Source organism: Tardiphaga sp. OK246 (assembly GCF_900188215.1).
Lineage (GTDB): Bacteria > Pseudomonadota > Alphaproteobacteria > Rhizobiales > Xanthobacteraceae > Tardiphaga > Tardiphaga robiniae.
Window position 1 is genome coordinate 859,307 of record NZ_FZOX01000003.1, and the last position, 57,365, is coordinate 916,671.

55 protein-coding genes (1 of these 55 cut by a window edge) are annotated in these 57,365 nt (G+C 60.9%); 23 read left to right on the plus strand and 32 right to left on the minus strand.

Annotated features, from left to right (window positions below; genetic code table 11):
- From CHC01_RS17000 to CHC01_RS33505, 3 genes are all read right to left on the minus strand, one after another.
- Positions 1–95, minus strand: the beginning of a protein-coding gene (locus tag CHC01_RS17000; protein WP_089265397.1) for a multidrug efflux RND transporter permease subunit. Its footprint begins 3,064 nt before the window's first position; 95 of the gene's 3,159 nt are visible here — the first part of the coding sequence; the start codon lies at positions 93–95; the stop codon falls past the left edge of the window.
- A 10-nt stretch (positions 96–105) separates the two neighbouring features.
- On the minus strand, positions 106–1,320 hold the full coding sequence (locus CHC01_RS17005; protein WP_089265398.1) for an efflux RND transporter periplasmic adaptor subunit: 1,215 nt from the start codon (positions 1,318–1,320) through the stop codon (positions 106–108).
- A 265-nt stretch (positions 1,321–1,585) separates the two neighbouring features.
- Positions 1,586–1,921 carry a class I SAM-dependent methyltransferase gene (locus CHC01_RS33505; protein WP_176454614.1) on the minus strand — a complete coding sequence of 112 codons (336 nt, stop codon included), beginning with the start codon at positions 1,919–1,921 and terminating at the stop codon, positions 1,586–1,588.
- Between the two features lie 41 nt (positions 1,922–1,962).
- Between CHC01_RS33505 and CHC01_RS17010 the strand changes: the two genes are divergently transcribed.
- The 3 genes from CHC01_RS17010 to CHC01_RS17020 all read left to right on the plus strand — a co-directional run bounded on the left by CHC01_RS17010 (position 1,963) and on the right by CHC01_RS17020 (position 4,525).
- The gene (locus CHC01_RS17010; RefSeq protein WP_089265399.1) at positions 1,963–2,973 is read left to right on the plus strand and encodes a flagellar motor protein MotA; all 1,011 of its coding nucleotides are present in this window, start codon (positions 1,963–1,965) and stop codon (positions 2,971–2,973) included.
- Between the two features lie 69 nt (positions 2,974–3,042).
- Complete coding sequence (locus tag CHC01_RS17015; protein WP_089265400.1) at positions 3,043–4,074, plus strand: peptidoglycan -binding protein; 1,032 nt, start codon at positions 3,043–3,045, stop codon at positions 4,072–4,074.
- A 4-nt stretch (positions 4,075–4,078) separates the two neighbouring features.
- The gene (locus CHC01_RS17020; RefSeq protein WP_089265401.1) at positions 4,079–4,525 is read left to right on the plus strand and encodes a GNAT family N-acetyltransferase; all 447 of its coding nucleotides are present in this window, start codon (positions 4,079–4,081) and stop codon (positions 4,523–4,525) included.
- A gap of 21 nt (positions 4,526–4,546) precedes the next feature.
- On the opposite strand, the gene CHC01_RS17025 is transcribed toward CHC01_RS17020, so the two are convergent.
- A complete protein-coding gene (locus CHC01_RS17025) occupies positions 4,547–6,409 on the minus strand; it encodes an ABC transporter ATP-binding protein/permease (RefSeq protein WP_089265402.1) in 1,863 nt (620 codons plus the stop codon).
- 192 nt (positions 6,410–6,601) lie between these two features.
- Here CHC01_RS17025 and rpmE point away from each other — a divergent pair, with 192 nt between their 5' ends.
- Entirely contained in the window at positions 6,602–6,832 is a 231-nt protein-coding gene (gene rpmE, locus CHC01_RS17030; RefSeq protein WP_089265403.1) for a 50S ribosomal protein L31, read from the plus strand.
- Positions 6,833–7,011: 179 nt separating this feature from the next.
- The gene (locus tag CHC01_RS17035; protein WP_089265404.1) at positions 7,012–7,635 is read left to right on the plus strand and encodes a TetR/AcrR family transcriptional regulator; all 624 of its coding nucleotides are present in this window, start codon (positions 7,012–7,014) and stop codon (positions 7,633–7,635) included.
- Between the two features lie 67 nt (positions 7,636–7,702).
- Here the strand turns inward: CHC01_RS17035 and CHC01_RS17040 are convergent, their stop codons facing one another.
- The 4 genes from CHC01_RS17040 to CHC01_RS17055 form a co-directional block, all read right to left on the minus strand.
- Positions 7,703–8,536 carry a MipA/OmpV family protein gene (locus CHC01_RS17040; protein WP_089265405.1) on the minus strand — a complete coding sequence of 278 codons (834 nt, stop codon included), beginning with the start codon at positions 8,534–8,536 and terminating at the stop codon, positions 7,703–7,705.
- 324 nt (positions 8,537–8,860) lie between these two features.
- The gene (locus tag CHC01_RS17045) at positions 8,861–9,946 is read right to left on the minus strand and encodes an acyltransferase family protein (protein ID WP_089265406.1); all 1,086 of its coding nucleotides are present in this window, start codon (positions 9,944–9,946) and stop codon (positions 8,861–8,863) included.
- 86 nt (positions 9,947–10,032) lie between these two features.
- Positions 10,033–10,545, minus strand: a complete 513-nt coding sequence (gene rcdA / locus CHC01_RS17050) for a protease adaptor protein RcdA (RefSeq protein ID WP_089265407.1) — start codon at positions 10,543–10,545, stop codon at positions 10,033–10,035.
- Positions 10,546–11,117: 572 nt separating this feature from the next.
- Entirely contained in the window at positions 11,118–11,309 is a 192-nt protein-coding gene (locus CHC01_RS17055) for a DUF1192 domain-containing protein (protein ID WP_089265408.1), read from the minus strand.
- Positions 11,310–11,418: 109 nt separating this feature from the next.
- Here CHC01_RS17055 and CHC01_RS17060 point away from each other — a divergent pair, with 109 nt between their 5' ends.
- Both CHC01_RS17060 and CHC01_RS17065 read left to right on the plus strand, forming a co-directional pair.
- Positions 11,419–12,414, plus strand: a complete 996-nt coding sequence (locus tag CHC01_RS17060) for an NAD(P)H-quinone oxidoreductase (protein WP_089265409.1) — start codon at positions 11,419–11,421, stop codon at positions 12,412–12,414.
- Between the two features lie 123 nt (positions 12,415–12,537).
- Entirely contained in the window at positions 12,538–15,414 is a 2,877-nt protein-coding gene (locus CHC01_RS17065; RefSeq protein WP_176454615.1) for an EAL domain-containing protein, read from the plus strand.
- A 38-nt stretch (positions 15,415–15,452) separates the two neighbouring features.
- Here the strand turns inward: CHC01_RS17065 and CHC01_RS17070 are convergent, their stop codons facing one another.
- A complete protein-coding gene (locus tag CHC01_RS17070; protein WP_089265410.1) occupies positions 15,453–16,091 on the minus strand; it encodes a YqgE/AlgH family protein in 639 nt (212 codons plus the stop codon).
- Between the two features lie 154 nt (positions 16,092–16,245).
- Here CHC01_RS17070 and CHC01_RS17075 point away from each other — a divergent pair, with 154 nt between their 5' ends.
- Positions 16,246–17,073, plus strand: a complete 828-nt coding sequence (locus CHC01_RS17075) for a protein-disulfide reductase DsbD domain-containing protein (RefSeq protein ID WP_089265411.1) — start codon at positions 16,246–16,248, stop codon at positions 17,071–17,073.
- Between the two features lie 114 nt (positions 17,074–17,187).
- A complete protein-coding gene (locus CHC01_RS17080; protein ID WP_176454616.1) occupies positions 17,188–18,564 on the plus strand; it encodes a flippase in 1,377 nt (458 codons plus the stop codon).
- A gap of 41 nt (positions 18,565–18,605) precedes the next feature.
- Here the strand turns inward: CHC01_RS17080 and CHC01_RS17085 are convergent, their stop codons facing one another.
- From CHC01_RS17085 to cysG, 11 genes are all read right to left on the minus strand, one after another.
- Positions 18,606–19,394 carry a 3-hydroxybutyrate dehydrogenase gene (locus CHC01_RS17085; RefSeq protein ID WP_089265413.1) on the minus strand — a complete coding sequence of 263 codons (789 nt, stop codon included), beginning with the start codon at positions 19,392–19,394 and terminating at the stop codon, positions 18,606–18,608.
- Positions 19,394–20,590 carry a DUF3734 domain-containing protein gene (locus tag CHC01_RS17090; protein ID WP_089265414.1) on the minus strand — a complete coding sequence of 399 codons (1,197 nt, stop codon included), beginning with the start codon at positions 20,588–20,590 and terminating at the stop codon, positions 19,394–19,396. Before CHC01_RS17090 ends, CHC01_RS17085 begins: the two co-directional genes overlap by 1 nt.
- Positions 20,591–20,700: 110 nt before the next feature.
- Positions 20,701–21,210: a CAP domain-containing protein gene (locus tag CHC01_RS17095; protein WP_089265415.1), complete on the minus strand. Its 510-nt coding sequence runs from the start codon at positions 21,208–21,210 to the stop codon at positions 20,701–20,703.
- A gap of 84 nt (positions 21,211–21,294) precedes the next feature.
- Positions 21,295–22,335 carry a sulfate/molybdate ABC transporter ATP-binding protein gene (locus CHC01_RS17100; protein ID WP_089265416.1) on the minus strand — a complete coding sequence of 347 codons (1,041 nt, stop codon included), beginning with the start codon at positions 22,333–22,335 and terminating at the stop codon, positions 21,295–21,297.
- Positions 22,325–23,218, minus strand: a complete 894-nt coding sequence (gene cysW / locus CHC01_RS17105; protein WP_089265417.1) for a sulfate ABC transporter permease subunit CysW — start codon at positions 23,216–23,218, stop codon at positions 22,325–22,327. Before cysW (CHC01_RS17105) ends, CHC01_RS17100 begins: the two co-directional genes overlap by 11 nt.
- A gap of 6 nt (positions 23,219–23,224) precedes the next feature.
- Complete coding sequence (gene cysT / locus CHC01_RS17110) at positions 23,225–24,061, minus strand: sulfate ABC transporter permease subunit CysT (RefSeq protein WP_089265418.1); 837 nt, start codon at positions 24,059–24,061, stop codon at positions 23,225–23,227.
- A 66-nt stretch (positions 24,062–24,127) separates the two neighbouring features.
- The gene (locus CHC01_RS17115; RefSeq protein ID WP_089265721.1) at positions 24,128–25,117 is read right to left on the minus strand and encodes a sulfate ABC transporter substrate-binding protein; all 990 of its coding nucleotides are present in this window, start codon (positions 25,115–25,117) and stop codon (positions 24,128–24,130) included.
- 207 nt (positions 25,118–25,324) lie between these two features.
- A complete protein-coding gene (locus tag CHC01_RS17120) occupies positions 25,325–25,837 on the minus strand; it encodes a DUF934 domain-containing protein (protein WP_089265419.1) in 513 nt (170 codons plus the stop codon).
- The gene (locus CHC01_RS17125; RefSeq protein ID WP_089265420.1) at positions 25,824–27,479 is read right to left on the minus strand and encodes a nitrite/sulfite reductase; all 1,656 of its coding nucleotides are present in this window, start codon (positions 27,477–27,479) and stop codon (positions 25,824–25,826) included. Before CHC01_RS17125 ends, CHC01_RS17120 begins: the two co-directional genes overlap by 14 nt.
- A gap of 12 nt (positions 27,480–27,491) precedes the next feature.
- Positions 27,492–27,806, minus strand: a complete 315-nt coding sequence (locus tag CHC01_RS17130) for a DUF2849 domain-containing protein (RefSeq protein ID WP_089265421.1) — start codon at positions 27,804–27,806, stop codon at positions 27,492–27,494.
- On the minus strand, positions 27,803–29,239 hold the full coding sequence (gene cysG, locus CHC01_RS17135) for a siroheme synthase CysG (RefSeq protein ID WP_089265422.1): 1,437 nt from the start codon (positions 29,237–29,239) through the stop codon (positions 27,803–27,805). Before cysG ends, CHC01_RS17130 begins: the two co-directional genes overlap by 4 nt.
- A gap of 301 nt (positions 29,240–29,540) precedes the next feature.
- Here cysG and cysP point away from each other — a divergent pair, with 301 nt between their 5' ends.
- The 4 genes from cysP (at position 29,541) to CHC01_RS17155 (ending at position 34,788) form a co-directional block, all read left to right on the plus strand.
- Positions 29,541–30,557, plus strand: a complete 1,017-nt coding sequence (gene cysP / locus CHC01_RS17140) for a thiosulfate ABC transporter substrate-binding protein CysP (protein WP_089265423.1) — start codon at positions 29,541–29,543, stop codon at positions 30,555–30,557.
- A gap of 225 nt (positions 30,558–30,782) precedes the next feature.
- Complete coding sequence (gene cysT, locus CHC01_RS17145) at positions 30,783–31,610, plus strand: sulfate ABC transporter permease subunit CysT (RefSeq protein WP_089265424.1); 828 nt, start codon at positions 30,783–30,785, stop codon at positions 31,608–31,610.
- Entirely contained in the window at positions 31,610–32,497 is an 888-nt protein-coding gene (gene cysW / locus CHC01_RS17150) for a sulfate ABC transporter permease subunit CysW (RefSeq protein WP_089265425.1), read from the plus strand. Before cysT (CHC01_RS17145) ends, cysW (CHC01_RS17150) begins: the two co-directional genes overlap by 1 nt.
- 131 nt (positions 32,498–32,628) lie before the next feature.
- Positions 32,629–34,788: a malate synthase G gene (locus tag CHC01_RS17155; RefSeq protein ID WP_089265426.1), complete on the plus strand. Its 2,160-nt coding sequence runs from the start codon at positions 32,629–32,631 to the stop codon at positions 34,786–34,788.
- Positions 34,789–34,911: 123 nt separating this feature from the next.
- Here CHC01_RS17155 and CHC01_RS17160 read toward each other — a convergent pair whose 3' ends face one another.
- Positions 34,912–35,067 (minus strand): Thivi_2564 family membrane protein, encoded by a 156-nt coding sequence (locus CHC01_RS17160; RefSeq protein WP_086937086.1) that lies wholly within the window; start codon positions 35,065–35,067, stop codon positions 34,912–34,914.
- 370 nt (positions 35,068–35,437) lie between these two features.
- Here CHC01_RS17160 and CHC01_RS17165 point away from each other — a divergent pair, with 370 nt between their 5' ends.
- Entirely contained in the window at positions 35,438–37,531 is a 2,094-nt protein-coding gene (locus tag CHC01_RS17165) for a methyl-accepting chemotaxis protein (protein WP_089265722.1), read from the plus strand.
- Between the two features lie 207 nt (positions 37,532–37,738).
- The gene (locus tag CHC01_RS17170) at positions 37,739–39,832 is read left to right on the plus strand and encodes a methyl-accepting chemotaxis protein (protein WP_089265427.1); all 2,094 of its coding nucleotides are present in this window, start codon (positions 37,739–37,741) and stop codon (positions 39,830–39,832) included.
- Between the two features lie 24 nt (positions 39,833–39,856).
- Here CHC01_RS17170 and CHC01_RS17175 read toward each other — a convergent pair whose 3' ends face one another.
- Both CHC01_RS17175 and CHC01_RS17180 read right to left on the minus strand, forming a co-directional pair.
- The gene (locus CHC01_RS17175; protein WP_089265428.1) at positions 39,857–40,489 is read right to left on the minus strand and encodes a DUF2865 domain-containing protein; all 633 of its coding nucleotides are present in this window, start codon (positions 40,487–40,489) and stop codon (positions 39,857–39,859) included.
- Positions 40,490–40,528: 39 nt separating this feature from the next.
- A complete protein-coding gene (locus CHC01_RS17180) occupies positions 40,529–41,326 on the minus strand; it encodes a L,D-transpeptidase (protein WP_089265429.1) in 798 nt (265 codons plus the stop codon).
- Positions 41,327–41,561: 235 nt separating this feature from the next.
- Here CHC01_RS17180 and CHC01_RS17185 point away from each other — a divergent pair, with 235 nt between their 5' ends.
- The 3 genes from CHC01_RS17185 (at position 41,562) to CHC01_RS17195 (ending at position 43,695) form a co-directional block, all read left to right on the plus strand.
- On the plus strand, positions 41,562–42,674 hold the full coding sequence (locus CHC01_RS17185) for an AI-2E family transporter (RefSeq protein WP_089265430.1): 1,113 nt from the start codon (positions 41,562–41,564) through the stop codon (positions 42,672–42,674).
- A 75-nt stretch (positions 42,675–42,749) separates the two neighbouring features.
- Positions 42,750–43,121, plus strand: a complete 372-nt coding sequence (locus CHC01_RS17190) for an ElaB/YgaM/YqjD family protein (protein WP_089265431.1) — start codon at positions 42,750–42,752, stop codon at positions 43,119–43,121.
- 94 nt (positions 43,122–43,215) lie between these two features.
- The gene (locus CHC01_RS17195; RefSeq protein ID WP_089265432.1) at positions 43,216–43,695 is read left to right on the plus strand and encodes a phage holin family protein; all 480 of its coding nucleotides are present in this window, start codon (positions 43,216–43,218) and stop codon (positions 43,693–43,695) included.
- 21 nt (positions 43,696–43,716) lie between these two features.
- On the opposite strand, the gene CHC01_RS17200 is transcribed toward CHC01_RS17195, so the two are convergent.
- From CHC01_RS17200 to CHC01_RS17215, 4 genes are all read right to left on the minus strand, one after another.
- Positions 43,717–44,124 (minus strand): hypothetical protein, encoded by a 408-nt coding sequence (locus CHC01_RS17200; RefSeq protein ID WP_089265433.1) that lies wholly within the window; start codon positions 44,122–44,124, stop codon positions 43,717–43,719.
- Positions 44,125–44,452: 328 nt separating this feature from the next.
- Positions 44,453–45,679 carry an ABC transporter substrate-binding protein gene (locus CHC01_RS17205; protein WP_089265434.1) on the minus strand — a complete coding sequence of 409 codons (1,227 nt, stop codon included), beginning with the start codon at positions 45,677–45,679 and terminating at the stop codon, positions 44,453–44,455.
- Positions 45,680–45,741: 62 nt separating this feature from the next.
- Complete coding sequence (locus CHC01_RS17210) at positions 45,742–46,071, minus strand: AtuA-related protein (protein WP_089265435.1); 330 nt, start codon at positions 46,069–46,071, stop codon at positions 45,742–45,744.
- A gap of 2 nt (positions 46,072–46,073) precedes the next feature.
- The gene (locus tag CHC01_RS17215) at positions 46,074–47,408 is read right to left on the minus strand and encodes an acyclic terpene utilization AtuA family protein (protein ID WP_089265723.1); all 1,335 of its coding nucleotides are present in this window, start codon (positions 47,406–47,408) and stop codon (positions 46,074–46,076) included.
- Positions 47,409–47,609: 201 nt separating this feature from the next.
- On the opposite strand from CHC01_RS17215, the gene CHC01_RS17220 reads away from it, so the two are divergent.
- Positions 47,610–48,521, plus strand: coding sequence for a LysR family transcriptional regulator (locus tag CHC01_RS17220; protein WP_089265436.1), 912 nt, complete (start codon positions 47,610–47,612; stop codon positions 48,519–48,521).
- Positions 48,522–48,530: 9 nt separating this feature from the next.
- Here CHC01_RS17220 and CHC01_RS17225 read toward each other — a convergent pair whose 3' ends face one another.
- The 5 genes from CHC01_RS17225 to CHC01_RS17245 form a co-directional block, all read right to left on the minus strand.
- A complete protein-coding gene (locus tag CHC01_RS17225) occupies positions 48,531–49,511 on the minus strand; it encodes an ABC transporter substrate-binding protein (protein ID WP_089265437.1) in 981 nt (326 codons plus the stop codon).
- A 31-nt stretch (positions 49,512–49,542) separates the two neighbouring features.
- Complete coding sequence (locus CHC01_RS17230; protein WP_502695664.1) at positions 49,543–50,673, minus strand: ABC transporter permease; 1,131 nt, start codon at positions 50,671–50,673, stop codon at positions 49,543–49,545.
- Positions 50,670–51,596, minus strand: a complete 927-nt coding sequence (locus CHC01_RS17235) for an ABC transporter permease (protein WP_089265438.1) — start codon at positions 51,594–51,596, stop codon at positions 50,670–50,672. The genes CHC01_RS17230 and CHC01_RS17235 overlap by 4 nt, the downstream gene beginning before the upstream one ends.
- Positions 51,586–52,416: an ABC transporter ATP-binding protein gene (locus CHC01_RS17240; RefSeq protein ID WP_089265725.1), complete on the minus strand. Its 831-nt coding sequence runs from the start codon at positions 52,414–52,416 to the stop codon at positions 51,586–51,588. The genes CHC01_RS17235 and CHC01_RS17240 overlap by 11 nt, the downstream gene beginning before the upstream one ends.
- 315 nt (positions 52,417–52,731) lie before the next feature.
- Positions 52,732–53,532: a response regulator gene (locus CHC01_RS17245; RefSeq protein WP_068735059.1), complete on the minus strand. Its 801-nt coding sequence runs from the start codon at positions 53,530–53,532 to the stop codon at positions 52,732–52,734.
- 237 nt (positions 53,533–53,769) lie between these two features.
- Here CHC01_RS17245 and CHC01_RS17250 point away from each other — a divergent pair, with 237 nt between their 5' ends.
- The 4 genes from CHC01_RS17250 to CHC01_RS17265 all read left to right on the plus strand — a co-directional run bounded on the left by CHC01_RS17250 (position 53,770) and on the right by CHC01_RS17265 (position 57,346).
- Positions 53,770–53,967 carry a NepR family anti-sigma factor gene (locus CHC01_RS17250; protein WP_068735402.1) on the plus strand — a complete coding sequence of 66 codons (198 nt, stop codon included), beginning with the start codon at positions 53,770–53,772 and terminating at the stop codon, positions 53,965–53,967.
- On the plus strand, positions 53,967–54,515 hold the full coding sequence (locus tag CHC01_RS17255; protein ID WP_068735058.1) for a sigma-70 family RNA polymerase sigma factor: 549 nt from the start codon (positions 53,967–53,969) through the stop codon (positions 54,513–54,515). The genes CHC01_RS17250 and CHC01_RS17255 overlap by 1 nt, the downstream gene beginning before the upstream one ends.
- Before the next feature lie 211 nt (positions 54,516–54,726).
- The gene (locus CHC01_RS17260) at positions 54,727–55,950 is read left to right on the plus strand and encodes an ABC transporter substrate-binding protein (protein ID WP_089265726.1); all 1,224 of its coding nucleotides are present in this window, start codon (positions 54,727–54,729) and stop codon (positions 55,948–55,950) included.
- 160 nt (positions 55,951–56,110) lie between these two features.
- Entirely contained in the window at positions 56,111–57,346 is a 1,236-nt protein-coding gene (locus tag CHC01_RS17265; RefSeq protein ID WP_089265439.1) for an ABC transporter substrate-binding protein, read from the plus strand.
- The last annotated feature ends 19 nt before the right edge of the window (positions 57,347–57,365 follow it).

Below are 57,365 nucleotides of genomic sequence, written 5' to 3' on the forward strand. Positions count from 1 at the left end.
ATCGGCAGCTGCGGAATCGCGATGGCGCCGAAAAGACAAATGAAAAGCGCGACGACCCAGGCAAAAATCGGCCTGTCGATGAAAAAACTAGCCATTTTGAATTACTCAGGGACGAGCTTGAGTGGTTTTCTGCCCCTCGGGCGGCAGACCCGCAGTGGCATTCGCATCAGTCCAGGCGGTCGCCTTGACCTTGTCGCCTGCAGCAAATTTCTGGAAGCCCTCGACCACGACGCGCTCGCCGCCCTTCAGGCCTTCAGTCACGAACCACTGACCGTCCTGCACGGCACCCGTTCGTACCATCTGGACCGCAACATGACCGTCATCCTTGACGACGAATACTTCGGCGCCGCCGCCGCCATTGCGCTGCACTGCCTGCTGCGGAACGGCAATGGCGTCGGTGTCGATGCCCTGCTCGATCTGCACGCGGACATACATGCCCGGTAACAGCTCACGCTTCGGGTTCGGAAACTCGCCGCGCAGCGTTACCTGACCCGTGAAGGTGTCGACCTTGGCTTCGGAGAACAGCAGCTTGCCCGGCAGCGAATAGAGCGTGCCGTCGTCAAGCATCAGTCTCACCTTGGCCGCGCCAGGCGCGATCCGCTCGAGATCGCCGGTCTCGAAAGAGCGGCGCAAGTTATTCAATTCGGACACCGACTGCGTGAAATCAGCATAGATCGGATCGAGCTGCTGAATGGTGGCGAGATTCGTATTGTCGTTCTGCGCAAGCAGCGCACCTTCAGTCACCAGAGCGGCTCCGACAATGCCGTCGATCGGCGCGCGGATGGTTGCATAGTCCAGATTGAGGCGCGCACGCGCGACGTCGGCTTTCTTGGATGCAATCTCGGCTTCAGCCTGACGCTGCGCACCGACTGCTTTCTCGGCTTCCGCTTCGGAGACTGCTTTCTGCAGTGCAAGACCCGACACGCGCTTGGCCTGCATCGACGCTAGGTCATAGGCAGCTTCCGCCTTGTGAAGCGACGCCTTTGCGGACTGCAATTCCACCTCGAACGGCTTCGGATCGATGCGATACAACGTGTCACCCGCCTTCACCTCGGTGCCCTGATGAAACGCGCGCTCGATGATAATACCCGACACACGCGAACGCACATCGGCAACACGCGTCGGCGCAATACGTCCGGGCAATTCGCGAACCAGCGCACGTCGCTGTTGCGTGACGGAAATGATGCTGACTTCAGGCTCGCTCACCTGCGGCGGCGCTGACGCCACCGCGTCCTTGGGTTCGTTGCATCCTGCGAGCACGGGCGCGAGTCCCGCCAGCAGAAGCGCGAAGCCTGCAGAGCGTGCGTTCAACATCGTCATTTACTTTGATATCCCAAGTTGCGAATTCGAACATGCATCAACGGATACGCCGGACCTCTGTGGTCTTCATGCGCGTAGCCGGATTTATCGAACTTCTTTGATAGCCTAGAATAAAAACCGCGGTGCTGCGGCGCAATACATATCGAGGCGGCGCATTGCCACACGGCCTATCGTATTGAACTCACAAAGGCTTTCGAGGCTCACGCGAACGTGAATCGGATGGAACCGGCACACGTTTAGTTAACAGCAGCCATTCGATAGTGGCTCACGCCACTATTCGCTTCCATCCGCATAGACAAACAAGCCTGCGGTCGCAGAAAGAACCGGCGCCAGCACCGCATCCATATGAGGAGTTGCGTCCATGGACCAGACGCAGGATGCGTTCGATCTCGTCGCGATGGCAATCGAAATTGTCGAGCCAATCATTCGCCGTGCGCGCGTAGCGCGTGCCGCTCCAGCGCCACTCCTTCTCCACAAACGGCTCAACAAAAAGGTCTTTTCTAAATACGCGGCAGATCGAGCCGGATTTCAACTGGAAGTTCCCGGTGACATCGCTGATTCCGGCGGTATCCGATCTTTTTTTGTCGCGGGGCTGTGCCATATTGCGCGTCGAACCTTTCCTCGCATGCAGATGATCAGCACATGGCGCCTGGCTCCTCCTCCCGCTCCGCGATGGAAATCGAACTGACCAAGCTCTCATCGCCCCGGATCTTCCTGGTCCGAATGCTGGTGTTTCTGGTGCTCTGCGGTCTGATCATGACCGTGCTCTACAAGCAGATCGTTCTCGCTTTCTTTGCCAATCCCGGGCTCAACGCGCTGATCGGCGCGGTATTGGCGATCGGCATTATCCTGTCGTTCCGGCAGGTCATCCGGCTCTATCCGGAAGTCTCGTGGGTCAACAGCTTTCGGATTTCCGATCCTGGCCTCGCGCTGGACCGACGCCCGACCCTGCTGGCGCCGATGGCTGCGATCCTCGGCGGCGAACGTACCGGCCGTATGACCATCTCGCAGCAGACCATGCGGCATCTGCTCGATTCGATCGCGACGCGCCTTGACGAATCCCGCGACATCTCGCGCTATATGACCGGCCTCCTCGTATTTCTCGGGCTGCTCGGCACCTTCTGGGGCCTGATCGAGACCGTTGGCTCCGTCGGCAAGGTGATCGAAGGCCTCAAGGTCGGCGGCGATGCCGGCTCGCTGTTCGACACGCTGAAGGAAGGCCTCGCCGCGCCACTCGCCGGCATGGGCATCTCGTTCTCGTCATCGCTGTTCGGCCTCGCCGGCTCGCTGATCCTCGGCTTCCTCGACCTGCAATCCAGCCAGGCCCAGAACCGGTTTTATACGGATCTGGAAGACTGGCTCGCCTCCACCGTGAAGGAATATTCCGGCGAGACAGCCCCCGTTACCTCATCTGGCACCCCGGCCGAGTTGCAGGATGCCATCGAGCGCCTGCGTCGCTCCATCGAGGACGGCAACAACAACCGTGGCACCACGACCGCGATGGCCAATCTCGCCGATGCGATCCAGAGTCTCGTCGCGCATATGCGCAGCGAGCAGGAGATGATCCGCGAATGGGCCGATGGTCAGGGCGAACAGAGCCGCGAGATCAAGAAGCTGCTGGAACACATCGCTCGCCAACCTGAGAAGAATTAACATAGCGTTTTCGAGCGAAGTGGTTTCCGGTTCGCGTGAAGAAAACGCGTTCCTTTGAAAGAAGACTATATGGCATTGGCACGCAATCGCCGCGGCTCTTCCGAATTCAACTACTGGCCGGGCTTCGTCGACGCGCTGTCGACGCTGGTACTCGCGATCGTCTTCCTGCTGTCGATCTTCCTCGTCGTGCAATTCTATCTGTCGCAGGAAGTCACCGGCAAGGACAAGGCGCTGGAGCAGCTCACCGCCAAACTGGCTCAGCTGAACGACCTGCTATCCCTGGAAAAACTCGGCAAGCTCAATCTCGACGAACAGCTATCTCAGATGCGTGCCGGGCTGTCCGCCGCGGAATCGGAGCGCGACCGGATCAAGGGCCTGTATGACGGCCTCGCCGGTGCGGGCTCCGATGCCGCAGGCCGCAACACCGAGCTCAACAAGGCGCTAGATTCCGAGAAGCAGCTTTCGGCCCGCGCGCTGGCGCAGGTCGAGGTGCTGAACCAGCAGATCTCCGCGCTGCGCCGCCAGCTCGCGGCACTCGAAGAAGCACTAGAAGCGTCCGAGAAACGAGACAAGGAATCGCAGGGACGCATCGTCGATCTCGGCCAGCGCCTCAACGTCGCGCTCGCGCAGCGCGTTCAGGAGCTGTCGCGCTATCGCTCCGAATTCTTCGGACGCCTGCGCGCCATTCTCGGCAACCGCCCTGACATTCGCGTTGTTGGCGATCGCTTCGTGTTCCAGTCAGAAGTATTCTTCGATGTCGGCCAAGCGGCTTTGCTTCCCGAAGGCCGCGCCGAACTGGACAAGGTCGCCAGTGCCCTGATCGAACTCGACAAGCAAATCCCGGCCGAAATCGCCTGGGTGATGCGCGTCGACGGCCATACCGACTCGCGGCCGATCCTCAACAGCCCGCTGTTCAAATCGAACTGGGAACTGTCATCGGCGCGTGCAATCTCGGTGGTGCAGTATCTGATCTCGCTCGGCGTGCCCGCACAGCGCCTCGTCGCCGCCGGCTTCGCCGAAAACCAGCCGCTGGATACGGCGCAGACCGAGGAAGCCTACAAGCGCAACCGTCGCATCGAACTCAAGCTCACCGAGCGCTGACGGCATGCCTGAGGCATTCCAACTGCGGTCCTATCGCGAAAGCGATGAAGACTCATCTATCGCCCTGTGGCTGGAGACATGGCGACAGGCCTATCCCTCGATCAATTTCGACGCCCGCGTCGACTGGTGGCGCGAGCGATGGCGCACCGAACTGGTACCCGTAGCGCAGATCGTGGTCGCCGAGCAAAACGGCGCGATGGTCGGCTTCGTCACCATCGACGGCACGGGTTATCTCGATCAGTTGGTGGTCAGCCCCGCTCAATGGGGATCAGATGTCAGCCGCGCGCTGGTCGATGAAACCAAACGACTATCGCCCACCGGCGTGACGCTGAAGGTCAATGCCGACAATATCCGCGCAATCAAATTCTATATGCGTAACGGCTTTGTCAAAATCGGCGACGAGGTGAACACGTCAGGCCGTGCCGTCGACCTGATGGAATGGAAGCCGTAGCAAGCCTCCCATCGTCGACACTCACACCCCGAACTGCAGCCGCGCCAATCGTGCATAAAGCCCGTTCGCCGCGACCAGTGAGGCGTGCGTGCCCTGCTCGACGATGCGGCCATGATCCATGACGAGGATGCGATCGCAAGACAGCACGGTGGCGAGCCGATGGGCGATCACCAGCGTGGTGCGGTGCTTCATCAGCTCTTCCAGTGCGGTCTGCACCAGCGTCTCGGATTCGGCATCGAGTGCAGACGTTGCTTCATCGAGCAGCAGCAACGGTGCGTCGCGCAGGATGGCGCGCGCGATGGCGATGCGCTGACGCTGGCCGCCCGAGAGCGTGACGCCGCGTTCGCCCAACTGCGCCTCGAATCCATCAGGCAGGCGGCGGATGAATTCGGTGGCATGCGCCAGCGATGCCGCATGCTCGACTTCAGCGTCCGTCGCATCGGGACGACCGAAGCGGATGTTCTCGCGGGCGGTTGTAGCGAACACGACGGAGTCTTGCGGCACCAATGCGATGCGCTTGCGCAGCTCGCGGGGATCGGCGTCGCGGATCGGCACGCCATCGACCGAAATGACGCCGCCCTTGGGATCGTAAAAGCGCAGCAGCAAATGAAACAGCGTGCTCTTGCCGGCGCCGGACGGGCCGACGATGGCGACCTTTTCGCCAGCCTTCACCGATAGCGATACGCCAGCGGCCGACAGGATGTCCGGCCGGGTCGGATAGGCAAAGGAGACATTGTCGAACACGACGTCACCGCGTGCGGGCTGCGGCAATGGCCGCGGCGATGCCGGGGCCACCACGGCGGATTTGACATTGAGGATTTCGAACAGTCGTTCCGCCGCGCCCGACGCCGCCGAAATCTCGCCCCAGACTTCGCTGAGCTGGCCGAGGCTGGAGGCCGCGAAGGCCGCATAGAGCACGAACTGGCCGAGCCGGCCCGGTGTCAGTGCGCCCGTCAACACGTCATGCGAGCCGACCCAGAGAATGCCCACGACACTGGAGAACACGATGAAGATGATAACCGCGGTCAGCACGGCGCGCGCGCGCGTGGAGCCGCGCGCAGCGTCATAGGCCTGCTCGACCTCCTTACCGAAGCGCGCGTTCGCCAGCTGCTCGTTGGTATAGGCCTGCACGGTACGGATCGAACCGACGAGTTCGCCGGCATAGGCCGAGGCTTCCGCCAGCGTATCCTGTGCGTTGCGCGACAGACGCCGCACCCAGCGCCCGAAGGCCACCAGCGGGATCACGATCAGCGGGATCGCCGCGAGCACGAAGCCGGAGAGTTTCGGGCTGGAAACGACCATCATGGCTGCCGCGCCGAGAAACAGCACAAGGTTGCGCAACGCGATGGATACGGACGCGCCGACCGCAGACTTGATCTGCGTAGTATCGGCCGTGAGCCGCGACACCAGTTCGCCGGAGCGCGACGTATCGAAGAAAGACGGCGACAGCGCGGTGAGATGCTGGAACACGTCGCGGCGCAGATCGGCGACGATGCGCTCGCCGATGGTCATGACGAGGTAGTAACGGGCCGCGCTGGCCAGCGCGAGCACGACCACCACAGCGATCATGACGCTGAAATAGTTGTTGATCATCGCGATGCCTTCGGGGCTGAAGCCGAAGTCAATCATCCGCCGTGCCGCCACAGGCACGACGAGCGTGGTCACAGCCGCAACGGTCAACGACACCAGCGCCAGCAGCGCCCGGCCGCGATACCGCGCCACATAGGGCGCCAACGCCAGGAGCGGCCGCAATTTGGCTCGGCTGGGTGGTATCTGGGGCTCCACAACGGTATCCGCCAGCGACGGCTCCGGAAGCACCGGATCGGGCTGCGGAAGCGTCGGCTTGGCCGCGCGGGGGATCTCAAGCCGTTCGACTGCACTCATGATTTATAACCGTTCTTGTCGTTGCCCTGAGATAGGCCGGAGCGGGCCCCGAGGCAAATGACCTAGGTCAATTGCAGAGGCAATGATCCACGACGGGAGTCCTTGTCTCCCGCACGTTCCTGCGATATAGAGCGGCCAAATCCGCCATCGAAATCACAGAGATTCAGGCGCCGGCGCGCCGAAGGAACCGTCATGAAAGCCGAAATTCACCCGGATTATCATAACATTACGGTCGTTATGACCGATGGTACGGAGTATCAGACCCGTTCCACCTGGGGCAAGGAAGGCGACAAGCTGAACCTCGACATCGATCCGAGGTCGCACCCAGCCTGGACCGGTGGCACCACCCAGCTTCTCGACCGCGGTGGCCGCGTGTCGCGCTTCCAGAAGAAGTTCTCGGGCTTCCTCAAGAAGGAAGATTGATCTTCACAAGGAAGATCGGCCTTTCAGGCTTATCCGATTGCCTTTCAAAACGCCTCTGCAGCCAGCAGGGGCGTTTTTCGTTGCTGGCCGACATTGGCCATGGCGGTACCTTAAAACCGCCTCCGTTGCCCTCCCTATAAGGTGCGCCACATCATCTTGCGCGGGGGCGCAACGAGACCATGCCGACAAATACCGGGCACCACCGCAAGAAGCCGCGTCAGGCGCGCTCCGTTGCGACCGTGGGCATCCTCCTGGACGCCGCTGCCCTCGTGCTGGTGGACGAAGGCTACGAACGCGCCACCACCAACAGAATCGCCGAACGCGCCGGCGTCAGCATCGGATCGCTCTATCAGTATTTTCCAAACCGGGACGCGCTGTTCGGGGCCCTCCATGGCCGGACGGAAGCCCAAATGTCAGAAAATATCTGGCAGACCATTTCAGGATTCGAAGGGCTGGATCTGCGTGGATTCGTCCGCTCCGGTCTGAACACCGCGATCAGCCAGCATGCCCGCGTGCTGCCGCTGCTGAAGGTCTTGATGGAGACCGCCTCCGGCCGTCCCCCTGTTCAGTGGCCATTCGACCGCTTTCCGCAGCGGCAAGGCCTCTTGCGTGGCATGTTTGACAGCCATGCCGACGAGCTACGCCCTGGCTTCAATCGCGAAGCCGGAAGTTTCTTCATTCCGAGAATGGTCGGCTCGGCACTCGATGCGGCGATCGCATTCCGTCCGGATGCCTTCGCCAATGGCGAGCTGGAACAGGAGCTGGATACGATGTTGTCGTACTATCTGATCGGGGAGCGCTAGAAGCGCAAGCCAGCAAGCGCGGTGTTTGCCCACGCTACGCACGCGCGCCGTGCTATCGCACGTCGTGCTAGCGCACGCCGACGTCGAACGAATAGGCCACGCCGACGCCGTAGGTGACCTGATTGGTCGACCCACGGAATTTCACCAGCGGACTGTCGGCGATGCTGCCGAGCAGCTTGTCATATTCGACATAGCCGCGCACTTCCCATTGCGGATCGAGCTTGTAGCGCAATTGCGCGCCCGCACCGACCGAACTCGAACCGCCCTTGGCGTCGTAAACTGGCAAACCAGACGCAAGCGCCTCGATATTGTTGACGCTGAAGTAAGTCTCCGCATATTTCGCATCCGTCACCCGGTAGCGCGGGCCGGCAGCAAAGGTCATCCGCTCGTTGATCGGCACAATCACGTCAGCCGAGAAATCCGCGACGATGCCTTCGTGGCCACCGAGACCGCGGCGCAGTTCGGAGCGTAGGCGCAGCCAGTCGAAGGCGTAGTATTCGGCGAAACCACCGAGTTCGACCGCGAAATCAACGTCCCTCAGGCCACGCAGCTCGCTGTGATCGGCGGCCTTGCGCGCTGCTTTATAGTTGCCGACGGGACCGGCGCGAAAGCCGCCCACGTCGATCAGGGCGAAGCTTGCATTGTCGCGCATGCTCTTGAAACGGGCCGGCGTGCCGGCACGGCGAATCGAGATGATCGGCTTTGGCGCAAGTTCAGAACTCCCGGCGCCTTCATAGGATGGCTGCATCTCGCCGCCTATCCCGACGGTCACGGTCCAGCCACCGGAGGCCGAGGGCACGAAGGGCACCGATGGCAGCATCACCACCGGATCAGCCGCAACCGCAACCGCCGGACAAGCCAACACACCAATGAGACCGAACAGACGAGGAGACAAAGACATCAGATTCCTACTTGGATCGGCGCGGAATTTCGGTGTGGCCGCGCTTCAATGCCACATCGTTGCGATTGCTCCCGTGCGACATGGAGTCACCGCAACAATGCGAAGATAGCTGGCGCGACGCCTCCTCCAAACTCGCATTGGCTCGGCATCAGAAGTGTAGCTCTCTGGCGAGAAACCCTATTCAGGCAAGGCTTTGCGATAAATGACGCTATGCCTGCGGCGTCATCGCTCACATTTCCGGGCAGCGTGGCAGTAATATCTGAAAGAATGGATCGCCGCCGTCTGCGGCATCGCGCCGCACTACCGACTTGATAGCCCCGATGCCTACGCCTTCACCGGCGCGTCGCTTCTCCGCGGGATGAATCGCTGCGTGATCCAGTTGCGGCCGGGCATTTCGACGAAGCGATAGCTCACTTCCGCCAGCGCCCAGATGATGGCGAAACAGACCAGCGATGCAGCGATATAGACAACCTCAGTCTGGCCTAAATGCCGCCAGGTCCTGATAGCGAAACTGACGAACAGCGGATGGATCAGATAGATCGAGTACGAGATGATGCCGAGCCGGTAGACCAGCGCGTTGCCGAACAGCAGTTGCGCCATCCGGCCATCACGCGAGAGCACCGCGACCAGCGGGATGTACAGCAGATACATCAAGCGATCGCTCGCATCGGCGAGACCGACGGCGATGATGGCGAGCGGAAGCGCGACGACCAGACCATCCTGCACGGTTGCCGACAGGCGATCGACGAGGCCACCAAAGCGGAAGATCGCAAGGCCCAGCGTGAAACCCGCCACCGCGCGCAGCAGCGGATAGAGCGAATTGCCGTTGACCACATCGAGCGGCCCGCCCGAACCGCGGCCGCTGATGCTGACAGCATAGATGCCGAGCAACGCCACGATCACGGCGAGACCCGCGATCCACTTACTGCCGCGCTGAGTGAAGGGCATCAGGATCGGCAGCAGCAGATAGGAGCCCATTTCGGCGCTCGCCGCCCAGGCTACGCCGATGATCGGGAAAATGTAGAGACCCCAGCCGGTCATCATCAGCAGGTTGCCGGTCCAGTCCCAAGCTGAATACATCTCCAGCTTCTCACCGGACAGACCAGCCGCGATCTTGGCCACGTAGAACAGTCCGATAATGAAATAGGCCGGGTACAGCCGCGCGACCCGCTTCAGCATGAAATGCGCAAACGCCTTGCCGGTAAGATGCAGGAACGCGTCGCGATAGGTCAGCGCCATCACATAGCCTGACAGCATGAAGAACAGGTCGACGAGCAAATAGCCGTAGGGAATGCGGAAGAATGAGCCGGTGCCGCCGGTTGCGAGCTGCACGTCACCGAAATGATACACGACGATGACAGCGGCTGCGACGCCGCGCACCCCGGTCAATGCCCTGATATCGTCTGCCATCGCAAATGCCCCCGCTGCGCCTAGCTCATGTTTAGCGCATGAGCGGCGAGCGAGGAACAGCGTTCAGGAATGTGAGGGACGCGCGATTAGCGTTCGAACGCAGCCTTCAGGCGATTGAGCTGCGGCACCAGCGGATTGCCGATCGGCGCATGCGTGGTGGTCGCGGCATGGATCGAGATGTCGAGGCGACGAACCTTGGTCTGCAGCACCATCGAACGCGTGATCAGGATCTGCAGCTGCTCGGGCAGCTTGAGCAGCATTTCTTCCGGACTCGGATCGGCGGCGCTGAGCTTGACCTTGGTCTTTTCACGATTGGCCTGGGTCAACGTCATCTCGCCTTCCTTCACCGCACGGTGCAGCAGCAACCATGAGGCAAGCTGCATGAGGCGGGTGGTGAGGCGCATGCTTTCGGTGGCGTAAGTCAGGCTGACGGAGCGATCCAGTGCCTTGGCCTCGCTACGGCCGACGCCGTCGAGATAGGCCGCGGTCTCTTCGACCAGATCCATCCCCTCGCGAAACAAGGCGCCGAAGGCAGCAGAATTGGTCAGCCGCTCGCTAAACTGAACGAGAGCGGGTTCGCTGTGCAAACGATCCGACATAGTTAACGCCTCACGCAAATGGTTTCGCAGCCAGCTCTGAACGGCGGGCTTATGATGAACAAATCATTACGCGTGCGTGCGTGAGAGTCCAGCGGCGTAAAATTAAAGAAGTATTTATGGTTTCCAACGCGATTTAACGATCGCGGACGCCCCAAAAGAAGACATGAGTACCAAAAAAGAGCCGCCGTTTCCGGCGGCTTTAAAGTTGATAACAGGGAGGCGTCAAACAGAGTGGACAGGAGCCACTCGGTGTCCAAACAAGGACAATTTAAGTAATATGCGAGAAAGCTTAATTGCGCGTAAATACGCGGGCTTTCTTCACGATCCGTTTGCCATGCGACGCCTCGCAAACTGTATCGGAATGAGACAATGTCGGGATCGCGACTGAGGAAGCGTCGGCGGTATTGCACAGGCCTCTCGTCCGTCATTGAGAGCAGAGCGAAGCAATCCAGTTTTCTTCGCGTATGGCTTCTGGATTGCCGCGTTGCTTCGCTAAGAGGAAAGCTGCAGGACAGCTTTCCTTCACCTCGCAATGACGGCAGAGAGCCGGGAGAGCGCCGTTCAATAGCCCGTCACGATTTGAAAAAGCGATCCGCCGCATCGCGCGTCGCGCGCTTCAAGGTCATGCTCGATTGCAGCCGCGCGATCTCGCCATTGAGCAGCGCGATCCGCTCGGCGAGTTCCTCGACCGATAGCAGCGAGAGGTCCTGCCCGACCTCATGGCTGACCTTCTTCTTCGGTTTGTCGTCGTCGTCGATCGCCATTTGGGGCCCTCCCCGTCTCAAATTCGAATATGCACCGGATGTTGCCAGCATTGATCCGGCTGTTTAATCAGATGGCCAACCGACATCCCGTACGCCGCAAGGACAAATCATGGAAAAGCTGCCCACGCAAATGACCGTCGTTGGTATCAGCAAACCGGGTGGCCCCGAGGTGCTGATTCCCGAGACGCGCCCCGTTCCGAAGCCCGGTCCCGGCGAAATCCTGGTCAAGGTCGCAGCTGCCGGCGTCAATCGTCCGGATGTTGCACAGCGGTCTGGCGCCTATCCGCCGCCGCCCGGCGCCAGCGATCTGCCCGGCCTCGAAATCTCAGGTGAAGTCGTCGCCCTCGGCGAAGGCGCCACCAAACACAAGCTCGGTGACAAGGTGATGTCGCTGGTCGCCGGCGGCGGCTACGCGCAATATTGCATCGCACAGGATGCGCAGGCGATGACGGTCCCCGAAGGCTTCTCGATGACCGAGGCCGGCGCCACCGCCGAAACCCTGATGACCGTCTGGCATAACGTGTTTGAGCGTGGCGGATTGCAGCCCGGCGAGACCGTGCTGATCCATGGCGGCTCTTCCGGCATCGGCACCATGGCGATCCAGCTCGCCAAGGCGCTGGGTTCCAAAGTGATCGTCACCGTCGGCTCGCAGGACAAGGTCGATGCCTGCCTCAAGCTGGGCGCCGATCACGCCATCAACTACAAGACCGAAGATTTCGTTGAACGCGTCAAGGAAATCTCCAAGACCGGCGTCGAGCTGATCCTCGACATGGTGGGCGCGGACTATGTAGAGAAAAACTTCGATGCCGCCGCCGTCGATGGCCGCATCGTGCAGATTGCGGTGCTGAATGGCCCGAAAGCCACTATCAACGCCGCCAAGATCATGGTGAAGCGGCTGCACTATACCGGCTCGACTCTGCGGCCCCGCACCAATGCCGACAAGGCCGCCATGGTCAGGGCGATCGAGGCCAATGTCCTGCCGCTACTCAAGGCCGGCAAGGTTAAGCCCCTGATGGACAGCACTTTCCCGCTGGAAAAGGCTGCAGACGCGCACAAACGCATGGAAACCAGCGCACATATTGGCAAAATTGTGTTGGTCGTTTAGGGCTGGAGAACAGCCGGAAACCCTTTGATTTATCTCGCTTTCATGTCATTTATCGCGCGTCGGGAAATGGCCCTGCTTCTGCGTGACGCAGGGTCGATGTTTTGTTGATCGCGGAGAATGACATTGCGTTTGATCAGGTGGCTCGCGCCGCTCGCGCTCGGCCTGATGACTGTTGTTGCCACAGCACCGGCACAGGCTGTTGACGCTGTTAGCGTCCGCGGTGACGCGCCTGCGATCGATCTCACCGGCATCCTCGAATATCAGCATAGCGACACCGACCGCATCCAGGTCTCCACCGCGCCCGGCACCGACGGCATCGTTCGCCGCATCGAGGTGCGTGGCCGCGAAGCCGGTCAGAACTGGGTGGTGTTCGCGCTCGCCAACAACACCGACGATCAGCTCGATCGTCTGATCGTCGCGCCACATTATCGCATCGTGTCGTCCGGCCTCTTGTGGCCCGATCTTGGCCTCTCGCGCATTGCGACGATCACGCCGTCAACCGGGGATCGCCCGGAACGTCAGGATAGCGCCACCGCCGATATCTTCCGCGTCACCCTCGACCCCGGCGCTGTCATCACCTTCGTCGCCGAACTGCGCACCAACAAGCTACCGCAGCTCTATCTGTGGGAGCCGGAAGCCTACAAGGACAAGGTCAACTCCTTCACGCTGTACCAAGGCATCGTCATCGGCATCTCGGGCCTCTTGGCGCTGGTGCTGACGATCCTGTTCGTCGTGAAGGGCAGCATCATGTTCCCGGCCGCCGCGGCGCTGGCCTGGGCTGTGCTGGTCTATATCGGTGTCGACTTCGGCTTCTGGGGCAAGGTGCTCGACATGTCCCAAGGCGCCGAGCGCGTCTGGCGCGCCTCGGGGGAAGCGATCCTGGCGGCGACGCTGCTGGTGTTCCTGTTTGCTTATCTCAATCTCAGTCGATGGCATGTCCGCTACTCGCACATCACGCTAGGCTGGCTGGCTTTCCTTGGCTCTCTCGTAGGTCTGGCGCTGTTCGATCCTGCCGTCGCCTCAGGTATCGCGCGCATCTCGCTGGTGCTCATCGCCTTCGCCGGCTTTGCGCTGATCGTCTATCTCTCCACCCATGGCTTCGACCGCGCGGTGTTGCTGATCCCGACCTGGTTCCTGCTTGTGGTCTGGGTTGTTGCCGCGGGCATGACCGTTGCCGGTAGTGTCACCAATGACATCGTCGGCCCGGCGCTGCTCGGCGGGCTCGTGCTGATCGTGATGCTGATCGGCTTCACGGTTATGCAGCACGCCTTCGCGGGCGGCGGCGCCACCAATGGCATCGTGTCGGACGTCGAGCGCCGCGCGCTGGCGCTGACCGGCTCCGGCGACCTGATCTGGGACTGGGACGTCTCCGCCGACAAAGTGTTCACCTCGCCCGAGACCGAAGCACTGCTCGGCCTCAAACGCGGCACGCTGGAAGGCCCCGCGGCAAGCTGGCTCGAAGTGCTCCACCCGCTCGATCAGGATCGCTTCCGGGCGGCGCTGGACAGCGTGCTCGACCAGCGTCGCGGCCGCCTCGTGCAGGACTTTCGCCTGCGCACCCCCGACGGTCACTTCATGTGGTTTGCGCTGAAGGCGCGTCCGGTGGTCGGCTCCGACGGCGAAGTGTCACGCGTGGTCGGCACCCTCACCGACGTCACCGAGATGAAGAATGCCGAAGAACGCATGCTGCACGACTCGGTGCACGACAATCTCACCGGTCTGCCGAACCGCAAGCTGTTCATTGACCGCCTCAACGCCGTCGCGAATTTCTCCAAGACTGTGCCGACCATGCGGCCGACCATCATGGTGATCGATCTCGATCGCTTCAAACAGGTCAACGATTCCGTTGGCATCGCCGTCGGCGACTCGATCCTTCTGACGCTGGCCCGCCGCCTCACCCGCATCCTCAAGCCGCAGGACACGCTGGCCCGCCTCGCCGGCGATCAGTTCGGCCTGATCCTGATGTCCGAACAAGACGCGGCCAAGATCACCGCCTTCGCCGAGACCATCCGCAAGACCATCCGCGCCCCGATTGCCTTCAACGATCGCGAGATCTTCCTCACGGCCTCGATCGGCCTAGCGCTCTCTGATCCCGCGGTACCGTTGACCGACGAGCTCATCAAGGACGCCGAGCTCGCGATGTATCATTCGAAGCGGATCGGTGGCGACCGTATCGACGTCTACAAACCGGCAATGCGCGCCCGCAAAACGGATCGCCTGACGCTCGAATCCGAACTGCGCCGCGCCATCGAGCGCCAGGAAATCACCATCCTGTATCAGCCCATCGTGCGGCTGGAAGATCGCTCCATCGCCGGCTTCGAAGCGCTGGCCCGTTGGGATCATCCGAAGCTCGGCCGGATGTCGCCGTCGGAATTCATTGCCATCGCCGAGGAGATCGGCCTGATCATCGATCTCGGCATGTTCGTGATGGATCAGACTGCACGCCAGCTCGCGATCTGGCAGCGCGCGATGCGCTCGCGCGAACCGATCTTCGCCAGCGTCAACGTGTCCTCACGGCAGCTGCTGCGCCACGATCTCCTGCATGACATCCGCACGGTGCTGTCACGCTCGTCCGTCGCGCGCGGCACGCTGAAGCTCGAACTCACGGAATCGCTGGTGATGGAAAATCCGGAACATGCAGCGCAGATGCTGCACCGGATCCGCGAACTCGGTACGGGCCTTTCGCTCGACGATTTCGGCACTGGCCACTCGTCGCTATCCTATCTGCAGCGCTTCCCGTTCGACACGCTGAAGATCGACCAGTCCTTCGTTCGCACCACCTCGCGCGGCACCCGCCCGGTGATTCTCAAATCCATCATCGCCATGGCCCACGATCTCGGCATGGACGTCGTCGCTGAAGGCGTCGAGACAGATTCGGATGCGGTGGAGATGTATCAGCTCGGCTGCGAATACGCCCAGGGCTTTGCCTTCGGCGAGCCGATGGATGCGGATGCGGCGATGCGCATGCTGACGGAAGAGCGATTGGAAGCGGCGAGCTGAGTAGGGCCGTCGCTGATAGCTGGAAGTCTAGCGGACGCTCACGCGTGCCCGGCCTCGGCCGACAACATCCCCGGGGCGATCCCGATCTTCTGCAGCGCGCGAAGATACTTCTCCTCAACGTCACCGCCGAAGATGAGATCCTCATCAGCTGCGCAATGCAGCCAGCCGTTGCCCTGGATTTCGTCTTCCAGCTGGCCCGGCGCCCAGCCGGCATAGCCCAGCGCGAGAATCGCGTGCTTGGGTCCACCGCCATTGGCGATGGCGCGCAGGATATCCACGGTCGCGGTGAGGCAGACGCCATCGTCGATCGGCAATGTCGCGTCCTTGATGAAGAAATCGCTGGAATGCAGCACGAAACCTCGGCCGGTCTCGACCGGACCGCCCTTCAGCACTTTCATGCTTTCGGCGCTTTCCGGGAGCTTGATGCTGTCGGACTTTTCAATGATGTCCAGTTGAACCAGCAATTCGGGAAAATCGATGCTCCCCGCAGGCCGATTGACGATGATGCCCATGGCACCTTCCGACGAATGCGCGCAGACGTAAATCACCGAACGGGCGAAGCGCTCGTCTTCCATCACAGGCATGGCGATCAGCAACTGCCCGTCGAGGTAGTTGCCAGTGTCGCCGGCGCCGGATTTCGCGCGGCTTTTCCGGGGGCGCTTGCGAGTGGGTTCCATCAGCAAACCGCTCTCATTTCGTTGCCTATCCTGATATTGGGTCTGGGTTCTGTCAATCAGCCTTCCGCAACGCATACGAAAACCGGATCACAAGCAGTTCAATAGCTTAAGACAGGTTTGGCTTTATGACAGGCCCACCCTGTAAGGACGCCCGATGACCGCATCTGTTCCGCACCACATTGTCGCTGTCTGCGCCGCGGGCCTGCTCCTCACCTGCAGCGCGCAGGCGGAGGACACCTCACCTTGGCAGATAGACAGTCATTCGCAGATCAGGCTTGTGGCAGGCTCGCGTAGCGGTCCTGTGATGCTGGGGGGTATAGCGATCCAGCTGCAGCCCGGCTGGCACACCTACTGGCGGAACCCCGGTGATTCCGGGGTGCCGCCCCGCTTCGATTTCTCCAAATCGGAGAACCTGGATACCGTCACCATCCTGTGGCCGGCGCCGAAAAAATTCGAGGATGGAGCTGGTGGCCTGTCGCTCGGCTATGTGAAACAGGTGGTGCTACCGATGCGGGTGATCGCCAAAGACCCCGGCAAGCCGGTGATTCTCCGTGCGGCGATCAATTACGCGGTCTGCGACAAGCTCTGCATTCCGGTCGACGCCAATGCCGAACTCGCTTTTACCAGCGTGGCCAGCACTGAAGACGGCGCGCTGACCGCGGCGCTCGATACCGTGCCTAAGCCGGCAACCATGGGCGACACCAGTCCGCTGACGGTGCGCGACCTCAAGCGCGAGGGCAAGAATGTGTTCGTTGACGTCGTGGCGCCCGAAGGCAGCGAACCCAACCTGTTCGTCGAGGGCCCGACGCCGGAATGGGCGCTGCCAATCCCCAAACTCGAGGCCAAGAGCCCGCCGGGCGTAAAGCGCTTCAGCTTCGAACTCGACGGCGTGCCGCCCGGCGCCACGACCGATGGCGCGGCCCTGAAACTGACGCTGGTCGGCAGCGACCGCGCCTATGAATTCAACGTCAACCTGCCCTGATACCGCTGGCGCGTGACCTGTTGCGCGCAACCTGTATATCTCCGTCCAACCGGATGTTAACGACTGCTTGCTACGCCAGACCGCTGCCGCACGCCTGCGGCTGAGGACCTTGTCGTGGCCGTGATGGACGCAAACTCCGCACCCGCAACCGCGCCCACCGGCCTCAAGGCCAGGCTGCGCGCGCTGTTCACCGGCTCAGGCGAAGCCTCGCTGACGCGCCGCCTCGCCGGCACTATCTTCCTCATCCGCGTGATCTCGGCCGGCCTCGCTTACTTCTCCCAGATCCTGCTGGCGCGCTGGATGGGCACGTCGGATTACGGCATCTATGTCTATGTCTGGACATGGGTACTGCTGCTCGGCTCGATGATGGATTTCGGCATCGCCGCTTCAGCCCAGAAGATCATCCCGGAGTATCGCGCCAGCGGCGACCACGCGCGGCTCCGCGGCTTCCTCTCTGGCAGCCGCTGGATGACCGGTATCGTCTCGGTGATAATCTCGCTGCTGCTCGCTGGCCTCGTCAGGCTCATCTCGCCGTGGATCGACGCCGACACGGTGGTGCCGCTCTATCTCGGCTGCCTGACACTGCCGGCCTTCGTCGTTGCCAACACGCAGGATGGTATCGCGCGCTCCCATGACTGGATGCGCCTCGGCCTGATGCCGCAATTCATCATCCGCCAGGCGCTCATCATCGGCTTCACCGCCGGCGCCTTCGCACTGGGCTTTAAGCTTGGTGCGACCATCGCGATGCTGGCCAGCGTCGCGGCAGTGTGGGTTGCGATGATCGGCCAGATGATCGTACTCAATCGCCGGCTCGCGGCGCATATCGAGCCCGGCCCAAAGGCCTATGACTATCGCGGCTGGCTCGCAGTGTCGCTGCCGATCTTGCTGGTCGAGAGCTTCTATCTGCTGCTGTCCTACACCGACGTGCTGGTGCTGCAGCAGTTTGTCTCATCTGACGAAGTCGGTGTGTATTTCGCCGTGGTGAAGACCCTGGCGCTGGTGTCATTCATCCACTATGCGATGTCGGCGACAACGGCGCATCGCTTTACCGAATATCACGCGGCCGGCGACAAGGACCGCCTCGCCGCTTACGTCACCCACGCGATCAAATGGACATTTTGGCCGTCGCTCGCGGCGACGCTGATCCTGCTCGCTCTGGGCAAGCCGCTGCTATGGCTTTTCGGGCCGCAATTCACCAGCGGCTACGACATCATGTTCATCGCTGCCATCGGCCTCGTGGTCCGCGCTGCCATCGGCCCGGTGGAGCGGCTGCTCAACATGCTCGGTCACCAACATATTTGCGCCGTGGCCTACGCGTCGGCTTTCGTGATGAACCTGGTGCTGTGTCTCGTGTTGGTGCCGAAATTCGGCGGCCATGGCGCCGCCGCGGCAACGTCGATCGCGCTTACATTCGAGACGATCCTGCTGTTCTGGATCGTGCGACAGCGGCTTGGACTGCACGTGCTCGCCTTCGGAAAGCAAGGCGCCTAACAACCTCCCCCTGCAAAGCAGGAGGAGGTCAGGAAGCAAACTTATTCCGCCGTCCAACCGCCATCGATCGACAGATTGGTGCCGGTGATCTGCGCCGCATCGTCACCGCACAGGAACAGGGCCAATGCCGCAACCTGCTCGGACGTTACGAATTCCTTGGTCGGCTGCGCTTCCAGCAGGACGTCGTTGATGACCTGCTCTTTGGTCAGTCCGCGCGCCTTCATGGTGTCGGGGATCTGTTTCTCCACCAGCGGCGTCCAGACATAGCCAGGCGAAATGCAATTACAGGTGATCTTGTGGGTGGCCACTTCCAGCGCCACGGTCTTGGTCAGGCCGGCGATGCCGTGCTTGGCAGAGACATAAGCCGACTTGAATGGCGAGGCGACCAGCGAATGCGCTGAGGCGGTGTTGATGATGCGACCCCAGCCGCGCTTCTTCATGCCGGGCACGGCGGCGCGGATGCCATGGAAGGCCGAAGAGAGATTGATGGCGATGATCGCATCCCATTTCTCGATCGGGAATTCCTCGATCGGCGACACAAACTGGATACCTGCATTGTTGACGAGAATATCCACCGATCCATAGGTCTTCTCGCCGAGCGCGATCATTTCGGCAATTTCAGCCGGCTTGGTCATGTCCGCTGGCGAATGGATCGCCTTGACCTTGAAATCGCTCTCGATCGCGGCGCGTTCCTTCTCGATGTCAGCAGGCGCGCCCATGCCGTTGATGACGATATTGGCGCCAGCGCTTGCGAAAGCGCGCGCATAAGCGAGGCCGATGCCGCTGGTCGAACCGGTGACGACGGCGGTCTTGCCTGTGAGATTAGCCATTACTTGCTCCTGTTGGACGTCAAATGCTGCGGGAGGTCATTGTAATCGTCGGCGGTGAGCGCATGCGTCACCATCGATTCATCGGATTGCGGTCGCTCGAACCAGTCCTTGTGGCGCATCGAGAGGAATACATCGCGCTCACCGGCACCCCAGTGCTCCACCATCCCGATGCGCGAGAAATTGTAGTCCTTCGACGACGACTCGTAATTCTTGCTCGTATAGATCAGATGCACCACCGTGACGGTATTTTCCTTCGCGGCTTCCGACAGCAGCGCCACTCCAGGATCCTGCTTCAGTTCTGCCGGCAATTTACCAATCAGATCACGCAGCGCCTTGCGGATGTTGTGAATCTTCTTGTTCTTGTCGGTGTTCATGCGGGTGCGGCTGGAATATCGAATGTCCTTTTCACGCTCCTGCGCTTCCAGGATCGATTGCGGCAATGGCCCGCGCGCACTGAACAGATCGACCTGGAAGATCAGCAGATCGCTGGTTACATCGTCCAGCACAAAATCCAGCGGCGTGTTTGAGGCGATGCCGCCATCCCAGAAATGCTCGCCATCGATCACGATCGATGGAAACCCCGGCGGCAACGCGCCGGAGGCCATGATGTGCTCGGGCTCGATCCTTTTGCGATCTTTCTTGAAGAGCGTGTTGTCGAAATAAGTGAAGTTGCCGGTGGTCACGCTCACAGCGCCGACGCTCAACCGGATCTTGCAATCGTTGAGACGATCAAAGTCGACCAGCCGTTCCAGCGTCGCCTTCAGCGGCGCGGTGTCGTAAAAGCTCTGCGACTGCGGACTGCCGGGCGGCCACAGTGGTGCTGGTGGAATCCGCGGCACGAAAAAGCCTGGCACGCCGAATGTAGCAATGACAGCGGCTCCTGCCTCGTAGAAATAAGAGCGCGCGCGATCATCCGTCAGCATCGGGCTCCAGGGGACCGGCGATGCCGCCATCTCCCAGAATTCCTTGAGCTTGCCGATCCGCTTGTCGCGCTCGTTGCCCGCGATGATCGCCGCATTGATGGCACCGATGGAGATGCCAGCCACCCATTCCGGCTCGAAATCATGATGACACAGCGCCTCATAGGCGCCGGCCTGATAGGAGCCAAGCGCGCCGCCCCCTTGCAGCACCAGGACGCGCTTGGCTTCGGCGGGTTTGCTGGCAGCGCTGGATTGAGGCTGATCGGACATATCCATGAGACCACTCGATCCTGTCGGCGACGGGAACCATACCGTGGCGCCCCCTTGCGGCGACGTCAATCAGGGATGGTGCAGAGCACCATCACGCTTCGGCTATCTGGGAAGGCTTATTTGGAATCCGTCGACGCCAGGATCATGGTCCAGAACACCTTGTATTTGGTGTTGGGAGCATAGATCGCCGCGATGCCCAGTTTTGTGACACCAGACTTCAGCATATTGGCCCGATGCGGTGGCGAGTCCCGCCAGCCAGAAAAGGCCTCAGCCATAGTGTGATAGCCGGCCGAGACGTTCTCGACCGCCAGAGTCGCCGGATAACCGCCGGCATTCAGACGCTTGGCCAGCGGCGCCTTGATGTCGTGATCGAGCTTGTTCCGTTTCGCCATGGCGGTGGACTGGTCTTCCGCCAGAGCCATCAATGCGGGATCGACCACTACCGGACCGAGGCCATTGTTCTGCCGGTACAGTGAGATCATCGAGGCTGCGGCCACCGGATCGAGCTTGGCGCCACCATTGGCCATGCTGAGATACATGGTGGGCTGGTCCGGCACGGTATCGACGGTCCCCGCGCACCCTGCCAGCAACAGAAATCCCAGACTGGCCAGAGCCACCCGCTTCATCGGCAATCCCCCAAATCGAGGGGCCGTTGTTGCACACCAACCGTGGCTGAAAGGTGAACGCAGGGGATTTTTAGAAAGCGCCAGTCACTCCTGCCCGGCAAAGATCCGGTAGCGCCGCGGCTGCAGGCTGATCGCATCGCCCGTGGTGAGCGGACGGTCGCGCGGGGCATCGATCTCCACCAGCGTATCATCGCCGGACAACGCGATGTCGGCGCGCTGGATCGGGCCGAAGGTGCGGACGCGGCGCACGGTGCCTTCGAGGGCTCCCTCGCCGAGCGGACCGATCTGCATGTCGTGACGACGAACAAACAATTTCGACGGTCCGCTTGCACTGCCCGCATCGATGTTGAGCGGGCGATGGCCGAGCTTCACCTGGCCGTCGCTTACATCGACCGGGAGCACGATCGACTCGCCTATGAATGAGTGCACGAAAGCCGTCGCCGGGTTATCGTAAACGTCGCCAGGCGTGCCGATCTGCTCGATCTTGCCCTTGTCCATCACCACGACGCGGTTGGCGACTTCGAGCGCCTCCTCCTGGTCATGCGTGACGAAGATCGAGGTGACGTGGATTTCCTCGTGCAACGTGCGCAGCCACTGCCGCAACTCCTTGCGGACCTTGGCATCAAGCGCACCGAACGGCTCGTCGAGCAGCAGAATGCGCGGCTCGATGGCGAGCGCACGCGCCAGCGCAATACGCTGCCGCTGGCCGCCCGAGAGCTGGCTGGGATAGCGATTGGCGAGCCAGTCGAGCTGCACGAGATCGAGAAGCTCCTTCACCCGCGCGCGGATCTGCGCTTCGCTCTTGCGCACGGCGCGCGGCTGCACGCGCAGGCCGAAGGCCACATTCTCGAACACGCTCATGTGGCGGAACAACGCATAGTGCTGGAACACGAAACCGACGTGGCGCTCGCCGGCGCCGCGGGCCAGCGCATTTTCACCATCGAATGAGACTTCGCCGGAATCCGGCCAATCGAGCCCAGCGATAATTCGCAGCAATGACGTCTTGCCGGAACCGGACGGTCCGAGCAGCGCGAGCAGCTCGCCATCAGCAACCCTGAGGTCGACATTATCCAGCGCCTTGAAGGCACCGTACTGCTTTACGATATTCCGAACTTCAATCGTCACGGGGCAGCTGTCCTTCTTCAATCTGGCCTTCGAGGATGGTCTTTGCGATCAGCGTCAAGAGCGCCAGCAGAGCCAGCAATGACGCGATCGCGAACGACGCCACCAGTTGATATTCATTATACAGGATTTCCACCAACAGCGGCATGGTGTTGGTCTCGCCGCGAATGTGGCCCGACACCACCGAAACCGCGCCAAACTCACCCATCGCCCGCGCATTGCACAACAATACGCCGTAGAGCAGGCCCCATTTGATGTTGGGGAGCGTCACCACAATGAAGGTACGCCAACCGCTCGCTCCGAGCGATATCGCAGCCTCTTCCTCCTGCGACCCCTGTTCCTGCATTAGCGGTATCAGCTCCCGGGCGACGAACGGGAAGGTGACGAAGGTGGTCGCCAACACGATCGCCGGCACGGCAAACAGAATGTTGATGCCATGCGACATCAGCCATGGCCCAAAGAAACCCTGCGCACCAAACAGCAGCACAAATACCAGACCGGAGATAACGGGGCTGACCGAGAACGGCAGATCGATCAGGGTGACCAGCAAGGTCTTGCCCCTGAATTCGAATTTGGCCACCGCCCAAGCGGCGGCAACGCCGAATACCAGATTGAGGCTGACCGAGATCACTGCAGTGATCAGCGTCAGCCAGATGGCCGAGAGCGCCTCGGAATCTGCCAAGGCCGACAGATAGAACCCAACGCCCTTGGACAATGCCTCCGAGAACACCAAAATCAGCGGCAGGACCACGAACACTGTCAGGAACATCACTGCGACACCGATAATGATGCCGCGCACGAGCCATGGCTCAGTATGCAGGTCCTGTCGTGCCACGGACTGGGCGCGCTCCACGGTGACTGGCGAATTGATAATTGTAATGGTCATGTCAGGTCAACTCACGGCCAGCGCGCGTGTCTGCGCCCAGCGCTGCAGCCGATTGAGCACGAAGATGATCAGGAATGAGAAGACCAGCATGACCACCGCGATCGCCGTCGCATCGGCGTAGCGGAATTCCGACAGCCGGATGACGATCAAGAGCGGCGCAATCTCCGACACATTTGGAAGGTTGCCGGCGATGAAGATCACGGAGCCATATTCGCCAACGGCGCGGGCGAACGCCAGCGCGAAGCCGGTGAGAATGGCCGGCGTGAGGCTGGGAATGATGACGCGGGTGATGGTTTGCCAGCGGGAGGCACCGAGACAGGCCGCGGCCTCTTCGATCTCGACATCGAGGTCGATCAGCACCGGCTGCACCGTCCGCACCACGAACGGAATGCCAATGAAGACCATCGCCAGGAAAATTCCGAGCGGCGTAAACGCCACCTTGATGCCGAGCGACGCCAGCGGCGCGCCGAGCCATCCGTTCTGCGCGAACAACGTCGTCAGCGCGATGCCTGCCACTGCAGTGGGAAGGGCGAACGGAATATCGACAATGGCATCAAACAGCCGGCGACCGGGAAATCGGTACCGCACCAGGGCCCAGACGATAATTAGGCCAGCGACCAGATTGACCAGCGCAGCAGCGAAGGCCAATCCGAACGAAATCCTGAGCGCGTGTAGGGTGCGGTTGCTGGTGACGGTATCGATGAACTGCGAGAGACTGAGATCGGCTGTCTTGACGAACAACCCGGCCAACGGGATCAGAATCAAAAGCGACAGCCATGTCAGGGTCAGGCCCATGCTCAGGCCGAACCCCGGCAACGAACTTCGTTTAGGTGCCGCGCTCACAATGTCCCCTTGCTTTGGTAAAAGCTCCAGACCGGCATACCGGTCTGGATGTTTCGCTGCGAACGATCAGTTCTTGTAGATCTTGTCGAACACGCCGCCGTCGGTAAAGTGCTCGCTCTGCGCCTTGGTCCAACCTCCGAACACGTCGTCGATCGTAAACAGATCAACCTTGGCGAAGGAAGCCTCGTACTTTTTGGCAATATCGGCATCACGCGGACGATAGAAATTGCGCGCGGCGATCTCCTGACCTTCCTTGGTGTACCAGTATTTCAGATAGGCCTCGGCAGCGGCTTTAGTACCCTTTTTATCGGTGACGGTATCAACGACGGCGACCGGCGGCTCGGCGAGAATTGAAAGCGACGGCGCGACGATCTCGAACTTGTCCTTGCCGAATTCCTGGATTGCCAGATACGCCTCGTTTTCCCAGGCCAGCAAGACATCGCCGACACCGCGCTGGACGAAAGTGATGGTCGAGCCACGCGCGCCGGTATCGAGAACCGGAACGTTCTTGAAGATGTTACCGACGAATTCCTTTGCCTTGTCCTGCGATCCATATTTCTTCAGAGCATAGCCCCAGGCGCCGAGATAGTTCCAGCGCGCGCCGCCAGAAGTCTTCGGATTTGGCGTGATGACGCTGACGCCGCTCTTGATCAGATCGTCCCAGTCCTTGATGGCCTTGGGGTTACCCTTGCGCACCAGGAAAACGATGGTCGACGTATAGGGTGATGAATTCTGCGCCAGGCGCTTCTGCCAGTCCTTCGCCAGCAGGCCCTTATTGGCGATTGCGTCGATGTCGTAGGCGAGCGCGAGGGTGACCACATCGGCTTGCAGACCATCGATCACAGAGCGCGCCTGCGCCCCCGAGCCGCCATGCGACTGCTTGATCTCGACGCTCTTGCCGGTTTCCTTCTGATACGCAGCAGCGAACGATTTGTTGAAATCGACATACAGCTCGCGCGTCGGGTCATACGACACGTTGAGCAGCGAAATGTCTGCCGCGTGCGCCGATGTTGCAATTAAGAGACCCGCAATGACGGGAAGAATACGACGGACCATTTTGATCTCCATCCAACCTCACAACAAGATCGTCATGAGGTGGGGGCAAAATCTTGAAGAAGCACCGCTAAGTCAACGAAACCAGATTCCAATGTTGGCGGCATGACGGCAGCAATGTGCTATGAATATGCCTTCGTATGGAGACCGTATCGCGCGCTGGTCATTTGTCATCAACCAACGCTGCGAAAGCCGTCGACATGCGGCGAATTAGCGCGCGTTCTCCGCATGACGCAATTGCATGCGCTGATGCAGCGCCGTGATGCGGCCATCGCCGGTGGGCTGATAGAACACCGTGTAACGCTTCACTGTGGCCGCGAAGGCTTCCGCATCGGCATCCTTCTTCACCTCGAATGAATCGAAACCGGCGCGCAGCATGATGACGAACTGATCGCGCAACACCTGGCCGGTTGCCCGTAATTCGCCCTTGTATTTGTAGCGCTCACGCAGCAGGCGCGCCTGACTGTAGGCTCGGCCATCGCGGAACGACGGGAAGACCAGCGCGACCACCGCGAGCTTGTCGAGATAAGGCACCAGATCTTCCGGATCGCGGTTGTTTGGCCAGATCACGCCGGTCGGGCCGTTGCGCTTCAGCAGCGCCTCCGGGTCGGCGAGAAAACGCGCGGCCGGAATCAACGTCGCTCCGTCGACCGGAATCTCCGCATCGTCTGCCACGTGAATATAGCCGTCGGCAACGATCTTGCCTTGCTTAACGAGTGGCATAAACGCGCTCCTTGAACGGCTCGACGCCGAGGCGTTCGACAGTCTGGACAAACAATTCGTCCGGCCGGGCACGCAGTGCCAAATAGGCTTCGACGATATCCTCAATGACGTCGGCTACCTCGGCAAAAGGCACCGCCGGTCCGATCAGGGTGCCGACCACGGCATGCTCGTCGGCACGGCCACCGATTGTGATCTGGAAGAATTCCTCGCCGTTCTTCTCGACGCCGAGAATACCGATATGGCCGACATGGTGATGGCCGCAGGCATTGATGCAGCCGGAGATGTTGATATGCAGCCGACCGATCAGCTCCGCGAGATCGTTATTGGCGAAACGCCGCGTTAGTTCCTGCGCGATCGGGATCGAACGCGTATTAGCCAGCGAGCAGTAGTCCAGGCCAGGGCATGCGATGATGTCGGTGACCAGATTGACGTTCGGCGTGGCGAGGCCGAGCTTGTCGAGCTGCCGCCACAGTGCGGGCAGATCACGCCTGGCCACGCTCGGCAGCGCTAGATTTTGCTCATGGCCCACGCGGATTTCGCCGAACGAGTATTTGTCGGCAAGATCGGCAACCGCATCCATCTGGTCGGCCGTGGCATCGCCGGGCGGGCCGCCCACCGGCTTCAACGACAATGTCACGATGGCGTAGCCGGTCCGCTGATGCGGCGCGACCGAGTTCTTGAGCCAGCGCGCAAAATGCGGATCGGCCGACGCGGCCGCCAACTCGTCCGGCGTGTCGGAGAGCTTCTGATAGTGCGGATAGCTGAAGCGCGAGCGGATATCCTCGACAACCTCGTTGTCCAGCGTCAGCGCACTCTCGCGCGTTGCCAGCCACTCATCCTCAACTTCGGCGGCGAATTTCTCGATGCCCAGCTCATGAACCAGAATCTTGATGCGCGCCTTGTAGATATTGTCGCGGCGGCCATACTGGTTGTAGACGCGCAGGATGGACTCGACGTAGCTCAGAATGTCGCGGCCGTGCACGAACGGCTTGATCACCTTGCCGATGAATGGTGTGCGACCGAGGCCACCGCCGACCAACACTTCGAAGCCAGTTTCGCCGACCTCGTTCTTGTGAATTCGCAGACCAATGTCATGCACCTTGATCGCCGCGCGATCATGGGCCGACGCAGTGATCGCAATCTTGAACTTGCGTGGCAGGAACGAGAATTCCGGATGCATGGTCGAATACTGCCGCAGCAATTCCGCCCAGATGCGTGGATCCTCGACCTCGCCCGGCGCGACACCTGCCCATTGATCGGTGGTGACATTGCGTGTGCAATTGCCCGAGGTCTGCATCGCGTGGATGCCGACCGAAGCAAGATCTTCCAGAGCATCCGGCAGATCGGCGAGCTTGATCCAATTGAACTGGATGTTCTGCCGTGTGGTGAAGTGGCCATAGCCGCGGTCATAGCGTCGCGCCACATGCGCCATCTTGCGCAGTTGCGGCGATGACAGCGTGCCATAGGGAATGGCGACGCGGAACATATAGGCGTGAAGCTGAAGATAGACGCCGTTCATCAACCGCAGCATCTTGAACTCATCTTCGGTGAGTTCACCTGCGAGACGGCGCTTCACCTGATCGCGGAATTCCGAGACACGCTCGTTGATCAGCGTGCGGTCGATTTCATCATAAGCATACATAATTCAGGTGCCTTAAGCCGAAGCCGGAAGGTCGATGGTGACGCCCTTGCGGCGAATCTGTTCACGGAGATTGCCGGGCTCGACGGTGCCGTTGTCGTTCACGGCGACCGGCGCGATATAGGGACCGATGGCGCCAACGTCATCGGCTGTGGATTCAGCAAGCAGCGCACGCGCATCATCGGCAGTGCGCACAATGGCAGCCTCTGCGAGGTCGGTGGTCCAGCCTTTATGGGCATCGCGATAAATCACCACGCCGTCCCAGGTACGGTTGGCAGTCACCACCGACGGGCCGGTGATCTTGATTTTCTGTTGCAGCGGAGAGGTCATTCGGCAGCCACCAATAAATCTGAAACGAGCTTGTTGATCTGAGCGGCCCGCCACGGCGCAGAATGCGCCACGACATCGCCAATGATGAGAACCGCCGGACCACCATCGATCTGGTCGACCAGCGCCGGGAGATCGTCGAGCACACCCACCGCCGCTTGCGCGTCCGGACGCGTCACGCGCGCAAACACGCCAACCGGCGTTTGTGGCGAGCGCCCGGCAGCGAGCAATCCAGCGCGGATCGTGGGGGCAGCGGTCATACCCATATAAACAACGACTGTCATCTTCTCGTCGGTGAGCGTCGACCAGTCGACCTTGTCGGCGTCCTTTTCCTTGTGCGCCGTCAGGAAGGTGATGCGCAGCGCTTCGCGGCGATAGGTCAGCGGCGCCTCGAACATAGCCGCAGCGCCAAGACCCGCGGTGATGCCGGGAATAACGGAGTAAGCAACACCCGCTTCGCGCAGCGCTTCGATCTCCTCGCCACCGCGCCCGAAGATGAAGGGATCGCCGCCCTTCAAGCGCACGGCGCGTTGCCCAGCTTTCGCGGCCTCGATCAGCAATTTGTGGATCGCATCCTGACCGATGCCAGGCTTGCCGACCCGACGACCCACGGGAATGCGCGATGCATCCCGGCGGATGCGGTCGAGCACTTCGGGGGACACCAGTTCGTCGTAAAATACAACGTCGGCGTCCTGCAGCGCGCGCAACGCCTTGATGGTCAGGAGATCCGGATCGCCCGGCCCAGCTCCCACCAGCGTGACGTGACCTTCGACAACGCCGGCCTGCGCTGCACCCGCATAGATCGAGAGATCGGCGATTCCCGTCAGCACCTTCTCGGCCTCGGTACCTCGCCCCGCCAGCACCAGCGCGCCGATCGGACCGTCGACGATGCGCTCCCAGAACCTGCGACGCAACGGAGCCTCGGCGATCTTGTCGTTGATCGGTTTGCGCCAGCGCCCGATGAAGCCGGCCAGATCGCCGATCCGCGCAGGCAGCATCGCCTCGATCTTTTCGCGCACACGCCGCGCCACCACCGGCGACGCACCGCCGGTTCCGACGGCGACGACCACATCGCCGCGGTCGACGATGGCCGGAAAGATGAAAGTGGAGTGCGCAAGCTCATCCATCACATTGACGGGCACACCACTCGCTTTGGCGCGCGCAGCCACCGCGTGGCCGAGTTCACCGGCGCCAGCGCAGAGCACCGCGATGCACCCCGAAAGATCGGCGGTCACCGGATCGCCCTCGACATGCTCAATGCGCGCCACGCCATCGGCATCGAGCCCGGACGTGTCACGATTGCCGTCCGTTGCGTACCAGCGAATCCGCGCACCGGCCGCCAGCAGCAGCCTCAGCTTGGCGCGCACGAGTTCGCCCTGGCCGACAAGAATGATCGGCCCGGTCTGCAAATCGAGGAAGACAGGCAGAAACCGCATACATACTCCGCTGCCCCGAATTCGGGGGTTGACTGGAATTATATTCTATATATCTCTCGATAACGAGGCGCAAAGAGAAGATTTTATCTTCTTCGAGGCGTTCTAACTATAGAATTTTTGTCCTCAAACACCAAGCGTCGTAGATGCTTCTTCTCAATAACGGTCGGCCGACGCAGGAGTTGCGCGAAATCGCACCCGTGCCCGCCCCCGTTGCGCAGCAAATTCCGGACCGTTTGCCGGGCAAAACGCCGCAGCCGCCGCTCCCGGCCATCCGATCGCTCTCACTCACAGGGGACTACACGTGAACCGTTTCATTATCGCTCTCGCCGCCGGACTCGGCATTCTCGCGACTGCACCCGCCCAGGCGCAGACGCCGAACACGCTGCTCAATGTCTCCTACGACATCTCGCGCGAGCTCTATGCCGAGATCAACGTTGCTTTCGCCAAGCAGTGGAAGGCCAAAACCGGCCAGGACGTCACCATCAACCAGTCGCACAACGGCTCGTCGCGCCAGGCGCGCTCGATCCTCGAAGGCCTCGAGGCCGATGTGGTGACCTTCAACCAGGTCACCGACGTGCAGGTACTGTATGATCGCGGCAAGCTCATTCCGGCCGATTGGGCCAAGCGGCTGCCGAATAATTCCTCGCCTTATTACTCGCTGCCGGCCTTCCTGGTGCGCGCCGGAAATCCAAAGGGCATCAAGGACTGGGACGATCTGGTGAAGCCGGGCGTGCAGGTGATTTTCCCGAATCCGAAGACCTCAGGCAATGCGCGCTACACCTATCTAGCCGCCTATGCCTTCGCGAAGAACAAGTATGGTGCCGACAAGGCTGACGACTTCATCAAGAAGCTGTTCGCCAATGTCCCGGTGTTTGACACCGGCGGCCGTGCTGCCACCACGACCTTCGTCGAGCGCGGCACCGGCGATGTGCTGATCACCTTCGAGGCCGAGACCTCGTCGATCCGCGACCTTGCGGGCAAAGATGCCGGCGGCAAGGACAAGTATGAAGTGGTGGTGCCACCGACCAGCGTGCTCGCCGAATTCCCGGTGACCGTCGTCGACAAATATGCCGACAAGCACGGCACGAAGGCCCTCGCGACCGCCTATCTTGAATTCCTGTATTCGCCGGAAGGCCAGGACATCGAAGCCAAGGGCTATAACCGCGTCACCGACAAGACCGTGATGGCAAAATACAAGGACAAATTCCCGGAAGTGAAGCTGTACCGCGTCGAGGACGAATTCGGCGGCTGGGACAAGCTGAATGCCGAACACCTCAATCCCGGCGCGAAGCTGGACACGCTGTTCGGCGGGAAGTGAACCACAAACTCCATCATGCCCGGGCTTGACCCGGGCATCCACGTCTTGGCTGCAAATGGACTAAAGACGTGGATGGCCGGGAACATCTAGCAAAGCGGCGCTTCGCGCTTTGCCCGGCCATGACATGGGAGAGGACGGGCGCCTGCATTAGACGACCTCGCCGCATTCCCTTTCCGCGCAAATCGTCTAAGAGAAGCCCCAACGGCTTCACACACGGACCTTCCCTTGCGACGTAGCGTCATTCCAGGTTTCGGGCTCTCGCTCGGCATTACGCTCTTTTATCTCGGAGCGATCGTGCTGTTGCCGCTCTGCGCGCTGATCCTGAAAGCCTCGGACGTCGGGCTTGCGCAATTGTGGGACATCCTGTCGTCACCGCGCACACTGTCGGCCATCCGCGTCACCGTGACGATGGCGCTGGCGGCCACCGCATTCAACGCCATCTACGGCCTGCTGCTCGCCTGGGTGCTGGCGCGCTATCAATTTCCCGGCAAGCGCATTCTCGACGCGCTGGTCGACGTGCCCTTCGCGCTGCCGACCGCCGTGGCCGGCCTCGCGCTGACGGCGCTGTTTTCCAAGAAAGGCTGGTTCGGCGCACCGCTCGATGCACTTGGCATCCAGGTCGCCTACGCACCGCTCGGCATCGCCATCGCGATGGCCTTTACCAGCATTCCCTTCGTGGTGCGCACAGTGCAGCCGGTGATCGAGGATCTCGGCTCCGATGTCGAGGAAGCCGGCCGCTCGCTCGGCGCCAATGATCTGCAGATTCTCTGGCGCGTAATCTTCCCGGCGATCTTTCCGGCGTTCCTCGCCGGCTGCTCGCTGTCCTTCGCACGCAGCCTCGGCGAATTCGGCGCGGTGATTTTCATCGCCGGCAACCAGCCGATGAAGACCGAGATCGTTGCCCTGCTGACCTATATTCGGCTTGAGGAATACAACTACCAGGCTGCCGCCGCGATTGCCGTGGTAATGCTGGCGATGGCTTTCGCCATGCTGATTGTCACCAACGCGGTGCAGGCCTGGAACCTGCGTTATCTCGGCCGGGGAGACGTGTGATGCCGAGCCCGACATCAGAACGCGCCCATACCGAATGGATGGTGACGCCCGTCGGTGCCGGCCCGGTAACGCGCCGCGTGGTACTTGGCATCGTCGCGATCCTCACATTGCTGTTCCTGATCGCACCGCTGGCGTTGATCTTCAGTTCAGCGCTGTCGCAAGGCATCGGCACGTTCTTCAACAGCCTCACCGAGCCCGGCACGCAGCATGCCATTCTGTTGACAGTGACCACCGCGCTGATCGCTGTGCCGATCAACATCGTGTTCGGCCTAGCTGCGGCGTGGGCGGTGACCAAGTTCGTCTTCCCAGGCCGCACGCTCCTCATTTCGCTGATCGAACTACCCTATTCCATCTCGCCGATCGTCGCCGGCGTCGCCTATATCTTCGTCTATGGCTCGCAGGGCCTGTTCGGCCCGCTGATCGAAACCATGGGCATCAAGGTGATGTTCGCACTGCCGGCGATCGTGCTCGCCAGCATGTTCGTGACCGCGCCGTTCGTGGCGCGTGAGTTGATCCCGCTCATGCAGGTGCAGGGCACGGATGAGGAAGAGGCCGCCGTCACACTCGGCGCTTCCGGCTTTGCGACCTTCATGCGGGTCACGCTGCCGAATGTGCGCTGGGCGGTGCTCTATGGCGCGATCCTGTGCAATGCGCGCGTGATGGGCGAATTTGGCGCCGTCTCCGTCGTCTCCGGCAACATCCGCGGCCAGACCACGACGTTGCCGTTGCAGATCGAACTTCTGTATCAGGACTACAATGTCGCCGGCGCCTTCGCAGCGGCAACGGTGCTGACGGCCGTGGCACTGCTCACCATCGTGATCAAGGTGGCGCTGGAGCGGATCTCGCCGGATCACGCGCAGGCCCCGGCCCGGCCGCCCGGCCACTGATCCCTTTAGGGGACTTCTCACCGGGTAGCGTTTGGCGTTAAAAGGTCCCATGGGCGCCGCGGTTTGGCGCCGTTTATGCTTATACTCCCTGAAATTAGAGCAGAATTGCCGCTTCTCGCGAGAAAGACACCATGAAACGCATCGACGCCCACGGACTGCAGATCGCCCCCGTCCTGTTCGACTTCATCGCCAAGGAAGCCGCCCCCGGGACCGGCATCCAGCCGGATGCGTTCTGGGCCGGCGTCGCCGCTCTCATCAAGGACCTCGGCCCGAAAAACCGCGAACTGCTCAAGGTGCGCGATACGCTGCAGGCCAAGATCGATGCCTGGCATATGGCCAACAAGGGCGCCTTCGACATGAACGCCTATACGGCGTTCCTCAAGGAAATCGGCTACCTCCTCCCGGAACCTGCGACCAAGCAGGTCGAGACTGCCAATGTCGATATCGAGATCGGCCAGATCTGCGGCCCGCAGCTCGTGGTGCCGCTCACCAATGCGCGCTACGCGCTGAATGCCGCAAATGCGCGCTGGGGCAGTCTCTACGATGCCTTCTACGGCACCGATGCGATCCCGCATGATCCGTCTGAAGGTGGCAAAGGCTACAACAAGGCACGCGGCGACAAAGTCATCGCCAAGGCAAAAGCCTTCCTCGATCAGGCCGCGCCGCTCGCTACCGGCAGCCACACCGATGTCACGGCCTACAGCATCATTGCGGGCCAGCTCTCGGCCAAGCTCAAGAGCGGCAACCTCACCGCGCTGAAGAACGAATCCCAGCTCGCTGGCTATCTCGGCGAGCTCGCCACCCCGACCTCGATCCTGCTGGTCAATAATGGCCTGCATATCGAAGTGAAGATCGATCGAACCAACACCATCGGCAAGGACGACTCCGCTGGTGTTGCCGACATGATCATGGAGTCGGCCGTCTCGACCATTCTCGACATGGAAGACAGCGTCGCCACCGTCGACGCCGACGACAAGGTGCTGGTCTATCGCAACACGCTCGGCCTGATGAACGGTACACTCTCGGCCGATTTCGAAAAGGGTGGCAAGACGCTGAAGCGCGCACTCAATGAAGACCGTGTCTACAAGACGATCGACGGCAAGAACCTGACCCTGCATGGCCGCAGCCTGATGCTGATGCGCAATGTCGGCCATCACATGTTTACGGATGCGGTGCTCGACAGCGCCGGCGAGGAAATTCCGGAAGGCCTGCTCGATGCCGCCGTTGCCGGCCTGATCGCAATCCACGACCTCAAGAGCAAGGGTCCGATCCGCAACAGCCGCACCGGCTCGATCTATATCGTCAAGCCGAAGATGCACGGCCCCGATGAAGTGGCGCTGACCTGCGAAATCTTTGCGCACGTTGAGAAACTGCTGTCGCTGCCCGAGAACACCATGAAGGTCGGCATCATGGATGAGGAACGCCGCACCACGGTGAACCTCAAGGCCTGTATCCAGAATGCATCCAAGCGCATCATGTTCATCAACACCGGCTTCCTCGACCGCACCGGCGACGAGATCCACACGTCGATGGAAGCGGGTCCGATGATCCGCAAGAACGACATGAAGGCGACGCCTTGGATCAAGGCCTATGAAGAATGGAACGTGGATGTCGGCCTGATCGATGGCCTGCCGGGCCATGCCCAGATCGGCAAGGGCATGTGGGCCGCGCCCGACAAGATGGCGGACATGCTCACGCAGAAGCTCGGCCATCCGCAGGCCGGCGCCACCACCGCATGGGTGCCCTCGCCCACCGCCGCGACGCTGCACGCGTTGCACTATCATCAGATCGATGTCGCCACGCGCCAGAAGGATCTCGCCAAGGGCGGGCCACGCGGCAAGCTCACCGACATCCTCACCATTCCGGTGTCGCAGTCGAACTGGGCGCCGGATGATGTGAAGCAGGAGATCGACAACAACTGCCAGGGTATCCTCGGCTATGTCGTACGCTGGATCGACCAGGGCGTCGGCTGTTCCAAGGTGCCGGACATTCATGGCGTCGGCCTGATGGAAGATCGCGCCACGCTGCGCATCTCCGCCCAGCACCTTGCCAACTGGCTGCATCAGGGCGTCATTACCAGGGATCAGGTGATGGAATCGCTGAAGCGCATGGCTGTGGTGGTGGACGAGCAGAACAAGGGCGACGCGCTGTATCAGAACATGGCGCCCTCCTTCGACGGCGTCGCCTTCAAGGCCGCCTGCGATCTGATCTTCGAGGGGCGCACGCAGCCGAACGGCTATACTGAATACATCCTCACCGCGCGCCGCCGCGAAGCGAAGGCGTTGGCTTGATACACTCTCTGTCGTCATGGCCGGGACAAGCCCGGCCATGACGAATGAGAGAATGTCGATCGCATCGGCTGCAAGCAAAAAAGCCCCGGCAAACCGCCGGGGCTTTTTTGTTAGTCCATCTCGCTAGAAAACCGCGATGTATTTCAGCAGCGAGATCACACCGAGAATGATCACGACGACGCGGCAAATCTGCTTCGCGCGGCCGTCGATCGGCAACAGATTGATCAAGTACAGAATGAGAATGACGACGAGAAAAGTGATCAAGACGCCGACGAGCATGTGCGTATCCCCCCAGACTCAATGGAAATGAATAGCAGCCCCGGCCATCGCAGCTGCTCAACAGTGATCCAACGTGGGCGAGAGCATTGGGTTCCCGGACCGGAACAAAAGAACCTCGCCAAACTAGGCACGCAAGCTGGCTCTCAGGTCACCGACTGTCACGTAGAATCCGCACCGCCAGCGGAGTGCCGAACCCGCGCGGAGAAGCAGAACCGATCAATCGCCGGGCATCGTCCTTCGCCGTGCTGCAAGAACCCTTACGCACCAACCACCTAAAGTAGCCGTATTCAAGCCTACTTCACGATACGTGTGCAATCGGAAATATTTACCATTTGAAGCCTTACTAAATCAAATATTTGGGGGATTCATGATGTTCAATCGATTGACCGTTTCCGCATTGCTTCAATCTGTCATCGTGGTCATGGCGCTCTGTGTGGTCGCCGTTCTGGCAACGACAGCCTGGGACTCCTACGGGCGGCTACGTTCAGCCAGCCGCATCTCGGTAATTGCGGACGCCTCCGCGAATGCCTTCAAGGCGATGCATAATCTGCGCACCGACCGTGCATCGACGAACCGGAACCTGAACAACGAGACAGTCATTCAGCCGGACGGAGAAAAATATCTCCGCTCCATTCGCGATTCCGAGATGCCGGCGATGCGAGCAGCGGCTGACCTCATTGCCACCATCGAATTCGCCGATCAAAAGACGCTGCACCCGACGCTGGTCCAGCTGGTCAACAAGCTGACCGCTCTGCAAACCGAATCCTGGGACGCGATGAGCAAGCCGAAGGCGTCGCGCCGTGCAGCCCTCGGCAAAGAGTATATGGAGACCACGCAGGCGCTGCTTGAAACACTGGAGAAAGTGTCGGCCCAGCTCGCCGCCGCGGTGAACCACAACGATCCCATGATCGATCAATTACTGTCGATCAAACAGGCGGCCTGGCTGTTGCGCAACACCGCCGGCGAAGGATCCCTCCTCGTCGCAAACGGCCTCGCTGTCGGGCGCGCCACACCGGAGAATAAGCTCGCCTACACCAAGTTTGTTGGCGGCATCGACGCCGCCTGGAATGCGCTGGAATTGTCTGCGTCTGGAATGCAGCTGCCGCCCAACCTGGCTGCAACCATGGCTGCTGCTAAGGTGGCTTATTTCGACCCGCAATATATGGCCCTTCGTGACCGTGTCATGAATGCACTGGTGAGCGGCGAAAAGCCCGAAATCACCGCGAGCGAATGGACTCCAATCACCGTTGATCGCATGGCCAGTGCGGTTACAGTCGCCGAACGAGCGCTGAATGAAGCCAAAAGCCACACCTTGACGCAGTGGACTGCCGCGCAGCACGCGTTGATCCTGCAACTGGCGCTGCTCGCAGCCGCGCTCGGCATAGCATTCGGCAGCATGGTTGCCGTCACCCGCCGCGTCATCACCCCGCTGCACACCATCCGCGATGCGATGCTGAAAGTCGCCGCAGGCGATCTCGTCGTCGATGCCGGCTATTCCGAACGGAAGGACGAAATCGGCGCGCTCGCCGGCGCTCTGGAGACCTTCAAGCAACAGGCCAAGGAGAAAGCACAGATCGAACAGCAGGAGCGCAATCGCAACGCCGACGCGACCCAGCGGCAGCAGGCCATCGAACAGCACATCGGGACCTTCGAGGTCCAGATGCGCGATGCGCTCAACGCACTCGGCAACGCGTCCGATCAGATGAACACCACATCGGATGGCATGGCGGTCGTATCCAGCCAGACCAATGCCCGCGTGCAGGTCGCAGCAAAAGCTTCGGGCGAAGCCTCCCTGAACGTGCAGAATGTCGCCTCTGCCGCCGAACAGCTGAGCTCGTCGATCAACGATATCAGCCGGCAGGCCGCGCACGCCGCGGGAATCGCCAGTCGCGCCGTCAATCAGGCGCAGGAAACCGACGGCACCGTCCAAGGCCTCGCCAAGACCGCCAACCGGATCGGCGAGGTGGTCGGGTTGATCAACGATATCGCCTCGCAGACCAACCTGTTAGCGCTCAACGCCACTATCGAAGCCGCGCGCGCTGGCGAGGCCGGACGCGGCTTTGCGGTCGTCGCGTCGGAAGTGAAGTCACTGGCCAGCCAGACCGCCAAGGCAACCGACGATATTTCCGAGCAGATCGCAGATATCCAGAAGGTCGCCAATGAGGCCATCGAGGCAATCAAGTCGATCGGCGGCATCATCGGCGAAGTCAATGAAGTAGCAACTGCCATCGCCGCGGCCGTCGAGGAACAGGGAGCCGCGACACAGGAGATCACCCGGAGCACGCAGCAGGCCGCCGATGGCACCCGCAATGTGTCGGACAACATCGCCGGCGTCAGCGCCGATGCGGATGCAGCTGGCGCCGCCGCGCAGGATGTGAAGGTAGCCTCGGAAACGCTGGCCACGCAGACGCGCCAGCTCGGCACTCAGGTAACGGACTTCCTCGGCAAGATCCGGGCTGCCTAGGCAGGGCCTCATCAGTCACGTCATTGAGCGCTGACAAGTATCAAAAGCCCCGGCATCGTCGGGGCTTTTTCCGTTGAAGCGTCGCCGGACACGACAATTTTCTACCTAAAGTAGCTTTACAAGAAACGTATTTATCAAGACGGGCATGAGCGTGAATATTTACCAATTGCAGCCTTAAATACCGAAATATTTTTTGGGGGATTCATTGTGCTTCATCGATTGACCGTTTCCGCATTGCTCAAGTCCGTGATCGCCATCATGGCGGTCTGTGTCGTCATATTCCTGGTTCTCAGCGCGTGGGAATCATATGGGCGCCTCAACGTCGCGGGGCGCATGTCGACGATCGCCGAGGCATCCGGCCATGTGTTCAAGGCAATGCACAATCTGCGCACTGACCGGTCCACGACGTTCCGCACGTTGAACGCCGATATCGTGATTCAGCCCGATACTGAGGCCTATCTGCGCCGTATCCGCGGCGCCGAAATGCCGGCAATGAAAACAGCAGGAGAATTGCTGGTCACCGCCGACTTCCCCGGCAAGGCGACGCTGGTGCCCGAATTTAACCGGCTGATGCAGGCATTGATCGCGTTGCAGACCGAATCCTGGGACCAGATGAGCAAGCCAAAGGCCTCGCGCCGCGCTGGCCTTGCCAAGGAATTCCAGGACAATGTCGATTCCGTTCTGGCCATGCTCGAAAAAGTCTCCTCCGCCCTCACGGCCGCCGTAACCCACAACGATCCGGTCATCGATCAGTTACTGTCGATCAAGCAGATGGCCTGGCTGATGCGCAACACATCGGGCGACGCCTCGGTCATCGTGTCGAACGCGCTCGCGGTCAACAAGATCTCGCCGGAGCTGCAGCGGAGCTATGTGAAGCTGACGGGCGGCATCGAGACCGGATGGAATGCCTTGGAAATCGCATCGTCGGGAACTGAACTGCCGCAGGGTCTCGTCTCGGCCCTCGCTGCAGCGAAAACATCCTATTTCGATCCGCAATATCTGGCACTGCGCGACCGTCTGATTCAGGCCGTCGCAACCGGCGAGAAACCCGAAATGCCGGCGACGGCCTGGACACCGCTGACCGTGGACAAGATGAGCACAGCCGTGGTCGTCGCCGAACGCGCGCTTGATGAAGCCAAGAACCACAGCCTCGTGCAGTGGTCTGCTGCGCAACGCTCACTGATCCTGCAACTGGTGCTACTGGGGGCCGCCATCATGCTGGTCGTTGGCGCCATGGTCACCATCACGCGCCGTGTCACCACGCCGCTGCTCACCATCCGCGACGCGATGCTGAAAGTAGCGGGCGGCGATCTCACCGTCGATGCCGGCTATACCGATCGCCAGGATGAAATCGGCGGACTGGCCGGTGCGCTGGAGACCTTCAAGAAGCAAGCGATGGAAAAGGCCGAGATCGAGGCACAGGAACGCCATCGCAATGCCAATGCGAGCCAGCGCCAGCAGGCCATCGAGCAATATATCGGCATGTTCGAAATCCAGATGCGCGACACGCTCGGCACGCTGGGCAACGCCTCCGATCAGATGAGCACGACATCCGATGGCATGGCCACTGTGTCCAGCCAGACCAATGCCCGCGTGCAGGATGCTGCGCGCGCCTCCGGCGAAGCCTCAGTGAATGTGCAAAATGTCGCCGCCGCGGCCGAGGAGCTGAGTGCCTCGATCAACGACATCAGCCGCCAGGCATCGCATGCGGCCGGCATCGCCAGCCGTGCCGTCAGCCAGGCACAGCAGACCGACAATACCGTTCAGGGCCTCGCCCAGACTGCGAACCGGATTGGCGAAGTGGTCGGGCTGATCAACGACATCGCCTCGCAGACCAACCTGCTGGCACTCAATGCCACCATCGAAGCGGCGCGCGCCGGCGAAGCCGGCCGCGGCTTCGCTGTCGTCGCATCGGAAGTGAAGTCGCTGGCTAGCCAGACCGCGAAGGCGACCGAGGATATTTCCGAACAGATTGCGGATATCCAGAAAGTCGCCAATGAGGCCATCGAAGCCATCAAGTCGATCGGCGGCATTATCGGCGAAGTGAATGAAGTCGCCACCGCGATTGCGGCTGCGGTCGAAGAACAGGGCGCGGCGACGCAGGAAATTACCCGCAGCACCCAGCAGGCGGCCGATGGCACCCGCAACGTGTCGGACAATATCAGCGGAGTCAGTGCCGACGCCGACGCAGCCGGTGCAGCCGCTCAGGATGTGAAGGTGGCATCAGAGACCTTGGCGACGCAGACACGCCAGCTCGGTACTCAGGTAACGGACTTCCTCGGGAAGATCCGCGCGGCTTAAGCGCAATCGATCACGTGGCGCGGATTATTCCCGCGCCACTACCGGCATGCGCTCATACTTCGCCTGCACCGATGGCGACACCGGCGACATGTTCAGCGACGCGCCGCGCTTGTCAACGCCGCGGCCAGTGATCATCAGCCCATCGGCACCGGCAACGATATCGCCCTTGCGCAAGGTCGGATCGTTCTCGAGCTTCACCGGTGCCAAACCGATCTGGTCCTTACCGTTGCAGGTGCACCCGGCCACCAGTTCGGTGCGGTACTTGAATGCATTCGGCAGCTCGGAATAGGGCTTGCCGCTCTCGGTCGCAGCCGTGTCGATACTGCTGCCGTAAACAACCTTGGTATCGCTCGCCGGACAGAAATTATTGCACGACGCCGCGCGACTCTGACTGTCGGTGGCTGATATCGGGAAGTAACGTCCATCGCACGTGCGCACACAAAAAGCCTGACGCCCGCCGCTTGCTGCACGAGGGCGCAGCTCCTGCACCGGCGGACTTTCATTCACGAAAGGCAGCGAGATATCCGGGCCACGACCACTCGCTATCCCGCCGAACAATGCCGAGAAGAAATCCTGTGCCTGCGCTGGGACGGCACCGAGCATGACAATCGCCGCGACCGCGCCGAGGGCCATCCGTTGTCCTGGAAATCGGGTCATGGGGCCTCCAACGCAGCATCAAAGCAGAATGATCGACTCTCAGTAGAGCGACGACGCGGAAAGGTTCATCGCCTGACGGCCCGGAGCCTGCTGCACGCCGGCAGGGCGAACCGAGATCGATGTGACGCTGCGCGGCGCCGGAGCCGTGCGCGCCTCATAGTGTGGAGCAACCGACTTCGGCAGCACCACAACCCTGGTCCCAACGCTGACGCGACTGAAAAGGTCCTGCACATCTTCATTGGTCAGGCGGATACAACCCGACGACACGAACTTGCCGATGGTTGACGGATCATTGGTGCCATGGATGCGATAGGCGCTGGAGCCGAGATACATCGCGCGGGCACCGAGCGGGTTGCCGGGGCCGCCAGCCATGAAGCGCGGCAGATAGGGCTGGCGCGCAATCATTTCCTGCGGCGGATGCCAATCCGGCCATTCCGCCTTGCGCGTGACGGTCTGCGTGCCCGACCAGGTGAATCCTTCGCGCCCAACACCGACGCCGTAGCGGATCGCGCGGTTGTTGCCGAGCACATAATAAAGTTGGGTATTGCCCGTATCGACGATCACTGTGCCCGGCGCTTCACGGGTCATATAGCTGACTTCAGCGCGGCGCAGGCGCTCGGGGAGAGCGGCATCCATGTTCTCCCGCACCCGCGGCGCAGCCATCACATCCTCGTCCGGTGGAAACGCGCTTAACGCAGCTGGTCCATAGTTCATTACCTGCACCTGCGCCGATGCACTGGAGATGAACGGCGGGGCTACGATCAGAGCGGCTGCAACAACGAGCGCGTTTGTGAGACGCAGCGAAAGCTTGCGGTTTTCAGATGATGCCTGTGACATGTGACTGCCCCGTTTGGCGACGCGTCATCGTCGTGATGACCGGAACCAACCGCGCCGGAGCCTCACAGTTCCCTCCCTGCGGGCGTTCACCGACTGATTTGTCAACCAAGGAACCATCACGAAATCGCGACGGAACTTTTGCGGTATGGTCGTGTTGTAGAGCCCGATCGCATGTCGGCGATCTGACGCGCGAACGCGGTTTGCGCGAACAAGTGGCGGCATGTCGGGACAGCTCATGAGTGAAGTACGCGCTCTCCCCGAAAAGCAGCCTGCAGGCACGCCGGTGCCCGAGAGCAAGATTGAGCAGCCGCCGGTGTTCCGCCGTGCCGAGGTGGTTGCTTTCACGCTGGTATCGCTGCTGGTGATCACCGTGATTACGGTGCTCTATGTCGCCAAGGCATTCTTCCTGCCAATCGTGACAGCCTTCATCATTGGCACCATGTTGTCGCCTGCAGCCAGCTTTCTCGAAAAGCGTCGCATTCCGCGATCAGTCTCGGCAGTCCTGATCGTTATCTTGGTCTGCGCCGGGCTCGCCTTCATCGTGGGGCTTATTTCATCCCCGCTGATGGAATGGACGACGCGGCTCCCTGAACTAGGTTCGCTGCTCAAGAACAAGCTGCATGTCTTCGACCGACCGCTGGCGCTCTGGCACCAGATACAGAGCATGTTCAGCAGCGCCGAAACGCTTGCGACAACAAAGTTCGAATTGCCCAAGATCGACTGGGTGCAGCCAACCGTCGAATTCCTGTCGCCAACCTTCACCGAATTCCTGCTATTCTTCGCCACGCTGGTGCTGTTCATCGCTAGCTGGAAAGACCTGCGCCGCGCGCTGGTGATGAACTTCGCCGATCACGAATGGCGGCTGCGGACCCTGCGCATTCTCAATGCGATAGAGACCAGCCTTGGCGAATATCTGCTGATGGTCACCATGATCAATTTCGGAGTCGGCATTGCCACCGGCGTGATCTGCGCGGCCACCGGCATGCCCAACCCGGCCGGCCTCGGCGCGCTGGCAGCCACGCTCAACTTCTTCCCGATCATCGGCCCCGTCGCCATGTTCGTCATCCTGGTCGCGGTCGGCATCATTTCGTCGGAGACGATCGCCGCAGGCATGATCGCGCCGCTGCTGTTCGTCGGCCTCACCTTCCTGGAAGGCCACTTCATCACGCCCACGATCATCGGACGCAAATTGCAACTCAACGCGCTGGCGGTGTTCATCGGGCTGGCGTTCTGGACCTGGCTCTGGGGCCCGATGGGCGGCTTCCTGGCGGCGCCGATCCTAATCGTCGGGCTGATCCTGAAAGAGCATTTGATGCCGATCAATTCGCCGCAGTTGCCGCCGGACTAATCCAGCTCTACTGATGGAACCTACGGTCTAACCGGGCGTTTCTGCATTGGATTTTGAGTATCAGGGGAGCTTCGCATGGCGGATATCGATGGCCTGGATGAACTCAAGAAGCTGACCGACAAAGCAACCTATAGCCGCCTTCAGAAGGATCTCACCGCCGTGAAAAACGATGTTGCAGCCCTGACCGAACAGATCACCGACGCGCTTAATGCCTTTGCCGGCCAGGCTACTAAACAAGCCCGCCGCGGCGTCAAGCAAGCCCGTGCCGACGCCGAAGACATGATGTCCGACATGCGGGAGCGCGGCAGCGCGGCCTACGATGCTGCGCATGACGCAGCCTATTCACTGGAGGAAACGCTGGAAGACAGCATCACCCAGCGCCCATTGGCTGCAGTCGGCCTGGCGCTCGGCCTCGGCGTGCTGATCGGGATGGCCTGGCGCCGCTGAGTCATATGCGCAGGATTGGAATGTGATGAACTGGCGGTGCCCGAGGGTGCCGTCAGTTTTCTTTGTATTTTAGAGTTCGGGTTCGGGGGCTTTCATGCTGAAAAGTATCATCGACGATCTGAAGAACAGCACAAGCAACAGCGTGCGCATGACTTCGCTTATAGCACTGGCTGGTGTTGCCGGCTTTGTGGCGCTGTGCTTCCTGTGTGTTGCGGCTTTCATCGCGGTGACGCAGCGCTACGGCGTCATTGAGGCCTGCCTCACCATCGCCGGCATCTTTTTGGTCATCGCGGCGATCTTCGCACAGATCTATGCGACCAAGCAGAAGCGGGCCCGCGAGCGCGCAGCAGCCGCGGCGCGCGCAGCGGCTAGAGCTGCTGCGAATGCGCCGCTGATCGATCCGATGCTGGTGGCGACCGGCATTCAGATCGCGCGCACGCTCGGCCTCAAGAAGGTTATTCCGCTGCTAGCGCTGGCCGGCGTCGCACTTGGCTATATGGCCAATCGCAGCAGTGCTGCGGCAGATGATGATACGAACGAAACCGGCGACCCCGATGAGGTCGCCGACGATTGATTTAAATTGTCAACGTGAAGATCAGGTCACACAGCGACCCGGCTGCAGCATCTTTGCCATCTCGCTGAGCACACTCACAGGCGGTTCGCAGCCCACCGCCGCACGCTGCGGTTTGGCATTCATGGGGAGGGGCCGGATATTGACGGCTTCATTCTTGGTTGGAGCCACCACGGGCGCGACGCCCATCCGCAGAAGGACGGACGTATCCGACAGCCCCTGAACGCGGAACGAGAGAGTCTGGCTCTGCTCGTTCTGTGTGGTAATTAGTGATGCCCGGTCGCCCTTGGCAGCCCGGTTGACGCCGCTGGACGCAGCCTTGTCTGAATCGGTCAGCGTGCCCCGCAGATCATTGCCGGAAGCATACTGGATGGCGCCGAACATGGTCGCTCCGGCGACCATTCCCAAGACCAAGCTGGATACCTTTGACATGTGAGCCTCGCCTGCCCTGCACCGCGTCGTTGCGTGGCGCTCATAATAGGAACGTGCGTCAAGGCTCTAGGTTCAAGAACGGCGATCACTTAACCGTGTGTTAAATAATTTGACGCCCGCGGGAACGCTTTTCACCCTCGCGCGTCTTCCCGGAAGCCGGTCGTCCCCTGCCCCAATTGACCGGCGACGCGGGGTGGAGCTGTGGTGATGCCAGCTGCACCCCGCATTCTTTTGAGGAATAGGTAAGGCTCTCTCACCCTTCGAAAGAATCGCAGGTAAAGGTATTTGCCTGCCCGCGACGCTCGGTTCATAGAGTTATCTGTTCGGCTTACTTCTTGCTCATCACCATTGGGCATGCACTCGCCGAGAGCGGCGAGAACGCGTCTTCGCCCTTCACCGTGGCGAGGATTCTGAACACGTCATAGCTATCGGTGACCTCGGAAGGCTTCTTGACCTCGGCGAGATACATGTCGTGGACCATCAGATTGTCCGGACGCAGCTTGCCGTTGCGCAGAAAGGCATCGTCAAACGTACGCCCCTGCAGATCCTTGACCACAGCGGCAGGATCCTTGGTATTCGCGGCCTCCACCGACTTGATGTAGTTCAGCGTCGAGGAATAGACACCGGCCTGCATCATGCTCGGCGGCTTGCCCATCTTGGCAGCGTAACGCTTGGAAAATGCACGCGTGCGGTCGTCCATATTCCAGTAGAAGCCGGACGTCACCAGCAGGCCTTGCGCGCTCTTCAATCCGACGCTTCGGATGTCATTCACGTCGATCAAGAGCGCAATCATCTTCTGATCGCCGCCCATCAAACCGAACTCTTCTGCCTGCTTGATGGCATTCTGCGTGTCGCTGCCGGCATTGGCGATGGCGATGACCTTGGCGCCCGACGACTTGGCCGTCAGAAGCTGCGAGGAGAAATCCGCCGTGTTGATTGGATGCGGCGCACGGCCAAGCGCCTTGCCGCCGCCCTTCACGGCAACTTCCGTTACGTCACGCTCGAGCGCCTGACCAAAGGCATAATCCGCAACAACGAAGAACCATGTGTCGCCACCGCGCTGAAGCATCGCCTTGCCGGCGACATTGGCCAGCGCGTAAGTATTGTAGGTCCACTGAATGAAGTTCGGCGAACAGAACTTGCCGCTGAGATCCGCCGAACCGCCCGCCGACGTGATAAACATCTTGTTGCGGTCCTTGGCGAAGGTCTGCACGGCGATGCAAACAGACGACACCGGCACGTCCAGAATGACGTCGACACCTTCCTGATCATACCACTGGCGCGCAATATTCCCGCCGACATCGGGCTTGTTGAGATGGTCGGCCTGGATCAGCTCTATCGCCTTGCCGAGTACCTTGCCGCCGCATTCCTCGATCGCGAGTTGCGCTGCCGCCACCGAGCCTTGCCCGCCATTGTCAGCGAACAGACCTGTCATGTCGGATAGCACACCGAACTTCAGTGGTGTATCCGCAGCGGCACGAACGATCGCCGGAGAAAAAACTGCAGCGCTGACGCCGGTTGCACCGAGGCCAGCTAGGAATGTACGTCGCTTCATCAATAGTCCTCCCGTTTTTGGTTTTTTGGTATGAAAGTATCATCGCCCTATTGTGACGAAGATCATGGTGAGCCGGATGACGCTCCTTTGTCCGGCAGCTCGAATTCAAGCAGCGCAGAGCTGAATGATTTCCCGTGCGTATCCAGCGCGAGCGATCGCACAACACCGCCACCGAGCGCGCCCGTCAGCACGAAGTTTAGCGCGCCGAGCGCCGGCAATTCATAGCGCGTGACGGTGCCGGTGATGGTGTCGCCGAAATGGTCCGCGACGCAATCGGCGGTCACATGCTCGGCCAGAAACACGAAGTCCCCCATATCGAAAGCGATGACAGAAATGTTGGACGTGTCGCCCTTGTCGCCGCTGCGTGAATGCGCGATCTCACGGAGTTTCATGGTCAGGCCTCCATGAATGTGACTGATGACGTCACGACAGTTTCGGGCAGCAAAGCCGAAGCGACGCCGACGATTTCGCGCGCCGATTTCCAGGCCCCGCCGCCACCGGCAGGCCCGTTGGTGTAGAGCGTCTCGACCTCATTGCCGATCTTCACGGCCTCTGCGAGAGAGTCTGTGCGCCCCGCGACGCGGATGCGGACTTCATAGGGATCGTGGCCTTCGGGCAGGGTGTCACCATGCAGCGCATTGACGCCGATCAGGTCGAACCGGCTCTCCGTCATCTTCACGCCGGTGAGCGTGAGGCGTTCGCGCACAATCTCAAGCGCCAGACGCCCCCGCGCCACGGCATTGGCACCAGCATAGGAGATCTCGCCCTCACCGATATAGCTGTCGAGATAGCCGACAGACGTCTTCAGCAAGCCCGTCTTCGGCGCTCCGCTTCCACCTGTGACATGGATGCGATCCGGTCCGACCTCCTCGACACGCACCTGCGAAAAATCGGCAACCACATCCGGCTGGTAATAGCGGGTCGGATCATGAATTTCGTAGAGCAACTGCTCCGCCACCGTCGCGCGCGTGATCTGGCCGCCCGAACCCGCAACCTTGGTGACGACGAGATCGCCGTCTTCGCGCACCTCGCCGATCGGAAAGCCAAGTCGCGCGAGACCCTGCACATCCTTCACGCCGGGATCGGCGAAATAGCCGCCGGTGATCTGGCCAGCACATTCCAGGAGATGGCCGACCATGGTGCCTTTGCCAAGCAGCTCCCAGTCATCCATCGCCCAGCCGAATTCATGAACCAACGGCCCGAGAAACAGCGCCGGATCGGCCGCACGGCCGGTGATGACGACGTCGGCGCCACCGGCGAGCGCTTCGGCGATAGGAGCTGCGCCAGTATAGGCATTAGCAGAGATCACGCGGTTGCCGAGCGCTTTCACGGAGCCACCTTCGTCCAGCACGACATCGGACGCGCGCGCCCGTTCCAGCACATCGTCGCCCGTTACTGCCGCAACCTTAAGACCGGGCAGACCGAGCGCCCTGGCGATGTCACGCGTCGCCTGCGCCGCCGCGACGGGATTCGCCGCGCCCATATTGGTGACGATCTTGACGCCATTCTTTCGACAGATCGGGAGCACCGCCTTCATGCGGTCGGCGAGCAGCGGATCGAAGCCGCCCTGCGGATCCTTCAAGCGGTCCTGTTGGGCTAGCGCGATGGTGCGTTCGGCAAGGCACTCGAAGACGAGATAATCGAGGTTGCCGCTTTCGGCGAGTTCGATTGCCGGTTCGATCCGGTCACCCGAATAGCCGGCACCAGATCCGATCCTGATGGTGCGCACGAGCAGTTCTCCCTGGATCAAACCTGCCTGCAGTCACATCGCGAATAACGCGATCGCCGCATGCCCATCTCCCGATCGCTTTTTGACGGACACGCCACAGGCCCGAGCAGGCGATCACGCGCATGTCGCTTTCGGGCATTGAAGCCAGAAGCTTCCCTCTATTCAATTGAATTAATTCTATTCCATTGATAGAAATTCTCTATGGATGTGAATCTCCGGCAGATCCGCTCTTTCGTCGTCGTCGCCCAAGCCGGCAGCTTCACCCGCGCCGCGGAGTTGCTGCATCTGGCGCAGCCGACGCTGACGGTTCAGATCAGGCGCCTCGAAGAAACCCTCGAGGTGAAACTGTTCGATCGCAACACCCGCTCCGTCGAACTGACGCGGGTCGGCCGCGAACTGCTGCCGGTGTTTCAGCGCATGATCCGCGATCTCGATGCCGTCGTCGTGGATACTCGCGATATCGCGGCCAAGCGCCGGGGCATCGTCCGGATCGCGGCGCTTCCCTCAGTCGCCGCGGGTGCCCTGCCCGAGGCCATCAAGTCGTTTCGCGAGTTGCAACCCGGCACATCTTTCGTCCTGAAGGACGTGATCGCCAACCGCGTCCTTGACCTCGTCCGCTCAGAAGAGGTCGATCTCGGCATCATGGGCGGCAGCGTCACCGGCCACGACGTGGACGTGTTGCTCGAAGTGCGCGACCGCATGCATGTGGTGTTTCCGGCGAAGCACCCGATCGGCGGCATCCGCAAGGTCACCATCGACGATCTGATGAAGTATCCGCTGGTGCTGATGGATCCCGCGACCAGCGTCCGCGCGGTCGTCGACAGCGCCTTCCTGACCGCGGGACACATCGCGCAGCCGACCTGCGAAGCGACCTATATGATGACGGCTATCGCCATGGTCCGCGCCGGCCTGGGCATCACCATCCTGCCCGGCTCCGCTCGCGAGATCGGCGCGGAGCCGGACCTCCGCTCGCGGCAGATCGACGTCGCGGATTTCTCGCGGGCCATCACCATCATCAAGAAAGCCGGCCGCACGCTGCCGCCGATCAGTGAAGCCTTTGGCGATCACCTCGCCAAGTCAATCGGCGCGCAGCCGTTATTCGCGCGCCGCTGATACCCGCGATTACTTCATCGCGTCATAGACTGCGAAGCTGTAGGCACCTTCCGGCTTCTTGGTAATCACGGGATCCGAACCGCCAGACATCAGCGTCGCAACGGTGCGATCATAGTCCTTGACGTCGAGCTTGCCATTGGCATCGCCGAGCAACTTGCTGACCTCGGTCATCATGCGCTTCTGGTCTTTGGCAGTCTTGGCGCCCGTGGAGTCGCCAGCCAGGATGATCTTCACGGCTTCGTCGGGATTGGCCTTGGCATAGTCCCAGCCCTTCATCGACGCCTTCACGAATTTCGCCATCTTGGCGACGAAGGCGGGATCCTTGAGGTTCTTGTCGAGCACCCAGAGACCATCCTCCAGCGTGGCGACGCCCTCATCCTCATATTTGAACACGGTGAGCTGGCTCGGCTTGTAGCCGCCGTCGATCACCTGCCAATATTCGTTATAGGCCATGGTCGACACACAATCGGCCTGTTTCTGCAGCAGCGGATCGACATTGAAGCCCTGCTTGATGATCTTGACGCCGGCCGGCGAACCATCGGTCTTGTAGCCCAGCTTCGACATCCAGGAGAGGAACGGATATTCGTTGCCGCCATACCAGACGCCGGTGACCTTGCCCTTCAGATCGGTCGGCTTCTTGATGCCGGTCTCGGCGCGGCAGGTGAGTTCGAGCCCGGACTTCTTGAAGGTCTGCGAAATATTCACCAGCGGCACGCCCTTCTCGCGCGAGGCCAGCGCCGACGGCATCCAGTCCACCACCACATCGGCACCGCCGCCCGCGATCACTTGCGGTGGGGCGACATCGGGACCGCCCGGCTTGATCGTCACGTCGAGCCCGGCGTCCTTGTAGAAGCCCTTCTCCTTGGCGACGAAGTAGCCGGCGAACTGGGCCTGTGCGACCCATTTGAGCTGGATGGTGACTTTGTCCGCCGCTTGCGCGGAGCCGAGCGAGAGAGCCATCGCTGCGCCGAATGCCATGATCTTCTTCATGCTCAACTCCAGAATTGGCGAACCTGCCGAACTAGGTCCGCATCGATGGATGCCAAAACGTCGTCACGCGCTCGGCGAGCGCAACAAGTCCATAAAATGCCATTCCCGCGATCGCGGCCAGCGCGATCTCCGCCCACACCATATCGAGCGCCATCCGCCCGGCTTCGGTGGAAATTCGAAAGCCGATGCCTTGTGTCGGCGTGCCGAAGAATTCCGCGACGATGGCACCGATCAGGGCCAGTGTGGCATTGATCTTCAGTGCATTGAAGATGAAAGGTAGAGCAGCGGGAAGATACAACTTGATGAGAGTCTGGGCATAGCTCGCGCCGTAAGAGCGCATCAGGTCACGCTCGATATCGCCGGCAGCTTGCAGACCGGCCAACGCATTCACCAGCATCGGGAAGAATGTCACCAGCGCCACGACCGCGGCCTTCGACGGCCAGTCGAAGCCGAACCACATCACCATAATGGGTGCCACGCCGACCAGCGGCAGTGCCGAGAAGAAGTTACCCAAGGGTAGCAGCCCGCGGCCGAGAAATTCAAAGCGATGCGCGAGGATCGCCACCAGAAGCCCAGCGTTGCAGCCGATGGCATAGCCGATCAGCACACCACGGATGAAGGTCTGCACGAAATCCGCGCCCAATATCGGCAGCGACGCCATGAATTTCACAGCGGCAGCGCTCGGCGACGGCAGCAGCACTGGCGGCACGCCGGCCCCGCGCACCACGACCTCCCAGAGATAGAACACGGCCGCACCGAACAGCAGCGGGATGGCCAGATCGATAGCCTTGCGGAATACACTGCTGCGCGGCTTCAACCCGGCCAGCGCGACGACGCAGATCCACGACGCCAGCCAGACGCCGATCACCACCATCCAGAAGCCTGACGCGGCATCGCCAGCAATCAAGGGATCGCGCAACAGCGTCAACGTCATGTCCGCCGTGATACCTGCCCCGACAAGGCCGATCACAATGGCAGGCAGGCCACGGAAGCCGGCAGCGAAAGCGAAGACCAGCACGATCACGCCGGTGAGCAGGAAGGTCAGCGGCCGCGCCATCAGTGCTGCGACGGGCGTGCCGGCCAGCGGCAGTGGCAGCATCAGCGTGATCAGGACGCAGACGGCCGACATGATGAAGCCGAGGCGGATCTGGCGGCGGTTCATGACCGCGCGCCCATCCGCTGCGCCACCTTGCGTTCGACATAGCTGACGATGGCGATCAAACCAGAAGCCAAAACGGCTGCGGCAACCAGCGCCGACCAGATCTGGATGGTCTGGCCGTAATAGGAGCCGGCCAGCAGGCGTGCACCGATGCCGGCTTCCGCGCCGGTCGGCAATTCCGCGACGATGGCGCCGATCAGCGAAATGGTGATGGCGACCTTGAGGCTGGCAAAGAGATAGGGCACCGCCGAGGGCCAGCGCAGTTTCGACAGCACCTGCCTAGATGTCGCCGACCATGTCCGCATCAGATCCATCTGCATCGGATCGGGCGAGGTGAAGCCTTTCACCATGCCGATGGTGATGGGGAAGAAGCTCAGATAGGCCGAGATAATCGATTTCGGCAGCAGGCCTTGCAGGCCGATGGCACCGAGCACCACAATGAAGATCGGCGCCAGCGCCAATATGGGCACCATCTGCGAGCAGATGATCCACGGCATCAGGCTGCGCTCCAGCACGCGGCTGTGCACGATGGCGAGCGCCAGCACGATGCCGAGCAGCGCGCCGAGCGCGAAGCCGAGCAGCGTCGCCGACAGCGTCACCATGGAATGATAGACGAGGCTACGCGGCGCCGTCGGCGCATAGCCGAACACGCCGTCGATGAAAGCACCGACCACCTGATGCGGCGCCGGCAGCAGCGGCCGTTCCGCGCTCATGGTGCCTTCCAGCAATTCCATCGTCGTGTAAGGCGCTTCCTCGCGCTCGAAGCCGCCGCGCACAAGCGACAGGTTCATCAGCACGGCGCCGATGTACCAGACGACGATCAGCACTGCGACAATGGTCACCAGCGGCGTACTACGCTTGACCAACGGATGCGTGCGCCGTGCCGCGCGCGCGACCGGTATCGTATCCGCCGTACTACTCGTCATAGGAATGCCCGGCACGCAGCCCCGTGCGCACGCGCTGCGCGATCGCCATGAATTCCGGCGTCTCGCGAATTTCCAGCGTGCGGTCGCGCCGGAAATTGCAGTCGATGATATCAGTGATACGGCCCGGCCGCGGCGACATCACCACGATCTTGGTGGAAAGAAACACCGCTTCGGGAATCGAATGCGTCACGAACAACACGGTCTTGCGGGTCTTGGCCCAGAGCTGCAGGAGCTGTTCGTTGAGATGATCGCGCACGATCTCATCCAGTGCTCCGAACGGCTCGTCCATCAGCAGTAATTCGGGATCGAACGACAGCGCCCGTGCGATGGAAACCCGCTGCTGCATGCCGCCGGAGAGCTGCCAGGGAAACTTGCGTTCGAAGCCGGTGAGATTGACGAGGTCGAGGTAGCGCGCGGCGCGCTGCTTTTGTTCGGTCGGCGAAAAGCCCATCAGCTCCAGCGGCAGCTTGAGATTGGCCTCGATGCTGCGCCAGGGAAACAGCGCCGGCGCCTGAAATACATAACCGTAATTGCGCCCGAGCCGCGCCTGCTCGGCGCTCATGCCATTGACCGTGACGTTCCCAGAGCTTGGCTGCTGCAGATCCGCGATCACACGCAGCAGCGTGGTCTTGCCGCAGCCGGAGGGACCGATGAAGGAGACGAACTCCCCACCACTGATTTGCAGATCGACATTGGATAGCGCTTCGACCTTGCCGTCGGCCGTATCGAAAGTGAGCGACACCTTGCTGACATCGACCGCAACGGGGCGTGTCACTGTGGATTGATAGATATGAGGTTCAGCGTCGGCAGTTGAGTTCATGCGCACCGGTTCGACCAGAAGGGTCACGCAGCCCCGCCAGCCCGTCAAAGCCTATGAGCCCTGCGGGACGTGGCAATTTGCCGCTTATCGAGGGATGATATCGGCATTGATCGCTGCATCAACACAATACTGTCAGCCCCCTCCTTCTGCCCGCTGATAGTTTGCGCAAGCGAAGAGGACTTATTGAGCAGGTATCATCCGGCGCGCTCTGGATGGCTTCTGGCCAAACGAAAGCGACCGGGCACATGGCCCAGCCGCTTCGATATCAATCAATACCAGCGAGATCAGGACGCCCGAAGTTAGGGCGCCTTGAAATCAGGATGCCTTGGCTGTCTTGTTCTTTGAGTTGCGCTGGAAGAACAGCGCCTGGCTGGCGACGGCCGAGACCATCGCGGGCTGGAACGGCTTCGAGATCAGGAAGGCCGGCTCCGGACGTTCGCCAGTCAGGAAACGCTCCGGATAGGCGGTGATGAAGACTACCGGCACTTCGAAGATGCGCAGCAACTCGTTCACCGCATCGAGACCCGAGCTGCCATCGGCGAGCTGGATATCGGCGAGGATCAGGCCGGGCTTCTTGTTCTTTGCGAGCGCAACCGCATCTGCATGGGTGCGTGCAACGCCTATGACGTTATGACCGAGATTCTTCACGAGGCTTTCGAGATCCATCGCGATGAAGGTCTCGTCCTCGATGATGAGAACGTCGGTGGCGATTTCGGCGGCCATTTCTCGGCCGGCCGTATCGGCCAGTGTACGCACTTCCGCCACATCAGCATCAAGTACGAAGGCGACTTCCTCTTCCGAGAAGCCTTCGAGCGACAGCAACAGGAAGGCCTGTCGTGGCAGCGGGGTGATGTTGGAAATGCGCTTCTCGGAGGCGGCCTGCAGCGGCGCGACGTCCGGATTGTCGTTCAAGGCGACAGAGTTCCAAATCTGGGTGAACAGGCGAAACAAGCCAGCACGGGCTCCGTGTTGCTCGTCGAGCAACGACTGGTCCTGCAGCAACGCTTCCAGCATGGCGCCTACATAGGCATCGCCTGAGGCCTGGTTACCTGTGAGGGCGCGGGCATAGCGCCGCAACAGCGGCAAGTGTTCAGCTACGAGCTGTGATCGGGACATCCCCACTCCATCCTGTCTGGTCAAAGACGACTCTACGTCAAAGTCGAAGGGGTATTCGGATACAATCCGGCTCCCTCGTTGTGCTTGTTTACGCCCCAGCCAGACAAAAGTTCCATCGGGTCGGAACTTTCGGCCACGCTCCGCATTAGATCGCCGACAGACGCCGCAAAGGCTTCAAAAATCAAGAAAATTTCTCAAATTCCAGGGACATGTCTTCTGGGGAATGTGGAACGGGTCATGAAAGATGTGAAGCCAAAGGGCGGATTAAACGCCGAAATCCAGTCACGGATCGGGCATCAGTTGCGCGCCATGTACGACGATGTCGTGCGACAGGGCGTGCCGGACCGATTTGCGGAGCTGATCCGCAAGCTGGACGGGGCTGAAGCTCAAGCCCAGATCGCTGGCGATCCTGGCAAAAATGAAGGAGGGGAATAATGCCTCTCACAGACTCACTCCGCGACGACATTCTGGCGTCGGTGCCTAGCCTGCGCGCCTTCGCGATCTCGCTCTCCGGCAACGGCGACCGGGCCGATGACCTCGTTCAGGAAACGCTGTTGCGCGCTCTCGCCAATATCGACTCCTTCCAGGTCGGCTCGAATCTCCCTGCGTGGTTGTTCACCATTCTGCGCAACCTGTTCCGGTCGGACTATCGCAAGCGGCGACGGGAAGTTGAGGATGCGGACGGTAGCTATGCCAAGACTCTGAAGACCCAGCCGGCACAAAACGCCCATCTGGAATTTGAGGAGTTTCGCGCGGCGCTTGAGAAGCTTCCGCAGGATCAGCGCGAAGCGCTTATTCTCGTCGGCGCATCGGGCTTCTCCTATGAGGACGCGGCCACGATCTGCGGCTGCGCCGTCGGCACTATCAAGAGCCGCGTCAACCGCGCGCGTTCGAAGCTCAGCGCTCTTCTCTATGTGGATGGCGCGGAAGACTTTGGCCCGGACGATACCGTCCGCGCAGTGATCGGCGGATCGGGCGGTTAGTTCGATCCGACAATTGAGGCAAGACAAGCGGTCACTTCGGTGGCCGCTTTTTTTGTGCGAGTTGGTATGACTTCTTCCGCAATCGGGGCGAAGGAACCGCCACCATCTTTCCGCCACACAGAAAGTGCCCCTCGCGCTCACATCGCCGGGGATTTTTGTTGATGCACATGCCATTAACGCCTCGCGACTGCTGTACGAGGACCAACCCGGGATGCCTGCCTTTCGACCACGAACCATCTCGCTTGCCGCCGCACTGAGCATCGCCTGCGCCGGCCATGCCCTCGCGCAGAAGCGATACGATCCCGGCGCATCCGACACCGAGATCAAGATCGGCAACATCATGCCCTATAGCGGGCCGGCTTCGGCCTATGGCATCGCGGGCATCATCGAGGCCGCTTATTTCCGGATGATCAACGATCAGGGCGGCATCAACGGCCGCAAGATTAATTTCATCAGCTATGACGATGCCTATAATCCGTCCAAGGCCGTCGAGCAGGCCCGCAAGCTGGTGGAATCGGACGAGGTGCTCGTGGTGTTTAACCCACTAGGTACACCGTCCAATGCGGCGATCCAAAAATATCTCAACATCAAGAAAGTGCCGCAACTGTTCGTCGCCGCCGGCGCGACCTATTTCGGAAATCACAAGGCTTTCCCGTGGACCATAGCGTGGCAGCCGCCCTATGAGAGCGAGGGCCGCATCTATGCGAAATATCTGCTGAACGAAAAGCCCGACGCGAAGATCGCGATGCTCTATCAGAACGACGACCTCGGCAAGGACGTGCTGAAGGGCCTGAAAGATGGTCTCGGCGACAAAGCTGGAGGCATGCTGATCGCCGCCGAAAGCTATGAGGTCACCGAGCCGACCATCGATAGCCACATCATCAATCTGAAAGCCTCTGGCGCCGATACGTTCATCAGCGTCACGACACCGAAGTCGGCGGTCCAGAGTATCCGCAAGGTCTCCGAACTCGGCTGGAAGCCGCTCTACATCCAGGGCTATGCCAGCGCGTCGATCAGTTCCGTGCTGAAACCGGCGGGACAGGAGATTTCGCAAGGCATCCTGTCGGCCTATTACGCCAAGGACGGCTCAGATCCACAATGGGACAATGACCCCGGCATGCAGCGCTTCTACGCGTTTCTCGCCAAATACGCGCCGGACGCCCGCCGCAACGACATCTCCGTGGTCTATGGCTACGGCGCAGCTCAGACCATGGTTCAGGTGCTGAAGCAGGCAGGCGACGATCTCACCCGTGCCAATGTGATGAAGCAAGCCGCCAGCCTGAAGGACTTCGCGCCGGACACGATGCTGCCGGGCGTCAAGCTCAACACGTCCGCGACTGATTTCTACCCGATCGAACAGTTGCAGATGATGCGCTTCAAGGGCGACAAATGGGAGTTATTTGGCCCTGTGATTTCGGGCGAGATCAGCCGCTGAATTATACCGGGGGACGGCATATCCATTGCCCAATAAAGCAGCCCTTCGCGGTGTCGTCGCGAGGGGCTTTTTGTTGCCGCATACACGCGAACGGTGTTCAATCCGGCCGGAGCCGCAAAGGCCCGCAAAACAAGACGAATAAAAATCAGGGAGTTCTGAAATGCCTTCGATCCGATCGCGCGCACTGGCTTTGTCGGTTGCCGCGGCCCTCAGCTTCGCAGCCAGCGGCAGCGCGCTGGCCCAGAAGAAATACGACACCGGCGCCACTGACACCGAAATCACGATCGGCAACATTATGCCGTATAGCGGCCCTGCCTCATCCTACGGACTGATCGGCAAGACTGAAACCGCCTATTTCAAAATGATCAACGACCAGGGCGGCATCAACGGCCGCAAGATCAATTTCATCAGCTACGACGACGCCTATTCGCCGCCCAAGGCGGTCGAACAGGCCCGCAAGCTGGTCGAAAGCGACGAGGCACTGTTCATCTTCAATTCGCTCGGCACGCCGTCGAATACCGCGTTCCAGAAATACATGAATGCCAAGAAGGTGCCGCAACTCTTCGTCGCCACCGGCGCCAGCAAGTGGAACGATCCGAAGCACTTCCCGTGGACGATGGGCTGGCAGCCGAGCTACGCGGTCGAAGCACAAATCTACGCAAAATACCTGATGAAGGAGAAGCCGAACGCCAAGGTCGCAGTGATCTATCAGAACGACGATTTCGGCAAGGACTACCAGAAGGCGTTCAAGGAAGCGCTGGGTGCCAAGGCTGCCACGATGCTGGTCACGGAAGAGAGCTATGAGATTTCCGAGCCGACCATCGATTCCCACATCGTGAAGGTGAAGTCGCTCAATCCTGATGTCGTCGTCCATTTCGTGACGCCGAAATTCGCAGCCCAAGGCATCAAGAAGATCGGTGAACTTGGCTGGAAGCCACTGCAGCTCGTCACCAATGTCAGCGTCTCCGTCGGAGCAGTGATGCAGCCCGCCGGCTTCGACAACGCGCAGGGCGTCCTGTCCGCCGACTATCGCAAGGACGGCGCCGACTCCCAGTGGAAGGACGATCCGGGCATGAAGAAATGGTCGGCCTTCATCGACAAATACATGCCGGGTGCCGACCGCACCGACAACAGCCTCGTCTACGGTTATGGCGCCGCGCAGACGCTGGTGAAGGTGCTGGAGATGTGCGGCGACAACCTGTCCCGCGAGAATGTCATGAAGCAGGCCGCAAGCCTGAAGGACTTCGCGCCAGACACGCTGCTGCCGGGCATAACCATCTCCACTTCGGCCACCGACTATGCGCCGATCGCGCAGTTGCGGATGATGCGCTTCAAGGGCGACAAGTGGGAGCTGTTCGGCGACGTGATCAATGCCGACACGACTTCGCCGGACTAGTACCGCAGCACTTTGCACT

Coding starts and splice junctions, on each gene's coding strand:
- CHC01_RS17205 (WP_089265434.1), bottom strand. CDS start 45,679: ATGAAGCGACGTACATTCCTAGCTGGCCTCGGTGCAACCGGCGTCAGC.
- CHC01_RS17120 (WP_089265419.1), bottom strand. CDS start 25,837: ATGCCACTCGTTAAGCAAGGCAAGATCGTTGCCGACGGCTATATTCAC.
- CHC01_RS17090 (WP_089265414.1), bottom strand. CDS start 20,590: ATGGATATGTCCGATCAGCCTCAATCCAGCGCTGCCAGCAAACCCGCC.
- CHC01_RS17230 (WP_502695664.1), bottom strand. CDS start 50,673: ATGAACCGCCGCCAGATCCGCCTCGGCTTCATCATGTCGGCCGTCTGC.
- CHC01_RS17070 (WP_089265410.1), bottom strand. CDS start 16,091: ATGGAACCCACTCGCAAGCGCCCCCGGAAAAGCCGCGCGAAATCCGGC.
- CHC01_RS17010 (WP_089265399.1), top strand. CDS start 1,963: ATGGCGCCTGGCTCCTCCTCCCGCTCCGCGATGGAAATCGAACTGACC.
- CHC01_RS17260 (WP_089265726.1), top strand. CDS start 54,727: ATGCCTGCCTTTCGACCACGAACCATCTCGCTTGCCGCCGCACTGAGC.
- CHC01_RS17045 (WP_089265406.1), bottom strand. CDS start 9,946: ATGGCAGACGATATCAGGGCATTGACCGGGGTGCGCGGCGTCGCAGCC.
- CHC01_RS17210 (WP_089265435.1), bottom strand. CDS start 46,071: ATGAAACTCCGTGAGATCGCGCATTCACGCAGCGGCGACAAGGGCGAC.
- CHC01_RS17130 (WP_089265421.1), bottom strand. CDS start 27,806: ATGACCTCTCCGCTGCAACAGAAAATCAAGATCACCGGCCCGTCGGTG.
- CHC01_RS17255 (WP_068735058.1), top strand. CDS start 53,967: ATGCCTCTCACAGACTCACTCCGCGACGACATTCTGGCGTCGGTGCCT.
- CHC01_RS17165 (WP_089265722.1), top strand. CDS start 35,438: ATGTTCAATCGATTGACCGTTTCCGCATTGCTTCAATCTGTCATCGTG.
- CHC01_RS17015 (WP_089265400.1), top strand. CDS start 3,043: ATGGCATTGGCACGCAATCGCCGCGGCTCTTCCGAATTCAACTACTGG.
- CHC01_RS17160 (WP_086937086.1), bottom strand. CDS start 35,067: ATGCTCGTCGGCGTCTTGATCACTTTTCTCGTCGTCATTCTCATTCTG.
- cysW (WP_089265417.1), bottom strand. CDS start 23,218: ATGACCATTACAATTATCAATTCGCCAGTCACCGTGGAGCGCGCCCAG.
- cysG (WP_089265422.1), bottom strand. CDS start 29,239: ATGCGGTTTCTGCCTGTCTTCCTCGATTTGCAGACCGGGCCGATCATT.
- CHC01_RS17190 (WP_089265431.1), top strand. CDS start 42,750: ATGGCGGATATCGATGGCCTGGATGAACTCAAGAAGCTGACCGACAAA.
- CHC01_RS17055 (WP_089265408.1), bottom strand. CDS start 11,309: ATGGCGATCGACGACGACGACAAACCGAAGAAGAAGGTCAGCCATGAG.
- CHC01_RS17035 (WP_089265404.1), top strand. CDS start 7,012: ATGCCGACAAATACCGGGCACCACCGCAAGAAGCCGCGTCAGGCGCGC.
- CHC01_RS17265 (WP_089265439.1), top strand. CDS start 56,111: ATGCCTTCGATCCGATCGCGCGCACTGGCTTTGTCGGTTGCCGCGGCC.
- CHC01_RS17005 (WP_089265398.1), bottom strand. CDS start 1,320: ATGACGATGTTGAACGCACGCTCTGCAGGCTTCGCGCTTCTGCTGGCG.
- CHC01_RS17175 (WP_089265428.1), bottom strand. CDS start 40,489: ATGACCCGATTTCCAGGACAACGGATGGCCCTCGGCGCGGTCGCGGCG.
- CHC01_RS17200 (WP_089265433.1), bottom strand. CDS start 44,124: ATGTCAAAGGTATCCAGCTTGGTCTTGGGAATGGTCGCCGGAGCGACC.
- cysW (WP_089265425.1), top strand. CDS start 31,610: ATGCCGAGCCCGACATCAGAACGCGCCCATACCGAATGGATGGTGACG.
- CHC01_RS17125 (WP_089265420.1), bottom strand. CDS start 27,479: ATGTATGCTTATGATGAAATCGACCGCACGCTGATCAACGAGCGTGTC.
- CHC01_RS17155 (WP_089265426.1), top strand. CDS start 32,629: ATGAAACGCATCGACGCCCACGGACTGCAGATCGCCCCCGTCCTGTTC.
- CHC01_RS17245 (WP_068735059.1), bottom strand. CDS start 53,532: ATGTCCCGATCACAGCTCGTAGCTGAACACTTGCCGCTGTTGCGGCGC.
- CHC01_RS17225 (WP_089265437.1), bottom strand. CDS start 49,511: ATGAAGAAGATCATGGCATTCGGCGCAGCGATGGCTCTCTCGCTCGGC.
- CHC01_RS17220 (WP_089265436.1), top strand. CDS start 47,610: ATGGATGTGAATCTCCGGCAGATCCGCTCTTTCGTCGTCGTCGCCCAA.
- CHC01_RS17075 (WP_089265411.1), top strand. CDS start 16,246: ATGACCGCATCTGTTCCGCACCACATTGTCGCTGTCTGCGCCGCGGGC.
- CHC01_RS17185 (WP_089265430.1), top strand. CDS start 41,562: ATGAGTGAAGTACGCGCTCTCCCCGAAAAGCAGCCTGCAGGCACGCCG.
- CHC01_RS17235 (WP_089265438.1), bottom strand. CDS start 51,596: ATGACGAGTAGTACGGCGGATACGATACCGGTCGCGCGCGCGGCACGG.
- CHC01_RS17115 (WP_089265721.1), bottom strand. CDS start 25,117: ATGGTCCGTCGTATTCTTCCCGTCATTGCGGGTCTCTTAATTGCAACA.
- rpmE (WP_089265403.1), top strand. CDS start 6,602: ATGAAAGCCGAAATTCACCCGGATTATCATAACATTACGGTCGTTATG.
- CHC01_RS17085 (WP_089265413.1), bottom strand. CDS start 19,394: ATGGCTAATCTCACAGGCAAGACCGCCGTCGTCACCGGTTCGACCAGC.
- CHC01_RS17195 (WP_089265432.1), top strand. CDS start 43,216: ATGCTGAAAAGTATCATCGACGATCTGAAGAACAGCACAAGCAACAGC.
- CHC01_RS17240 (WP_089265725.1), bottom strand. CDS start 52,416: ATGAACTCAACTGCCGACGCTGAACCTCATATCTATCAATCCACAGTG.
- CHC01_RS17025 (WP_089265402.1), bottom strand. CDS start 6,409: ATGAGTGCAGTCGAACGGCTTGAGATCCCCCGCGCGGCCAAGCCGACG.
- CHC01_RS17250 (WP_068735402.1), top strand. CDS start 53,770: ATGAAAGATGTGAAGCCAAAGGGCGGATTAAACGCCGAAATCCAGTCA.
- CHC01_RS17020 (WP_089265401.1), top strand. CDS start 4,079: ATGCCTGAGGCATTCCAACTGCGGTCCTATCGCGAAAGCGATGAAGAC.
- CHC01_RS17180 (WP_089265429.1), bottom strand. CDS start 41,326: ATGTCACAGGCATCATCTGAAAACCGCAAGCTTTCGCTGCGTCTCACA.
- CHC01_RS17095 (WP_089265415.1), bottom strand. CDS start 21,210: ATGAAGCGGGTGGCTCTGGCCAGTCTGGGATTTCTGTTGCTGGCAGGG.
- CHC01_RS33505 (WP_176454614.1), bottom strand. CDS start 1,921: ATGGCACAGCCCCGCGACAAAAAAAGATCGGATACCGCCGGAATCAGC.
- rcdA (WP_089265407.1), bottom strand. CDS start 10,545: ATGTCGGATCGTTTGCACAGCGAACCCGCTCTCGTTCAGTTTAGCGAG.
- CHC01_RS17040 (WP_089265405.1), bottom strand. CDS start 8,536: ATGTCTTTGTCTCCTCGTCTGTTCGGTCTCATTGGTGTGTTGGCTTGT.
- CHC01_RS17060 (WP_089265409.1), top strand. CDS start 11,419: ATGGAAAAGCTGCCCACGCAAATGACCGTCGTTGGTATCAGCAAACCG.